The sequence below is a fragment of the Mycobacterium arosiense ATCC BAA-1401 = DSM 45069 genome (assembly GCF_002086125.1).
Classification (GTDB): Bacteria; Actinomycetota; Actinomycetes; order Mycobacteriales; family Mycobacteriaceae; genus Mycobacterium; species Mycobacterium arosiense.
Genome location: NZ_MVHG01000039.1, coordinates 1 through 42,440 on the forward strand (window position 1 = coordinate 1; position 42,440 = coordinate 42,440).

A 42,440-nucleotide genomic window follows, 5' to 3' on the forward strand; every position below is an offset into this window, starting at 1 on the left:
GCGGAGACTCACTATCCGCAATGCGAGTCATCGCCGGCGTCAACAGCGCCCTGAATGCGCACCTCGCGGTGCGCACCCTGTTCGATGCGCCCACGGTGGCCAGGCTGGCACCGCGGATCGGAGAAGACGGGGATGGGCATGAGCCGTTGGTGGCGGTCGAGCGGCCGGCGGTGGTGCCGTTGTCGTTTGCCCAGCAGCGGTTGTGGTTCTTGGACCACTTGCAGGGGCCCTCGCCGGTGTACAACATACCGGCGGCACTGCGACTGAGTGGACGCCTGGATGCCGAGGCGCTCGGTGCGGCGTTGGCCGATGTGGTGGCCCGCCAGGAAAGCCTGCGGACTCTGTTCCCGTCGGTCGAAGGGATTCCGCGGCAGGTGGTTATGCCGGCCGATGGTGTCGATATCGGGTGGGAGGTCGTCGACGCCACCGGCTGGCCCGAAAGCCGGCTAGGTGAGGCCGTCGGCGCGGTGGTACATCACACGTTTGATCTGGCGGCCGAAATGCCGTTGCGGGCAACGCTTTTCCGCGTCGCCGAGGACGAGCACGTGCTGGTGGCCGCGGTGCACCATATCGCCGCCGACGGCTGGTCGATCACCCGGCTGGTGGCTGATCTGGCGGTGGCGTATGCCAGCCGGCGTGTGGGGCAGGCCCCGGGTTGGGCGTCCTTGGCGGTGCAGTACGTCGATTACACGCTGTGGCAGCGCGCGCACCTGGGCGATCTGGCCGATGCCGACAGCCGCATCGCCGCGCAGCTGGCCTACTGGGAACAGGAACTGGCCGGGCTGCCCGAGCGGCTGGCGCTGCCCACCGACCGGCCCTACCCGCCAGTCGCCGATTACCGCGGGGCCAGCGTGGCCGTGGAGTGGCCCGCCGAGCTGCAGCAGCAGGTCGCGCGGGTGGCGCGTGAGCACAACGCGACCAGCTTCATGGTGATCCAGGCCGCCCTGGCGGTGCTGCTGGCCAAGCTCAGCGCCAGTCCCGATGTGGCGGTGGGGTTCCCGATCGCCGGGCGCAGTGACCCTGTGCTGGATGAGGTGGTGGGGGTCTTCATCAACACCCTGGTGTTGCGGGTGGAGATGGCCGACGACCCCACGGTCGCCGAGCTGCTGGCCCAGGTGCGAGCGCGTAGCCTGGCGGCCTTCGAGCACCAGGATGTGCCCTTCGAGGTGCTCGTGGAGCGGCTCAACCCGACCCGATCGTTGGCCCATCACCCGCTGGTGCAGGTGGTGGTGGCCTGGCAGAACTTCGCCACGGACGATAACGCCGCCGCGTTGGCCTTAGGTGATCTGCAGGTAACCCCGCTGCCGGCGGACACCCACACCGCGCGCATGGATCTGACACTGACGTTGGGCGAGCGCTGGAACGCCGCCGGGGAGCCCGCCGGGATCGGCGGGTCGGTGGAGTTCCGCACCGATGTGTTCGACGAGGACAGCATCGCGGTGTTGATCGCGCGGTTGCAGCGGCTGTTGATGGCGGTCACCGCCGATCCCACGCAACGACTTTCGTCGGTGGATGTGCTGGATGCGGCGGAGTATGCCCGGCTGGACGAGGTCAGCAACCGGGCGGTGTTGACCGCGCCGGTCAGCGCGCCGGTGTCGATTCCAGCGCTGTTCGCCGAACAGGTGGCCAGGACACCGGATGCGGTGGCGGTGACCTTCGAAGCCCGCTCGATGACCTACCGGGAGCTCGATGAGGCGTCGAACCGGTTGGCGCATCTACTGGCCGGACAGGGAGTGAGCCGGGGACAGTATGTGGCCCTGCTGTTTTCGCGGTCAACCGAGGCGATCGTGTCCATGTTGGCGGTGCTCAAGACCGGGGCGGCGTATGTGCCGATCGACCCCGCGCTCCCGGTGGCCCGGGTCGGGTTCATGGTCGCCGATTCCGCGCCGATCGCCGCGCTCACCACTTCCGCGCTGGCCGGGCGGCTGGACGGGCACGAGTTGCTGGTCATCGACGTCGACGATCCGCGCATCCGGACGTATCCGTGCACTGCATTGCCGGCGTCGGTGCTGGATCCCGACGATATCGCCTACCTGATCTACACCTCGGGCACCACCGGTGTTCCCAAAGGCGTTGCGGTCGCCCACCGCAACATCAGTCAGCTGGTGGCAACCCTGCACGCAGACCTTCCGTCGGGACCGGGCCAGGTGTGGTCGCAATGGCATTCCCACAGCTTCGATGTCTCGGTGTGGGAGGTCTTCGGCGCGCTGTTGCACGGCGGGCGGCTGGTGGTGGTCCCCGAATCGGTGGCGCGGTCGCCGGAAGACTTCCACTCATTGCTGGTTGCCGAAGAAGTCAATGTGTTGAGCCAGACCCCATCCGCGGCGGGGATGCTGTCACCGGAGGGTCTGGACTCGGTCACTTTGGTGGTGGCCGGCGAGGCTTGCCCGGCCGAGCTGGTGGATCGCTGGGCGCGGGGTCGAGTGATGCTCAATGCCTATGGCCCGACCGAGGCCACGGTGTATGCAGCGGTCAGTGCGCCGCTGGTGGCCGAGCCGGGTGTGGTGCCGATCGGCTCGCCGGTACCGGGAGCGGCGTTGTTTGTGCTGGACAGCTGGTTACGGCCAGTGCCCGCCGGTGTGGTCGGCGAGTTGTACGTGTCCGGCGCCGGTGTGGCAGGCGGGTACTGGCGGCGGGCAGCCTTGACCGCGTCGCGGTTTGTGGCCTGCCCGTTCGCGGGCGCTGGAGCGCCGGGAACACGCATGTATCGCACCGGGGATCTGGTGTGTTGGGGCCCCGACGGGCAGTTGCGGTATCTGGGACGTTCCGATGATCAGGTCAAGGTCCGCGGGTATCGCATCGAGCTCGGGGAGATCCGCGCTGCGCTGGCCGCCCTCGACGGGGTGGAGCAGGCGGTGGTGATTGCTCGCGAGGACCGCCCCGGCGACAAGCGCCTTATCGGCTACGTCACCGGAACCGCCGACCCGGCCGAGCTCCGCGCCCTGCTGGCCGAGCGGCTACCGGCCTACATGGTGCCGGCGGCAGTAATGACGCTTGACGCGTTGCCGTTGACCAACAACGGCAAACTCGATACCCGCGCCCTGCCGGCACCCGAATACGCCAAGGCCGATGGCTACCGCGCCCCGGCCACCCTCACCGAGGAGATCCTGGCCGGCATTTACGCCCAGGTACTCGGGCTCGAGCGGGTCGGTGTCGACGACTCCTTCTTCGATTTGGGCGGAGATTCCCTGCTGGCGATGCGCTTGATCGCAGCGATCAACGCCAGCTTGGACGCGAATCTTGCGGTGCGCACGCTATTCCACGCGCCGTCCGTCAGAAGCTTGAGTCAGCAGTTGGGCCAAGACGCCAGCGAGGCGGAAGTAGTCCTTGTTGAGTTCCTCAAGCAGGGCACGGGTGTTCCGTTGTTCTGCATTCATCCCGCCGGTGGGGTGAGTTGGCCGTATCAGGCTCTTGGTATTTACCTGGACTGCCCGATCATTGGTATTCAACAAAGCCCGCAAGATGGTGAAGGCGAACCTCCGTCAATTCGCGATATGGCGAAGAACTATGCCGACAGGATTCAACGGATTTGGCCCACCGGGCCCTATCGCCTTCTCGGCTGGTCGTTCGGCGGTGCTGTCGCCCACGAAATCGCCATCGAGCTTCAGCGACGCGGATACGCAATCGAACGTCTCGTCTTTCTCGACGCTCAACCCAGTATCGATAGCGGCGCGACTGCGTCGAACATCGGCGAGGAGGACGTGCTGGCAGACGTCTTGCGGTTCTGCCGTATCGATGTTCCGGAACAGGATGGGCCGCTTACCTATCAGCGGGTAGAAGAACTACTTCGCGAACGAGGAATCGTCGAATTTTCGCCGTACAAGCAGCTTCTGGATTTGGGTATTCGAAACATCAACAACAATGGGGCGTTGTATCGAGCCCACGAACCCGGTGTGTTCGATGGGGATGTAGACATATTTACTGCCGTGCGGGACGAGGGCGATCGCAGTTCGCCTCTTGTGCAACGTTGGCGACCGTACGTAACGGGCAACATCAACAGCTACCCGATCGACTGTGTGCATGAAGAAATGATGAGTACCGAGTCGCTCATCCTCTATGGCCCACAGCTCAAAGCCCTTTTGGAACCTGAATGCGTGCGCGAAACGGACATGCTACTTAGTCGTTTCTCTGAGGAGGCGAAGTGACTGCACACCAGATCAACGACGTTATGCAGCAACCGCATTCGACCGATTCGCCGCCCCGGATCGGCACGACACCCGTCACTCCTGTTGCCGTGATCGGCATGGCTTGCCGGCTACCCGGAGGCATCGACTCCCCGGAGCAGTTGTGGGCGGCGTTGTTGCGCGGCGACGACACGGTTACCGAAATTCCGGCCGACCGCTGGGACGCCGACGAATACTACGATCCCGAGCCGGGTGTGCCGGGTCGGTCGGTATCCCGGTGGGGCGCATTCATCGACGACGTCGCCGGCTTCGACCCCGAGTTCTTCGGGATCAACGAGCGGGAAGCGACCGCGATGGATCCGCAACATCGGTTGCTTCTGGAAACCTCATGGGAGGCCATGGAACACGCCGGCCTCACCCGGGAGCGAATCGCCGACTCGCTCACCGGTGTGTTCATGGGATTGACGCATGGCGACTACCAATTGCTGGCCGCCGATGCGCACTCCGTGGAGGGGGCGTACGGCTTTTCCGGCAGCAACTTCAGCCTGGCTTCCGGGCGCATCGCCTACGCCCTGGGGGTCCACGGTCCCGCATTGACCGTGGACACCGCGTGTTCTTCCGGCCTGACCGCGATACACCTGGCGTGCCGCAGCCTGCACGAGGGCGAGAGCGACCTTGCCCTGGCTGGCGGCGCCACGCTGGCGTTGGATCCGCGGAAATTCTCCGCGGGGTCCGCCGAGGGCATGCTCTCGCCGACCGGACGCTGCCACGCCTTCGACGTCGCGGCCGACGGGTTCGTGGGTGGCGAAGGCAGCGTCATGCTGCTACTCAAGCGGCTGTCCGACGCGCTGCGCGACGGTGATCGGATCCTGGCCGTGGTGCGCGGAACGGCCGCCAACCAGGACGGTCACACCGTGAACATCGCGACCCCGTCCGAGACCGCCCAGACCGCGGTCTATCGGGCGGCGTTAGCCGCCGCGGGTGTGGACGCCCGCACGGTCGGCATGGTCGAGGCGCACGGTCCCGGCACCCCGGTTGGTGACCCGATCGAGTACGCCAGCCTGGCCAACGTCTACGGCATCGAGGGCCCCTGCGCGCTCGCGTCGGTGAAGACCAATTTCGGGCATACCCAGGCGGCCTCCGGGGCGCTCGGGCTGATGAAGGCGATCCTCGCGCTGCAACACGGTGCGGTTCCCCGGAATCTGCACTTCACCCAGCTGCCCGATGATCTTGCCCAGATCGATACAAAACTGTTTGTGCCGCAAGAGACTACGCCGTGGACCACCAACGGCCACCACCCACGAAGGGCGGCGGTCTCGTCGTACGGGCTGTCGGGCACCAACGTGCACGCCATCGTGGAGCAGGCACCTGAACCGGCTCCCGAAGCCGCTGTGCCCGAGGGCATCTCAGCCGAACCGGCGACGACGGCGGCAGCGTTCGTTGGCGACGACCCGCTGCGCCCGGCTTCGCCGCGCTTGCGATCGCCGCTGCTGTTCCCGCTGTCGTCCACCTCGGCCGACGAATTGCGCCGCACCGCCGGTCGGCTGGCCGACTGGGTGCGAGCGCATGACGACCTGGCCTTGCCCGATCTGGCCTACACCCTGGCGCGTCGGCGCGTGCACCGCCCGGTACGCACCGCCGTCATTGCCGATAACCGGTTCGAGCTCGCAGAGGCGTTGCGCGAAATTGCCGACGGCGATACGCCGTATCCGGCCGCGGTCGGACAGGACGAACGTGGACCGGTATGGGTGTTCTCCGGGCAGGGTTCGCAATGGGCTGCGATGGGCGCGGACCTGTTGGCGACCGAACCGGTGTTTGCGGCCACCGTCGCGCAGGCAGAGCCGGTGATCGCCGTCGAGTCCGGGTTCTCAGTGACCGAGGCGATATCGACGCGGCAGGTCGTGACCGGTCAAGACCGGATCCAGCCGACGCTGTTCACCATGCAGGTCGCGCTGGCGGCCACCATGAGGTCCTACGGAGTCCGCCCGGGCGCGGTCATCGGGCACTCCCTCGGCGAGGCCGCCGCAGCTGTCGTCGCGGGTGCACTGTCACTGGAAGACGGGCTGCGTGTTATTTGCCGCCGCTCGCGGCTGATGTTCCGCGTCGCCGGTACCGGTGCCACGGCATCGGTGGAATTGCCCGCGCAGCAAGTGCTTTCGGAATTGACGGCGCGCGGTATCAACGACGTCGTGGTGGCGGTGGTGGCCTCGCCCCAATCCACGGTGATCGCCGGCGCCGCGCAAACAGTTCGCGACCTGGTCGCGGCCTGGGAGCAGCGTGACGTGATGGCCCGCGAGGTCCCCACCGACGTCGCCTTTCATTCGCCCCAAGTCGATCCGATCATGGATGAGCTGACCGACGCACTCGCAGAGATCAGCCCGTTGACACCGGAAGTTCCCTTCTACTCGGCGACCCTGTTCGATCCGCGCGAGCAGCCAGTGTGCGACGCCAATTACTGGGCGCACAACATGCGCCGCATGGTGCGGTTCGCCACGGCCGTGCAGGCCGCTTTGGAGGACGGCTACCGGGTCTTTGCCGAGCTGGCGCCACACCCGCTACTCATCCGCGCTCTCGAGCAGACCGCCCGCAGTCGCGAGATGCCGATGGCCGCTCTGGCCGGTATGCGCCGTGAACAAGCGCTTCCCCACGGGTTGCGTGGGTTTGTGGCGGATCTGCACAGTGCGGGTGCCGCGGTCGATTTCTCCAAGCTTTACCCGGGTGGACACCTGGTGGACGCGCCGCTGCCGACCTGGACGCACCGTCGGCTGTGGTTGAGCGGCGCCGGTCAGGAAGCCCCGACCCATGGCGGTTGCACCGTTTCGGTACATCCGTTGCTGGGCTCGCACGTGCACCTGCAGGAGGAGCCTGAGCGCCACTTGTGGCAGGCCGACGTCGGCACCGCCGCCCAGCCCTGGCTCGCCGACCACCAGATCCGCAATGTGGTTGTGCTTCCGGGAGCCGCTTACTGCGAGATGGCGTTAGCGGCCGCGCGTACCGTGCTCGGCGAGGCGGCTGAGGTTCGCGACATCCGTTTCGAGCAGGCACTCCTGCTGGATGAGCGGACCACGATCGGTGCCTCCGCGTCGTTGTCATCGCCGGGCGTCGTCGACTTCGCCGTGGAGTCGAATCGGGGCGGCGAACACACGCGGCACGCTGCCGCGGTGCTCCGCGCCGCAGAGGATGAGCAGCCACCTGCGTACAACGTGTCCACACTACTGGCCGCCCATGCGAGTTGCGACGACGGCGACGAGGTGCGCGAACGCATGGACCAACGTGGCGTTCAGTACGGTCCCGCGTTCGCCGGTCTGGGGAATGTCCACACCGGCGCGGAGGCGACCGTCCTGGCCGAGGTGGCGCTACCGCGCCAAATCCGCTCGCAACAATCCGCTTACGGCGTGCACCCCGCACTGCTGGACGCCTGTTTCCAGTCCGTTGAAGCCCATCCGGACGTTCAGGCCCTGGGCGACGGTGCGCTGGGGTTGGTGCTGGGCATCCGTCGACTCCGCTCCTACAGCGCTGCCCGCAACGCCCACTACTGCTACACACGGGTGACGAAAGCCGACACCTCCGGGGTCGAGGCCGACATCGACGTGCTCGACGAGCACGGGGCGGTCCTGTTGACCGTGCAGGGGCTGCGAGTGGGCGCCGGCGCATCCGATCGGGGCAATAAAGATCGGGTGCTGGCCGAGCGACTGTTGACCATCGAATGGCGGCAACGAGAATTGCCCGAACCGGACCACACCGACGCCGGAAGCTGGCTGCTGATCGGCACCACCACCACCGCGCACGTGATGGCCAGCACGCTGGCTGACGCCCTGAAAAACCTTGGGGCGCACTGCACCACGATGTCCTGGCCGCAGCAGGGCGACCACATGTCAAACGTGGAACAGCTGGGAAATCATTTGCGCGGCGGTGGAATAACCGGTGTGGTGATCCTCACCGGACCGAAGAACGGCGAGGCCGGCGAGCACTGTGCGCTGCTGGGCCGGGACTACGTGCAACATCTGGTGCGCATTGCCCGCGAGTTGGCCGACCTTCCCGGCGAATCGCCCCGCTTGTATGTCGTGACCCGCAACGCCCAAACCGTGGTGTCCAACGACGTGCCCAACCTCGAGCAGGCCGGGTTGCGGGGCCTGATCCGGGTAATCGGCATGGAACATCCGCATCTGGGCGCCAGCCACATCGACGTGGACGAATCCACCGAGGCCGAACAGCTGGCACGCCAACTGCTCGGCGGGTCGGAGGAGGACGAGACCGCCTGGCGAAACGGCGCGTGGTACAACGCGCGGTTGTGCCCTGCTCCACTGCTTCCCGAGGAGCGGCAAACCGCCGTCGCCAACCACGAGTGCGACGGCATGCGCCTGCAGATCCGTACGCCCGGTGATCTGGAGTCACTCGAACTCGTTGCCTGCGACCGCGTTCCACCGGGGCCGGGACAGATCGAGGTCGCGGTCAGCGCATCCAGCATCAACTTCGCCGACGTGCTCGTCGCGTTCGGCCGTTACCCCGCTTTCGAGGGGCGCCTGCCGCAGCTGGGCACCGACTTCGCCGGCGTCGTGACCGCAGTCGGACCAGACGTGACCGACCACAAGGTTGGTGATCATGTCGGGGGCCTGAGCGCCAACGGTTGTTGGGGTACCTTCCTCACCTGCGACGCGCGCCTGGCTGTCACGCTGCCCGCCGGCCTGGCCGACGACCAGGCTGCGGCGGTGACGACCGCGCATGCCACCGCCTACTACGGCCTGCATGAACTGGCCCGAATCGGCGCCGGTGACCGGGTGCTGATCCACTCCGCGACCGGCGGCGTCGGACAGGCGGCAATCGCCGTCGCGCGGGCGGCGGGGGCCGAGATCTTCGCCACCGCCGGCAGCGAGCAACGTCGAGAGTTACTGCGCCACATGGGCATTAAGCATGTTTACGACTCGCGAAGCGTCGAGTTCGCCGACCTGATACGCCGCGACACCGACGGCTATGGTGTGGACATCGTGCTCAACTCGGTCATCGGTGCCGCCCAGCGTGCGGGGGTCGAATTGCTGGCGTTCGGTGGACGATTCGTCGAGATTGGCAAACGCGACATCTACGGCGACACCCGCTTGGGGCTCTTCCCGTTCCGGCGCAATCTCACGTTCTACGCGCTCGACCTGGCGTTGATGTCATTCAGCCACCCGGACAGGCTGCGAGACCTGCTGAACACGGTCTACCAACTCACCGCGGACGGCTCACTGCCGATGCCGCAAAGCACGCACTACCCGCTCGCCGACGCGGCCACGGCGATTCGGGTGATGAGCGGAGCCCAGCACACCGGAAAACTCGTGCTCGATGTCCCGCACGCCGGCCGCAGCCGCGTGATGGTGCCGCCGGCGCAGGTCGGGGTCTTCCGCAACGACGGCGCTTACATCGTCACCGGCGGGCTGGGGGGCCTGGGACTGTTCTTGGCCGAGAAGATGGCTTCTCCTGGTTCCGGGGCCGGTTGTGGACGTATCGTGCTGTCCTCGCGCTCGCAACCAAATGCCACCGCGCTGGAGACGATCGAACGCATGCGGGAGATCGGTGCCGACATCGTGGTCGACTGCGGCGACATAGCCGAGGTCGGTACGGCTCAGCGGTTGGTGGCTACAGCGACCGCCACCGGGCTTCCGATGCGCGGTGTGCTGCATCTGGCGGCGGTGATCGAGGATGCCACACTGAGTAATATCACCGACGAGCTCATCGAGCATGACTGGGCGCCAAAGGTTTACGGCGCATGGGATCTGCACACCGCCACCGCCGAGCAGCCGTTGGACTGGTTCTGCTCGTTTTCCTCCGCCGCAGCGCTGGTGGGGTCGCCCGGGCAGGGTGCCTACGCCGCTGCCAACAGCTGGCTGGACGCCTTCACCCGCTGGCGGCGGGCTCAAGGTTTGCCGGCCACCGCGATCGCATGGGGCGCCTGGGCGCAGATAGGACGCGGCACCACCCTGGCCGAAAACGCCGACGATGCCATAGCACCAGACGAAGGCGCGTATGCATTCGAGGCGCTGCTGCGCCACGACCGCGCCTGCACCGGGTATGCGCCGATAACGCGTGCACCGTGGTTGACCGCTTTCGCTCAGCGCAGTCCCTTCGCCGAAGCGTTCCGCTCCAACGGGCAAAGCTCAACGGGCACAAGCAAACTGCGTGCGGAGCTCGATGAGCTGGCGGTGGAGGAGTGGCCTACCCGGCTGCGGCGCCTGATCTCCGACCAGGTCAGCCTGATACTGCGTCGCAGCGTCGATCCCGATCGTCCGCTCTCCGAGTACGGCCTTGACTCATTGGGTGGCCTCGAACTACTTACCCGCATCCAGACAGAGACGGGCATACGCGTGACGCCCGCCGACATCGCCACCATTGGCACCATTCGCGGTCTGGCGGAGCTGCTGTGCGAAAAGTTGGCGCCCGCGGACGGCGCGCTGAAGGCTGAAAGGGTTTGAACACCATGCGATCTGACTACACGATCACAGGCAAGTCCGGTGAAGTGAGGGGGCCCGAGAACCTCGACTTCTTCACCGAGAAGTCGCTTGTGGACGACCCATACGACTATTACGACGCGATCCGGCGGTGCCCGGTATGGCGTGAGCCCGCGCACGGCGTGGTGATGGTGTCGGGATACGACGAGGCCCTCGCGGTGCAACGCGACACCGAACAGGCCTTGTCGGTCTGCAATATCGTCAGCGGACCATGGTCGGGGATTCCCACCAAAACCGACAGCGATGACATCTCGGAGGTGATCGAGCGGCACCGCAAGAAGGTGACGTTCGGCGACTACTTCATCACGTTCGATCCTCCGACACACACCGCACACCGCTCGCTGTTGAGCCGGTTGTTCACGCCGAAGCAGCTGAAGAACAACGAGGACTTCCTGTGGCGCCTCGCCGACGAGCAACTCAACCGCTTCGTCGCGAAGGGCAAGTGCGAGATCGTCATCGACTACAACTTCCCCTTCACGCTCGACGCGATCACCGACCTGCTGGACGTGCCCGAAGCCGATCGTGACCGATTCCGCCGCGCTGCGATAGCCAGCAGGCTCGAGGGCGACCGCAGTGGTTTCGTCGGCGTGAAAGAGGAGTGGTTCGTCGAGTACATCGAGGAGCGGCGGCGCAATCCGCGCGACGATGTCCTCACCGAGCTGGCGCTGGCGAAGTTTCCCGACGGCACGACACCCGACGCGATTGACGTTGCCCGCGTCGCCACCTTCATGTATGCCGCCGGCCACGGCACGACGATCGACCTGCTGAGCCTCTCGACGCTCACGCTGGCGGAGCGGCCGGACCTGCAAGGGCTACTGCGCGAGGACAACTCGAAGATTCCGGCGTTCATCGAGGAGATGCTTCGCATCGAAAGCCCGATCAAATCGAATTTCCGCCTGGCGCGGCGCACCACCAAGATCGGCGACGTCGATGTGCCAGCCGGAACCAGCATTTTGGTGATGAACGGCGCGGCGAACCGCGATCCGCGGCGGTTCGACGAGCCCAACGAATTCCGCCTGGGCCGCCCGAACATATTGCATCACATGGCATTCGGCCGTGGCGTTCACACGTGCCCGGGCGCCCCGATCGCGCGCGCCGAAGTGCGGGTGAGCTTGGAACGAATCCTCAACCGGATGGCCGACATTCGGCTCTCCGAGGCCAAGCACGGCCCGCCGGGTGCCCGTCGGCTCAAATGGGACAGCACCCTACTATTCCGACGGCTCAAGGAATTACACCTCGAGTTCACTCCCATTCAGGAGGTATCCAAATGACCACACTATCGTTGACCAGGTTGGCGGTCGGGGCTTGCGGCCTGGCGTTGTCGTTGACCGCCGGCGCCGGCCTGGCGTCCGCCGATCGGGATCTGAGCCCGTTCGTCAATACAACCTGTAACTACGACCAGGTGCAATCGGCGCTGCAGGCGGCAGATCCCCAAGCCGCCGCACAATTCAACTCCTCGCCGGAGAGCGTCTCCTTTTTGCGTCAGTTCCTCGCCGCGCCGCCGAGTCAACGCCAGCGGATGGCCCAGATGCTGGCGAGCCAGCCGGGGGCTGACCAGCAGTTCGGACTCGTCTTGCGGGTCTTCAGCACCTGCAACAACTACTGAGCATGGCCACGCTCATCGGCGCTTTGCCGCTCGTCAGCGCCCTGCGCGACGCGGTGTTCGTCTCTGCGTCTGTCAGCGAGATCGAGACGCTGACACCAAGAATGCGCCGCATCCGGTTCAGCGGCCCGCGGCTGCAAGGGCTGAACTGGACGCCAGGTCAGCAGGTTCGGCTGAAGGTGGAGAGTCTGCGTGAATCGTGGTCGAAGCTGCATTCATACCCCGTGCTGCGCACGTATTCCATCTATGACGCCGATCCGGACCTCGGCACACTCGACATCGTGATGTTCGACCACGACGGTGACCCGAAGGCCGCGACACCCGCAAGACGCTGGGCGACGGCCACCTCCGTCGGAGATCACACCCATATCACCCGGCCCCAGGGCAATCTCGTTGTTCGGCACGACGCGCCCTACTACGTGTTCGCCGGCGAAGAAACCGCGTCGGTCGCGTTTGCCGCGATGCTTCGAGCCATGCCCCCAACCGCCGAGGTTTACGGATTGATCGAGGCCGCAACCGACGCCGACCACCTTCCGCTGGCCCGACCCCTAACCCGGGTCGAGCGCGGTGACGCCTCAGCCGCGAACTCCGCCGTGCTCGCCGACGCCCTGCGTGGCCTCCCACTGCCCGACCATCCCGGGATCGCCTACCTCGCGGGCGAGGCCAGCACCATACAAACCTTACGCAAAATATTGATCACCGAACGTGGCTGGGACCGACGCCAGATACGCACCAAACCCTTTTGGACCCCCGGCCGAACCGGAATGGAGTGATTATGGGTGAGACGTCCATTTCGGATCTGCTGTGTGAACGCGCCAGCTTGCAGCCCAACGACACGGCGTTCACTTTTATTGATTACGAGCAGGATTGGGACGGGGTTGCCGAAAGCGTGACGTGGTCGCAGCTGTATCGGCGAACGGTGAACGTTGCACGGGAACTCCAACATTGCGGGTCGACGGGCGACCGCGCCGTCATAATGGCCCCGCAGGGGCTTGATTACATCGTGGCGTTTCTCGGCGCGTTGCAGGCGGGACAGATCGCGGTTCCGCTTTCGGTTCCGCTAGGCGGCGTCAGCGATGAGCGCGTCAGTTCGGTGCTGCGCGACTCGTCGCCGACTGTCGTTCTCACCACGTCCCCTGCTGCGGGAACCGTTGCCGAGTACGTCAAGTCGGAATCTGGCGGACCCGTTCCATCGGTCGTGGAGGTTGACCTGCTGGACCTGGACGCCCGCACCGGATCCGGCGCCGGGACGGAGAATCACCCAGATCTGGCGTATTTGCAGTACACGTCCGGGTCGACGCGCCAACCGGCCGGGGTCATGGTCTCGCATCAGAACTTGATGGCGAATTTCAGGCAGGTCATGTGCGACTTTTTTGTGGAGTACGGAGGCGTCGCGCCACCAGCCACGACACTAGTGTCGTGGCTGCCGTTTTACCACGATATGGGTTTGGTACTGGGAGTGTGCGCACCGATTCTGGCCGGAATCCGCGCTGTGCTGACGAGTCCAGTGTCGTTCCTGCAGCGACCGGCCCGATGGATGCAATTGCTGGCCAAGGAAAGTCACGCGTTTTCGGCGGCGCCGAACTTCGCCTTCGAATTGGCGGCACGCAAGACATCAGACGAGGATATGGCCGGACTGGATCTGGGGGACGTGCTGGTCATCGCCAGCGGTAGCGAACGGGTGCATCCTGCGACGATGCGGCGCTTCACCGACCGGTTCGCGCGCTTCAATTTGCCCGAGAGCGCGATACGGCCAAGCTATGGCCTCGCAGAGGCAACGGTGTACGCGTTGACCCGTACACCGGCGGAACCGCTCAAAATCGTCCACTTCGAATCCGACGAGCTGGCCACCGGCACCGCGCAGCGATGCGAAAGCACAACCGGCACACCGCTGGTCAGCTACGGTGCACCGCGGTCACCGATGATTCGTGTCGTTGATCCCGACACGAGAATCGAGTGCCCGCAGCGAACCGTCGGTGAGATCTGGGTGCACGGTGACAACGTCGCTATGGGTTATTGGCAAAAGCCCCAAGAGAGCGAACGCACCTTCGGCGATCGGCTTATCGCTCCGTCGGCCGGCACGCCCGAAGCGCCGTGGCTGCGAACCGGCGACTCGGGGTTCTTCTTCGAAGGTGAGCTGTTTGTCATCGGCCGCATCAAGGACCTGTTGATCGTCTACGGGCGTAACCACTCACCCGACGACATCGAGGCGACAATCCAGGAGATCACCCGGGGCCGGTGCGCGGCGATAGCGGTTCCGCATGACGGCATCGAAAAGCTTGTCGTCATTGTCGAAGTCAAAAACCAGCGCACGTCCCACGAAGAGGGAGCGGACAAGCTCGCGGTCGTCCAGCGCGAAGTCACCTCGGCTGTGTCCAACTCGCATGGACTCGGCGTCGCGGATCTGGTTGTGGTGGCGCCGGGGTCGATACCGATCACCACAAGCGGCAAGGTGCGGCGGTCGGCGTGCGCCGAGCAGTACCGGCAGGGGCAGTTCGCCCGCTTGAACTCTTAGGTGGTGTCGCGGCAGAGGGTCGCGAAGGATTCTTTTCCTCGCCCTCATCCGGGTTTGGGACCGGTTCACACGGCTGCTTAATCGGCCTGCCGTAAGTCAAAAGCGATGGAATGGCCATCGTCGAGCGGAAAATTGCTCATCGGTTTTCCGGACCGTCTGGTCGAGGCGCGAAAGTTGTGGTGTCGTCCACCCGCGCTACCGAAAAGGCTGTTGATCCGCGTTTTTCTTCCCTTTAGCGGATGAACTGAGTTCCGCCCGTCATTCGCTGACGTCCTTCTTTTTTGCTGCATCCCGAGGCTTACCCACCGGGCGCCAGCAGAATAGGTTGCTCCCCTGACGGTGCCAGAGATAGGTGTCAAGATCACCCAAGCTGGCACGCGATACAAATTTCCACATTGAAAAATCAGGTGGAGTCGATTTCCTGTGCATCATCCCTCCTTTCAAATACTGGAGCCGACTCGAACGAAGCCGCCTGATCCCGGTCGCGCACCCGTGGCTCGCGACAAACCCGGAGCAGACGAACCCGGAAAGGTCGGCGATGAAAATGGGTCTGGCAGTGCACAACAGCGGGACCGGTGCCCCGACAGCAGACCGCCGCTGCAAGGGGCACGCAACGGCGCGCGCGGTCGAGTCCGGCGCGCGGCGGCTGGGTTGGCTGGGCCGCCGCACGCCGGTGACTCGGCGGTCATGGCCGAATCGCCTTTGTTTCGATGACGTTTGGCGTCGCTTTGGAAACGTCTACCGACGTCGCTTGCGGCGGGGTCAAACTGTTGATTGTCATCCGGCGATCCCCCGGCGACATGCGCAATTGCGTGTCATGCCGGCGAGCGTATGGCCGGCGCCGACTCCACCGGCTGGATGCGAGCCAATTAGAGTAGTGGAAACGTCCAGTTAGCGTAGTGTTTACACAGAAAACGCCGCCGAGGCCGATTCAGCGGAGCGCATCACGGGGTGGTAAGAGTGGCGCCAGAGCCCGCGAGATAAACCCGTACAAAATGCCTCTACGCAAAACGTGTAAGAGTGCGCTGGGGCCATTTTGAGCTAATCGATTAGCCTGCTGATTCAGCGCTGCTCGGGGGCTGACCCCAGGCGCGCGGGCGTGGGTTCGAACGCCCGCACGGTACGTTGGCGACCATGACATCGCTGCAGGACAAAGTCGTTCTTATCACCGGCGGTGCCCGGGGGATCGGGGCTGAAACCGCTCGGCGGTTGTTTGCGACGGGAGCCAAACTCGTCCTGACCGATCTCAACGAAGCCGACCTGAAAGCCCTCGCGGCCGAACTCGGCGAGGAACGGGTGTTGACGGCGGTCGCCGATGTGCGCGATCTGTCCGCGATGGAGGCCGCCGCCGCTCGGGCCGTCGAGCGATTCGGCGGCATCGACGTGGTGGTAGCCAACGCCGGCATCGCCAGCTACGGGTCGGTGCTGCAAGTCGACCCCGACGCGTTCCAACGGGTGCTCGACATCAACGTGCTCGGCGTCTTTCACGCCGTGCGCGCGACGTTGCCGGCGTTGATCAAGCGCCGGGGCTATGTGCTTATCGTCTCGTCGCTGGCCGCCTACACCGCCTGCCCAGGTCTGGCGCCGTACAACGCCTCCAAGGCCGGTGTCGAGCTGCTGGCCAATGCGCTGCGGCTGGAGGTGGCCCACTTGGGCGTCACGGTCGGGTCGGCGCACATGTCGTGGATCGACACCGCCCTGGTCCGCGACACCCAATCCGACCTGCCCGCATTCAACCAGCTGCTGGCCAGCTTCCCGTGGCCACTGAACAAAACGACGACCGTCGACAAGTGCGCGGCCGCTTTCGTCAAGGGCATCCAGCGGCGTCGCACCCGCGTCTACTGCCCCCGCTGGGTGGCGCTGTTTCGGTGGGTCAAGCCGGTGCTGTCCAGCCCGGTGGGCGAAATGCCCCTGCACAAATCCACCGCCGAGCTGCTGCCCCAGCTGGACGCCCAAGTTGCCGCGCTGGGCCGTTCCACCAGCGCCTACAACCGCGACCTCGGCACGTCCTAACCGGTCGGGGCCGCGCGCTGCGCCGCGACGGCAGCCACCCGGCGGCGCACCAGGAACCATCCGGCGCTCAGCGCCGGGATGACCACCACCACCGTCGCGATGGTCCAGGTGCCGGTCTCCTTGTCGAACGCCATCATGACCAGGACGCCGGCCAGAAACGCCAGGGTGAGATACCCCGAATACGGGGCCCACGGCATCCGGAACCGCGGCCGTTCTACCCGTCCGGACTTGGCCAGCCGGTAGAAGCGCAGCTGACACAGCACGATGGTGGCCCAGCTCGCGATGATTCCCGGCGCCACGATGTTGAGCACGATCTCGAAGGCTTCGCCGGGGTTGACCGCGTTCAGCGCGATGCCGAGCAGGCAGATAGCGGCCGCCATCGCGATGCCGACGAAGGGCACCCCGTTCTTCGACATCCGGGTCGCGAACCGGGGACCGCTGCCGCTGGACGCCATCGAGTGCATGATGCGGCCGGTGGAGTACAGCCCGGCGTTCAGGCTCGACAGGGCGGCGGTGAGCACCACGATGTTCATCAGGTCCCCGGCGCCGTGGAAGCCGATCTTGGAAAAGAAAGTGACGAAAGGACTTTCGGTGGCCTTATAAGAGGTGTAGGGCAGCAGCAAGGCCAGCAGCGCCACCGACCCGACGTAGAAGATCGCGATGCGCGCTATCACAGAATTGATCGCGCGGGGCATGACCTTCTCCGGCTCGGCGGTCTCCCCGGCGGCGGTGCCCACCAATTCGATGGCGGCATAGGCGAATACGACGCCCGAGGTGGTGAGCAGCACCGCCAGCACGCCCGAGGGAAACAGCCCGCCGTGGTGGGTCCACAGGCTCAGGCCGGTGCTGTGGCCGTCGATCCGATAGCGCCCCGCCAGGAAGACGATCCCGACAACCAGGAAGGCAACCAGCGCGAGAACCTTGACCAGCGCCGCCCAGAATTCCAACTCGCCGAACCACTCCACAGAGATCAGGTTCATCGACAGCACCACGACCAGGGCGAGCAGCGCCAACAGCCACTGGGGAATGGATTCGAAGGCCGTCCACCGTCGCAGGTAGGTGGCGATCGCGGTGGTGTCCACAATGGCCGTCATCGACCAGCCCAGGAAGTACATCCAGCCGATCGCGTAGGCGGCCTTCTCGCCGAAGAACTCCCGCGAATACGACACGAACGAGCCCGACGAAGGACGATGCAAGACCAACTCGCCCAGGGCTCGCAGGATGAGAAAGACGAACACCCCACACACGGCGTAGACCAGGAACATCCCGGGTCCCCCCTTGGCGAGCCGCCCGCCTGCTCCGAGGAACAGCCCGGAGCCGATCGCGCCGCCGATGCCGATCATCTGCACCTGGCGGGGCTTGAGTCCCTTGTGGTAGCCGGCGTCTTCGCCGAAATCGCCGGCGACAGCGTCGGAACCGGCTATGTGATTTGGGTTGCCATCGTCGGGCAACGCGGCCATGAAACGATCCAATCGGTAGTCGCGAAGCGATGCTTCCGTAGTTGATCGGTCGACGGCAAGTTCTCAGACGCCCGCCGGCGACCTGTGGTCAGTCTCGATGATGGCGACTAGCGCCCGAAGCCGGGGCGACGGCGGCGCAGGTAGCGCTCGAACTCGGCGGCCAGCGCGTCGCCGTCGATCTTGCCCAGGGCGTCGTTCATGTCGATCTCGGCGTCGCCGCGTTGCTCGAGCGACAGCACGTACTCGGCGAGGTCCTCGTCTTCGGCGGTCATCTCGGTCACCGCCTGCTCCCATTCCTCGGCGTCTGTCGGCAGGTCGGCCAGCGGCACCTCGATGTCGAGGACGTCCTCGACGCGGCGTAGCAGGGCAACCGTCGCCTTCGGGTTCGGCGGCTGTGAGACGTAGTGCGGCACCGCGGCCCAGAACGTCACCGCGGGAATCCCGGCGGCCACGCACGAGTCCTGAAACACCCCAGCGATGCCCGTCGGACCCTCGTAGCGGCTTTCCTCGAGGCCGAAGCGCCTGGCCGACTCGGGGGAGTAGGCCGCGCCCGAAACCGGGACCGGTCGGGTGTGCGGGGTGTCGGCCAGCAGCGCGCCCAGGATCACCACGGTGTCCACGTTGAGTTTGTCGGCGATGGCCACCAGCTCGGCGCAGAAAGTGCGCCAGCGCATGTTGGGTTCGACGCCGTGCATCAACACCACATCGCGGTCGCTGCCGGGCGGGCGGCAATGCGAGATCCGCATCGCGGGCCACACCAGCTCGCGGGTCACCCCGTCCACCTGCCGGATCACCGGGCGATTTACCTGGTAGTCGTAATAGGCCTCGTCGTCGATCTCCAGGATCGGGTCCGCTTCCCAGATGGCCTCGAGGTGTTCGAGCGCGTCGCTGGCCGCGTCGCCGGCGTCGTTCCAGCCCTCGAAGGCGGCCACGACGACGGTGTGGTGCAGTTCGGGCAATGCCGCTTCGCCAAAGGGAGGGCCGTCGGGCGGGGTCACAGAATTAGCGTACGGCCTTCCGCGCGGCGACGATGCGGACCGTGGGCGGTCCGCTCAGGAGTCGCGCAATTGGGTCGAGCGCGGCGACGATGCGGACCGTGGGCGGTCCGCTGAGCGACTCGCACAACCGCGCTCAACCGCGGGTTTTCATAGAACGACTATCCTTACGGCGTGACCGCACGCCCGCGGAACTCACGTCAGAGGACTTCAACGCCCGGCGTCGCGGCCGTCGAGACGAAATACCACCGGCTGCAAAATGGTTAACCTTGGTAACTATCACGTCGCTGGCAGGGCACGAGCTGTCGATAGCGGCGATGAGTTGGGCGTCCGGACGTCGATCGGGTGACGACGTAGACTTCTCTGGTCGAGAGGCGTTGCAACGGATATGGGCCTTCGCCCGTGTCCGCCACGCTCGGCATAGTCAAGGACGCCTTCCGCTATGGAAGGAGTGCACGTGACCGCCCCCGTGAATGTCCCGGAGTCGAACACCTTCGCGCCGAATATCCGCCCCGACTGCACCGACGAGCTGACAGCGGCCCTGCGTCAGCGGATCGTGGTGATCGACGGCGCGATGGGTACCGCGATCCAGCGCGACCGGCCGGACGAGGCCGGTTACCGTGGCGACCGGTTCACGGAGTGGCCGACCGCGCTGCAGGGCAACAACGACCTGCTCAACCTGACGCAGCCACAGATCATCGAGGGCATCCACCACGAGTACCTCGAGGCCGGCGCCGACATCCTGGAGACCAACACGTTCAACGCGAACGCGATCTCCCTCTCCGACTACGGCATGGCCGACCTGGCCTACGAGTTGAACTACGCCGGCGCCGCTCTCGCCCGCAAGGCCGCCGACGAATACAGCACCCCGTCCAAGCCCCGCTACGTCGCCGGCGCCATCGGGCCGACCACCCGGACCGCGTCGATCTCACCGGACGTCAACGACCCCGGAGCCCGCAACGTCTCCTACGACCAGCTGGTCGCCGCCTACCTCGAGGCCGCCAACGGCCTGGTCGACGGTGGCGCCGACCTGCTCATCATCGAGACGATCTTCGACTCGCTGAACGCCAAGGCGGCCGTGTTCGCCGTCGAGACGCTGTTCGAGGACCGCGGACGCCGCTGGCCGGTGATCATCTCCGGCACCATCACCGATGCCTCCGGCCGGACATTGTCCGGCCAAATCACCGAGGCATTCTGGAACTCGATCCGGCACGCGAAGCCGATCGCGGTGGGCCTGAACTGCGCCCTCGGCGCGCCGGAGATGCGGCCCTACATCGCCGAGATGTCGCGGATCGCGGACACGTTCGTGTCCTGCTACCCCAACGCCGGCCTGCCCAACGCCTTCGGCGAGTACGACGAGACGCCGGAGCGTCAGGCCGGCTACATCGCCGACTTCGCCGAGGCCGGCCTGGTCAACCTGGTCGGTGGCTGCTGCGGAACGGCGCCGCCGCACATCGCCGCGATCGCCAAGGTCGTCGAGGGCAAACCGCCGCGCGAGGTGCCGAAAATCGAGGTGGCCACCCGACTTTCGGGTCTGGAGCCGCTCAACATCACCGACGACTCCCTGTTCGTGAACATCGGTGAGCGCACCAACATCACCGGCTCCGCCCGGTTCCGCAACCTGATCAAGGCCGAGGACTACGACACCGCGCTCTCGGTTGCCCTGCAACAGGTCGAGGTCGGCGCACAGGTCATCGACATCAACATGGACGAGGGCATGATCGACGGCGTCGCCGCGATGGACCGGTTCACCAAGTTGATCGCGGCCGAGCCGGACATCAGCCGCGTCCCGGTGATGATCGACTCCTCCAAGTGGGAGGTCATCGAGGCGGGCCTGAAGAACGTGCAGGGCAAGCCGATAGTCAACTCCATCTCCATGAAGGAGGGCGAGGAGAAGTTCGTCCGCGAGGCACGGCTATGCCGCAAGTACGGCGCCGCCGTCGTCGTGATGGCCTTCGACGAGCAGGGCCAAGCCGACAACCTGGATCGCCGCAAACAGATCTGCGGCCGCGCCTACCGGATCCTGACCGAGGAGGTCGGCTTCCCGCCCGAGGACATCATCTTCGACCCGAACTGCTTCGCGCTGGCGACCGGCATCGAGGAGCACGCGACCTACGGAATCGACTTCATCGAGGCCTGCGCCTGGATCAAGGAGAACCTGCCCGGGGTGCACATCTCCGGCGGTATCTCCAACGTCTCGTTCTCGTTCCGGGGCAACAACCCCGTCCGCGAGGCCATCCACGCGGTGTTCCTGTTCCACGCCATCAAGGCCGGCCTGGACATGGGCATCGTCAACGCCGGTGCGCTGGTGCCTTACGACTCGATCGACCCCGAGCTGCGCGACCGCATCGAGGACGTGGTGCTGAACCGCCGGGAGGACGCGGCCGAACGGCTTCTGGAGATCGCCGAGCGATTCAACAAGTCGGAGGACAAGGCCGGCGACTCGGCTGCCCAAGAGTGGCGTGGCCTTCCGGTCCGCGAGCGGATCACGCACGCTCTGGTCAAGGGCATCGACGCCCACGTCGACGAAGACACCGAGGAACTGCGGGCCGAGATCGCCGGCGCAGGTGGTCGCCCGATCGAAGTGATCGAGGGCCCGCTGATGGACGGCATGAACGTCGTCGGTGACCTATTCGGCTCCGGCAAGATGTTTCTGCCGCAGGTCGTGAAGTCGGCCCGGGTGATGAAGAAGGCCGTCGCGTACCTGCTGCCGTTCATCGAGAAGGAGAAAGAGCAGAACGGCACCACAGCGGCGAAGGACACCAACGGCACGATCGTGATGGCGACCGTGAAGGGCGACGTCCACGACATCGGCAAGAACATCGTCGGGGTCGTGTTGCAGTGCAACAACTTTGAGGTGATCGACCTCGGTGTGATGGTGCCGGCCGAGAAGATCCTGGCGGCGGCGCAGGAGCACGACGCCGACATCATCGGCCTGTCCGGGCTGATCACCCCCTCCCTGGACGAAATGAGCAACTTCGCCGCCGAGATGGAACGCGGCGGGCTGGAGATCCCGCTGCTCATCGGCGGGGCGACTACCTCGCGCGCCCACACGGCCGTCAAAATAGCGCCGCGCCGCAGCGGTCCGGTGGTCTGGGTCAAGGATGCCTCCCGCTCGGTGCCCGTCGCCGCCGCGCTGCTGGACGACAAACAGCGTCCGGCCCTGCTGGAGGCCACCGAGAAGGACTATGCGTCGCTGCGCGAACGGCACGCCCAGAAAAACGAGCGGCCGACGCTGACGCTGGAAAAGGCCCGCGCGAACCGGACGCCGATCGAATGGGACGGCTACACGCCGCCGGTGCCCGCCATCGGCCTTGGGGTGCGGGATTTTCATGACTACGACCTCGCCGAGTTGCGCGAGTACATCGACTGGCAGCCGTTCTTCAACGCCTGGGAGATGAAGGGCAGATTCCCCGACATCCTCAACAACCCGGCCACGGGCGAGGCGGCCCGCAAGCTGTACGACGACGCCCAGGAGATGCTCGACACCCTGATCAAGGAGAAGTGGTTGACCGCCAGCGGTGTCATCGGGTTCTTCCCGGCCAACGCTGTCGGCTCGGGGATTGAAGACATCGAGGTGTACACCGACGACACCCGCACCGAGGTGCTGACCACGCTGCACCACCTGCGCCAGCAGGGCGAGCACCGGGAAGGAATCCCGAACCGGTCGCTGGGCGACTTCATCGCGCCCAAGGAGACCGGTCTGGCCGATTACATCGGCGCCTTCGCCGTGACCGCGGGGCTGGGCAGCCAGGAAAAGATCGCCGAGTTCAAGGCGGCCCTGGACGACTACAGCGCCATCCTGCTGGAATCGGTCGCCGACCGGCTGGCAGAAGCATTCGCCGAGCGCATGCACCAACGGGTCCGCAAGGAGTTCTGGGGATATCAGCCGGACGAGCAACTGGACAACAACGCACTCATCGACGAGAAGTACCGCGGAATCCGCCCCGCCCCCGGCTACCCGGCCTGCCCCGAACACACCGAGAAGGCGACGCTCTGGAAGTTGATGGACGTCAAGGAGCGGACGGGCATCGAGTTGACCGATTCGATGGCGATGTGGCCCGGTGCCGCCGTCAGCGGCTGGTATTTCTCGCACCCGCAGTCGCAGTACTTCGTAGTCGGCCGGGTGGCCCAGGACCAGGTCGCCGACTACGCGAAGCGCAAGGGCTGGACTCTGGCCGAAGCCGAACGCTGGCTCGCCCCCAACCTCGGCTACAACCCGGAGGATTGAGGCCGAAATATGGCGGCGATCTCGGCGACGCGCGGGTCGTCGCGCAGCTGCTCCAGCGTCTCCGGGAGGGGTAGGCGCCAATTCGGGTACTCGTCGATGGTGCCGGGCAGATTCGGTTGTCGCGGTTCGGCGACGATGTCGTAGGGCGAGATCAGCTTCAACCTGCTCGGCGTCGCCGCCAGGAACCGGTGCATCGCGGTGATGATGTCGTTCTCGTCCGGATCGTCCGGCAGCAGCCCTTCGGAACGCAGCAGGGTCAGCCACTCGGCCTTTTCCTTCTCGGCGCAGGCTTGCTCTGCGGGTACGTCGTCGAGCAGGTCGAGCTGCGCGCGTACCCGCACGTGTTCGCCGCGCAAAAAGCCCGCCACAGTGGGCAGGTCATGTGTGGACAGGCTGGCGGCCGCGCGCGACGGCCACCTCGACGAGGCAAGCAGAGGTTGGTCGGGTGCGGACTCGTCGCGAGTGAACCAGGACACCGCGCAGCCCAGCATTCCGTTGGCCCCCAACGCTTCGGTGACTTCCGGCTCGACCGTGCCCAAGTCCTCACCGACCACGGTCGCGCCGGCACGGTGGGCTTCCAGCGCGAGCACGGCAAGCATGGCGTCGGCGTCGTAGTGGACGTACGTACCGCGGTCGGCAGACTCGCCCGGCGGTATCCACCACAGCCGCCACAATCCCGCGACGTGGTCGATTCGCAGGCCGTCGGCGTGAATAAGAATGGCGCGCAGCATGTCTCGCAGCGCGGTGTACCCGGTTGCGGCGAGCCGGTCCGGTCGCCAGGGCGGCAGCCCCCAATCTTGGCCGTGCGGGGTGAAATTGTCCGGGGGAGCGCCGACGTGAACTCCGGTCGCCAGCATGTCGGCCAAGGCCCACGCGTCGGCCCCGTCGGAGTCGACGCCGACCGGCAGGTCGTGCAATACACCCAGCGCCATACCCGCTCGTCGCGCGGCGCCGCGGACTTCGCCCAGCTGTTCGGCACAGCGTTGCTGCACCCAGGCGTGAAAGGCAATCCGTGGTGCCAGTTCCCGGCTGGCCTCGGTGACCCCCGGGCCGTCGACATCACGCAGGGATTCGGGCCATTGCGGCCAGCGGCCGCCGTATCGCTCGGCTAGCGCGCAGTACGTGGCCCACTGACGCAATGCCTTGGAGGGGGATTCGTCGAGCGGGCAGGGCCGATCCTGCGCGCGCCACAGCAACTCCAGCGCGGCGCGCTTGGCGGCCCAGACGAGGTCGTGGTCGATTTGCTCGGTATGCGGCCAGACGCGCAGCGCGTCGACTTCCGCGCGGGTTTGCGGGTCGGCTCGACGGTAGGCGTCGAGATCCTCGATACGGACCGCCAGCGGGTTGGTGAAACGTCGACTCGATGGGGTGTAGGGGGAGGGCTGCACCGGATGGGTTGGGCCGGGGGCGTTGAGCGGGTTGAGCAATACCGCACCCGCGCCGTGCGCCGCCGCGGTCCAATCGATGAACTCCCGCAGGTCGCCCAGATCACCGATGCCCCAGGAGCGGCCCGAGCGCAGCGCATACAGCTGCAGCATCCATCCCCAGGTCACCGCCGTCTGCGGCACCCGCGGCGGGGCCGCTATCAGGGTGACTTCCTGGTCATCCCGGGTGTGCAGCCGGTACCAACCCGGCGCCAGGTCGTCGGGCAGTTCGTCGCGCACTTCGGCGCGGGTGCCGTCCTCGCCGACCAGCGCCGCCGCTCCTGGAAACGGTCGGGGCCGGCCGTTCAGTCGTATCGCGATTGTCGGTGCGAGGGCTCCCGCGCGCTTGCGCTCGACCAGTTTTGCCAATTCGCGACGCCGGCCGGCGTCGTCAGCGGCATCGACCTCGAGCAACCCGAGCACCCGGATCACCACGTCGGCATCGACTTGCACCGGTTCTCGTCGCTCATTGCGGTAAAAGGTCGCCACTCCATGGGCCTCAGCCAGTTGGCGCAAGTCCTCTGGCACCGGCGTGGGTCTGGCCATCAGATCGTTCGCGCGGGCGGCATGGCGGTGCAGATGGGTGATGGCATGGTGCTCAGATGGCAAAGAGGCGGGCGCACTTTCGAAACGTACCCACCCGCGGCCGACTTACACGGCCGCCTGCGTGGCCGATGGGTTTGCTCAGATGCGCAGCACCGGACCCAGTGCCGACAACGGGATGTGCGCCTGGACGGTGCCGCCGTCCATGTACCACTGCGGCAGCCCGGGGGAGAAGTTGATCGGCTCGTCGTGGCCGACCGGATAGTCAGGCATGTAGAGGATCAACTCGTCGGGCGTCAGCGCCCACGCCTTGTACGCGCCGGAGTAGACCTTGTCGGGCGTCCAACGGTCGAGAATGAACGGGTATGTGCCCGGATCATGCGGTGGCGGCGCCTGATTAAGCGCCGTGTCGATGAACGGCGCGGCCAGCGGCGGGATCGCGGAGAGCGGGTTTGACGTCGTCAGGTCGGCGAGCTGCACCCGTCTGCCCGCTGCCATGTCGAAGGTGAACGTCCGATAGGCGTTGTTGGGCTTGGGCCCGTCGGCGTGGTAGTCCTCGTGGAACACCGCGCTGAGCAGGTTGCCGTGCCGGAAGACCTCGAAGTTCTCCTCGCCGTAGCTGTCGGCGGCCATGCCGGCGTTGGCGGTCTTCCAATTGTTGACCAGGGTGTGCAGGTAGTCGCGGATCACCGGGCCGGTGGTCGGGTTGTCGACCAGGTCGTCGGGCACGGCGATCTTGATGTCGCGAACGGCGTTGCGTTCCGACGTCACCGCGGTGTGGCAGTACTGGCCGTCCCAATCACCGCCGAGCTCACCGCAGAACGTCGGCGCGGACGCGTGCGTGGTGGCCGCGCCGGGAATCGTTGCGGCGGTGGCTATTAGGAATGCCGCCGACAGTCTCTCGAGCATGGGTGGCTCCACTCGGCTCAGAGGAGTTGGACTTTGCTTGCCCGCCAGCGACCGTCGACCTTCTCCATGGTCATCTTGATCCTGCTGCGGTCGATGCGCGGGTCGGGTGCGGCGGTGTTTGTGACGGTCTGGTCGATGAACAGCAGCACGACCACCTTGTCGGTCGACTCGGACTGGATGGCCGAGTCCACCACCACCCCGTGCGCGGTCGCCTTGTTGTCGATGAGCAGCTGCCGAAGCTTGACGCTGGATTGGGTATACATGTCCTTGAATTCGCCGGTCGCCCCGTCGAGCACCTGCTTGAAATTGTCGTCGACCTTGTTCGAATCGATGCTCGTCAGCACCTGCGCATAGGCGACGGCCGCCTGCTGGGCCTGTTCGCCCGCCGCGTTGAGCCGATGGTCCTGCCACTGCCGCCACCCGAGGAATCCCGAAAGGCCAAGCGCGGCAACGAGTAACGCCGGCAGCGCGCTGCGGCGCAGATAGCGCCGCCAGGGCCGCTTGGCGCTGTCGGTGTCGGGACGCTTGCGGTTGAGCAGTGCGCCACCTTCGTGCTCGTCCTCGCCGTCGTCGGCGTGCTCGTCACCGTCGTCGGTGGTGGCCTCGTCGGTGTCTTCGCTTGCGACTTCCGGTGTTTCGGCGCCCGACTGCACGTCGGCTTCCGTATCCGCTTCGGTGTCGGCTTTCGGGTTCTTCTTGGTAGTCACGACCACGATCATCTCCTAAAGGTCGACGGGCTAGGACTCAGTGCGGCGGTTCGATCGGCAGCTGCGGACCGCCGTAGGGGGTGGGAATGGTGTAGCGGCCGCGCGGGGTCGGATCGGTCCGCTGGCCGAGGTTCGCGCCCGGTGGCGGGCCGGCGGTGTCGTCGCCGCCCGGCCGCGGCGCGTTTTTGGCCCCACGGATCGAGACCGCCGGGTCGTCGTCGCGGCAGTAAGTGTGCATGAAGGGCTCGTAGTAATCGGCGGCGGAGGAGGCGTGCGCCGGTGTCCCGTAGTCGCATACGTAGCGCGGGTACAGGTCGGCGGTCGCCCAGACACCGCCGTCGTGAAAGGCGCTCGTCACCGCATCCAATACCGACCCGCGGTAGTCGGGGAACAGCGCGTTGAGCGCCGGAACCCGCAGATAGAACAGCTGCGACATGGTCGCCATGCTGCCCAGTAACTGCACCATGGTGTCGGAGTTGTCGGCGAACAAGTTGTCGATGGCCGACAGCGTGCGCGGCGTCTGCTGGGTCAATCGGCGGTAACCGGCTTGCATTCTTGCCACACCGGTCAGCGTCTTGTTGAGTTCGGTTGCGGCGGAGTTCAATCCGGCGTTCTTGTCGCTCGCCAGGGTGAGCACGACCCGGCTGGTCTTGATGATGCTGGTGGTCTGGGGCAGCACCGAATCGAGCGTCGACAGCAGGAACGTGCCGCCGTCGACGATGGCGGTCAGCTTGGCCGGGCCATCCTTGCTCAGGCTCAACTCCTTCTTGATCAACTCGATCTTGTGCGGATCGACCTGGGCCAGCAGCCCATCGGCGTCACCGAGCAACCGGGCCAGGCTGACCGGGGCGGTCGTGTGGTCGAGCGCGATGAGGCTGCCGTCGTGCAGATATGGCCCGGCGTCGGAGGCCGCCTCGAAGTTGAGGTACTGCTCGCCGGCCGGCGAGAGCGCGGACACGTGCACGACGCTGTTCGCCGGGATGCGCACCTTTGACGTGATGCTGGCGACGGCGTTCACGCCGTTGTCGGTGATCTGCAACGACTCGATGCGGCCGATGCGGACGCCGCGCAACGCGACGTCCTGATTGGGGAGCAGCCCGCCGGATTCCGCCAGTCGCACGGTGACCCGGTAGGACGAGGCGAAGGGTTTCACCCGCAACGCGCCGACGAGCAGGTAGGCGGTCGCCACGACCAGGATGAGCACCAGGCCGGCCACCGACAGCCAGACCTGCTGCCGGTGAGCGGTGCGGACCGCGCGCACAACGACATTGGCGAGGTCGGCGAAGGCGCGGATCACGGTTGCGGCCCCGGCGGCGGTGGGGCCGGTGCCGGCGGGGCCCCGGGCGCGACGTCGATCTGCCCCGGAATGTTGGGGTCCGGAATCACCGGAACCTGGGGCGAATTGGGCCCCCGGCCGACCACGCGTTCCTGCAGCCGCCACAGGGTGTATTTGAGGGTGCCGACGAGCAGGTTCACGTTGTAGTGGTGTGGCCCGTGCAGCCCGATGTCACCGGGGAATCCGATGTCGGGCAGCGACCCGAGCATGATCTTGTCCACGCCTACGTTCACCGAAATCGAGTTCCCGGCAGTCGATTTAACCAACGCAGGAATCAACCGGTTGATCGAAAGCCAGCTGGTATCGGGGCTCATCGCAACGTCGTTGGCGGCCCCGGCGATCGTGTTCAGGTCGCGGATCATGCTGCGGCCGCTGGTGTCGGTCCCGCCGATCGACGGGAACCTGGCCAGCAACCGGGAGGTATCTCCCACCTGCACGGCCAGGTTGGACAGCGCACTGGTGTTGTCGGACAGGGCCGACGTGGCGGGCCTGGCCGCCGACATCAGGTCGCTGATCGTTTGGTTCTTGGCGTCGAGTTGCTCAGTCAGGCACGACAATTCGGTCAAGGCGCGCGAGATCTGATCGGATCGGCCGTTTAACGTCGCGAGCAGCTCGTTGGACTTGCGGACCATGTCTCCGAACGCCTGGCCCTGATCGCCGGTCGCCTTGCCGAACCCGTTGATGATGTTGGTGAAATTGCGCACCGCCCCGCCGTTCACCAGGACCGCCGCCGAGCTCAGCACCGACTCGACGGTCGCGGCGGCGGCGGTCGAGTCCAGGCCGATGGTGTCGCCGTCGCGCAGCAGCGGCGTATCCGCGGGATCGTCGGCCGGCGGCTTCAGGGCCACGAACACGTCGCCCAGCGGTGTCGCGGTGCGCAATTCGGCGGTGCTGCCCCGCGGCAGTTGCACGCCGTCCCGGATCCGCAGCCGGGTGACCGCCGTGTAATTGCGGGCGACCATCGATTCGAGCTGCCCGACGTCCGCGCCGGCGAGCTTGACCTTGGCGTTCATCGGCAGGTTCAGCGCGTTGGAGAACACCGCGTTCAGCGAATAGCCGCCCGAGCCCAGGCCCGGGGCCGGAAGCGGCAGGCTGGCAAGGCCGTTCGTGGCGCATCCCGCGGTGACCATCGCCGCGGCAACGGCCGTGAGCACGCCCCGCACGCCCGCGCCGATCATTTCTGCCCCATGGCGGCCATGCCGTCGAGCACATAGGTCAACCCGAAGTCGGGACCGAAGTCCTGGATGGTCCCGGTGCTGCAGCCCAGCTGCCGAAGCCCCATCAGGTTGCAGATCTCTTTGGTGTACTGGCTGTCGAAGACCAATCGATCCGTCAGGAAGCGGGCCCGCACGCTGCCGTTCGCACGGTCGATCATGTTGTAGGCGTTGTCGGCCACCAGCGGGGCCAGATCCAGCAGCTCGGCCAGGTCGCGGCGCTGGTCGGTCACCGTCTTCAGCGTGTCGTTGCCGTGGAGCACGGCCTGTTTGATGTTGTCGCGGTTGGCGTCGAGCAGGTCACCGGCCCGCTGGATCAGCTGGTCCAGTTTGTGTCCGGTGCTGCCGCCGCCGAGGTCCTCGTCGGCCATGATTTGGCTGACTTGGTGGATGGTGGAGGCGAATTCGCGCAGTTTCGTGTCATTGGCGGCCACGGCGTCGAACAGCGTGCTGATGTTTTTGACGATCGTGGTGATCTGCTCGCGGGTCGCCGCGCCGCCGTCGCTGGACAGCCGCAGCGCCTTGGACAGCTCACCCAGCGCCGCCTTGATCTTTTCGCCGTTGCCCTTGACCACCTCGGTGCCGCCGCCCAGCACGTCGGCGATCGGGCCGCCGCCGCGGCCGTCGCCCTCGAGCGACTTGGTCACCTTGTCCAAAACGTTGAGCACGCTGCTGAATTCGACCGGCGTTTTGGTCCTGGGCAGGCCGATGGTGTCGTGGTTCTGCAGGGTCGGTCCACCGTGGTAAGGCGGCGTCAGCTCGATCTGCCGGTCGGTGAGGATGGACGTGGACACCGTGACGGCCTGGGCGGTCGCGGGCACCTTGACGCGGCGGTCGACGGTGAACTGCACCTCGACGTAGCCGCCCTTGGCGTTGATCTTGGTGATCTTTCCCACCGGCATGCCCAGCACCGCCACCTCATTGCCCTCGTAAAGGCCCGAGGCGCTGTCGAATTGCGCCGTCACGGTGATCGGGTCGTCGTCGGAACTCAAGTACCACCAGCCGGCACCGAGGACCGCGGCGATGACCGCGACCGCGGCGGTGAGGGCCAGCGCCCTGGCTGCGAACCCTTTCACTTGCAATCCTTGAAGTACTGGATCATGCCGAACTGCTTGGCGCGCCCGCTGATTGCGCACATCCACGAGTCGATCAACGGGACGTTGGGGGCGTTGAAGTTGATCGCGTTGCCGTCACCGGTCAGGTTGGCCGCCTCGCGGAAGAAGATCGGGCTGGTTTGCAGCATGCTGTGCAGCAGGTCGTCGTGCGCCGACATCAAGTTGGTGAAGTCGCGCATGTCCTTGATCAACGCGTCCAGGCCCGAGCGGTCGTTGACCACGACCTGGCTCAAAGTATCGACCAGACTCGTCAGGGATCGCATCATCGCGTGGAAAACGGCACGCCGCGCGACGAATTGGCCCAGCAGGTCCTGGCCCTGGTCGACCAAGGCGCCGATACCGGCCTGCTGGCTCCGCAGCGTGTTGGTGACTTGTTCGGTGCTGCGCAGCAGCTGTCCCAACTGGTCACGTCGCACCGCGATGATCGACGACAATGTGTTGATGTTCGTGATCGCCTGCGGCACAACGGCGGGCAGGCCCTCGAGCTGTTTGCCGAGCACCGCCAGCGACTGTGCGAACCTGTCGGAGTCGACCTGCTCGAAGGTGGTGGTGGCGTCTTGCAACGCGGCCTGCAGGTCGTAGGGCACCTCGGTGTGCGCCAGGTCGAAGGCGTCGCCGGGCAGGTGGGCGGACCCCCTGGGTTCCAGCGCGAGATAGCGCGAGCCCAAGATGGTGGTGACCCGGATCTGCGCGCGAGAATCCTTGCCCAGCTTGATGTCGTCGCGGACCCTCAAACCCGCCTCGACATGGTCGCCGACGAGTTTCATGCTCGTGACGGTGCCCACCGGTATGCCCGCGACCACGACCGGGTTGCCGGCCCGCAGCGAGGCCGCTTGCAAAAACTCAGCGGTGTAATGCCGGTAGCCGGCGCCGATCGCGTGCACCGCCAGCATGATTGCAATCACCACCGCGACCACGCCGACGGCGATAAACCCGAGCCACGTCTTGTTATAGCTTTCCAGCGGACGCTTCTTCAATGCGGACAGCCGTCGGCGTATCGATGCCTCAGCCATCGGCCGTGCTCCTACAGCGCGGGGTGTGCCAGGCCCTGTTCCCGGGCGTGGCGGCATTGATGATGATGGGCACGACATCGTTGAGCCCGGGGAAGAAACCCATGAAATTCACGTCGCACACGTAGGCATTGCCGTACGCGCCCTGATTACCCACGCGAGCAAGGCCCTTCAGCAGCAACGGAATGTTGTCGCCGAAGAACGCCACCTGCGGTTCGACGTCCATGATGTGCTTGGTGACCCCGGGGCGGCGATCGATGAATTCGCGCAGCGCCGGGTACACGCCCGTCGCCGAGGCCGAAAGCCGATCGGTCACCCGGGCCAGCGAACCGACCGAGGCGACCAGGTCCGGTCGCCGCCGGTCGAGGTCGGCGACGACGCCGCGGGCCTGCGTGATCACCCCGTCGAGATTGTCGTTCTGTTGGGCGAGGTTGCCGACCACCTTGTTGAGGTTGGTGATCACGCTGCCCAGGGCCTGGTCGCGGCCCGCGAAAGTCTGTGTCAGCGTCGAGGTTTGGCCCACCAGCGTGGTGAGCGACGACGTGTCGCCCTGCAGCGATGCGATGATGCCCTTGGTGAGATTGTCGGCGTCATGTGGGTTCAGCAGGCTGAACAGGGGCTCGTAGCCGTTGAGTAGCGTGGTGACGTCGAAAGACGGCTCGGTGCGTTGTAGCGGGATGGTGCTGCCCGGCGCAAGCAGCTGTCGACTGCCCTCCTTGCCCAGCGAAAGTCCGAGGTAACGCTGCCCGACGATGTTCTGGTAGGTCACCGACGCCAGGGTGTTTCCGAATAACCGCTGTTCGGTCTGCACCACGAACGAGACCTTCGCCAAAGTCCCATCGAGCTCCACCTTTTCGACCCGGCCCACGCGCACCCCGGCCATGCGGACGTCGTCGCCCTCGCGCAGTCCGTACACGTCGGTGAACACCGCCGAGTACCTGGCGATGTCGCCGGCCACGTCACGCCGCAGACTCACATACACCAGCCAGGTCAGCGTCACCGAGACGACCATGAACAGGGTCAGCGCGATGAGCGGGCCGCGGAACCTCATTTGGCCTCCCCGGGTGGACGAACTAGTGAGACCGTGGTGCCGCGGGCGACGGGTCCCAGCAGAAGTTCGGTGGCTTCGGTCGCGGGGGCGCCGGTGATCACGCCGAGCATGTTCCGTTCGTATTGACTCCCAACGGGTCCCACGTTGCCCCCGAAAGAGGCCCGGTACGAGGCCGGCGGGATCCACGGCGCCTTGGGGGGAGCCACCGGCGCGACCCACGGTTCGTGTTGTTGCGGCGTCGCGGGCGCACCGGGCGAGGGGTTGTCGGGATTCGCGCTGCCCGGCACCGGCGGCGACGGCGTAATGCCCGGAGCCAGAGGCGGATTGGGGTCGACCAGATTCGGTGGTCCGTTCACCAGGGGCGGACCCACGGCGACCAGGTTTCCGTCCGGGCCGATCACCGTGCCCCGCGGGGGGGCCAGGTCCTTGGGCGGGTGATAGTTCTGCGGCAGCAACACGTCGGGCAGATCGGGGCGCACCGGAATCAGCGGTGCGGTAAAGCAACTGGGTCCTTTGAGCTCGCCGTAGTGCGGACAGTCGGCACGGGTGTAGGTGGAACTCGGCGTGAACGTCAGCATCGCGCGCATGTTGCCCAGGTTCGTCCGCGGATTCCAGACCTGTTCCATGAACTGGTTGGCCAAGTTGTCCAATTTGGTGACGGCGGGCACGAAGTTGTTCGACTTCTGGGCCAGGATGCCCAGCACCGGCGTGAAATCGCCTGTAATCCTGATGAGTTGGTCGATGTGGTTGTCGAACGATTGGCGGGTCGTGCCGGCCGTGTAGTCGGCGCCGGAAATCAGCGAGGCCAACTGCCCGCGTGTCTCGGCAAAGGTTCGCATCGGCTCGACGGCCTGATGCAATGCATCGAGCAGATCGGGCGCGGTCTGGGCCAGCCCCGTCGTCGCATCCAGCAGCGCCGAAACGGTCGAGGGACCGGCTTCGCTGGTGACAATCGAATTGAGTTGATCGAGAAGGCGATTCAACTGGGCACCGGCGTTCAGCAGGCCGACGCGGCGGTGGTCGGTCGCCGCGCCCAGGGCGGCCAGGATCCCCACCGACCTGTCGTCACGGCCACGCCCCGCGGCGGCAAGCAGGTCACGCAGCTTGCTGACGGTCGTCTGGAAAAGAACCGTCGGCAACCGCTTGTCCTCCGGGATGTGCGCGCCGTCGCGGATTGTCTGACCGGGGCCGTTGCCGACCAATTGGACCGACGAGACGGCGAAGACGTTGCTGGGCACCACGCGCGCGGTCACGTTGGCCGGAATCGACTTGGCGTAATCCTCTTTGAGGTCGATGTGGACGTAGTTGGGCTTACCGTGCGCCGCCGGGACAACGTCGTTGACCATCCCAACCAGGACACCGTGATATTTGACGTCGGACTTCTGCGGAAGGCCATCGCCGACATTGATCAGGTCGGCGACCACCCGCACGTAATCGTTGAGCCTGCCGGTGGATTTCACCAACATCGCGGTGGTGATCAGGGCGCTGACGACCACAACCGCGATGCCGATGCCGAACAGCTGCCGATCGGACGGGCCGCGGCCGTCCAGCTCAAAGGAATTGGGCACGTTCCACCGACCTACCCGCCAAACCTGGCACCCGAGTCCACGCCCCACAGCGCCATGGTGAGCAGCATGTTCACGATGATCACGACGGTGATGCTGGCCCGCATGCCGTGTCCCGCGGCGACCCCGACGCCCTCGGGCCCGCCGCTCGCGTAATAGCCGTAATAGCACTGGACCGTGGACGCGATCCAGACGAAGATGACCGCCTTGAACAAGGAGTAGACGATGTCCTGGCCGGCCAGCATCAGCGTGAAGTAGTGCAGGTAGGAGCCGGTCGAGCCGCCGCTGCCCAGTCCCACCACGATCTGGGTGCTCAGGTATCCGATCGCCAGGCACGCGGCGTACAGCGGGACGATCGCCACCACCGACGCGATCAGCCGGGTGGTCACCAGGTAGGGAATCGGGCGGATGGCGATCGATTCCATCGCGTCGATCTCTTCGGCGATGCGCATGGATCCCAGCTGGGCGGTGAAGCGGCAGCCGCCCTGCATGGCGAAGGCGAGCGACGCCATCAGGGGAGCCAGCTCGCGGGTGTTTACCAACGAAGAGACGAATCCGGTGGCGGGGCCCAGCCCGAGCAGATCGAGAAAGTTGTAACCCTCGATGCCGACCAGCGCGCCGACCGTCATGCCGAGCACCACGGCCACCCCGGCCGTGCCGCCGCCCACCACGATCGAGCCGTTGCCCCAGGTGATATTCGACAGCAACCGGAGGAATTCGGCGCTGTACTGGCGCAGCGCGAGCGGCACGGCGACCGCGGCCCGGATGAAGAAGACCAGGAGGTGGCCGAGCCGGATGATGGGCACTCTGCCGCGGCGGTAGAGCCGAACGAGGGGCACCGAGATCGGTGCGAACGGTTGATAAGCGGAGGCCGTCATGTCTATAGCCCCGTCCGCGGCGACAACATGATGTAGAGCTGGCTGATCGCAACGTTGACGATCATCAGCAGCAAAATCGCTTCGACCACAGCGGCATTCACGGAATTCGCGACACCGGTGGGCCCGCCCTTGGTGGACAGGCCTTTCTGGCTCGACACGATGGCCACGATGGCGCCGAACACGATGGCCTTGATCAGAGCGAGGATCATGTCACCGGTCGTCGCGAACGACGCGAACGTCGACACGAAGCTGCCCGGCGCCCCGTTTTGGAAGTACACGTTGAACATGTAGCTGGCGAAAAATCCGGCGAAGCACACGACGCCGGTGAGGGCAACGCCGATCATCACCGCCGCGGCGAAGCGGGGCACGACCAGGCGGCGGATCACCGATACGCCCATCACCTCCATCGCGTCGGTCTCTTCGCGCATCGTGCGGGAACCCAGGTCCGCGGTGATGGCCGACCCGACCGCCGAGGCCATGAGCACCGCGGCCACCAACGACGCCCCCTGCCGAATGACCGCCAGCCCGCTGGCCGCCCCGGCCAGCGACGTGGCACCCACCTGGCCGGCCAGCAACGCGAACTGGATGGACAGGGTGACGCTGATCGGCAGGGACACCAGGATCGTTGGCAACACGGCGGTGCCGGCCATGAACGCGCCCTGCCGGACGAACTCCTGCCACTGGAATCGCCCGGTTGCCAGGTCGTAAAAGAAGTACTGCGCGGTTCGCACACCCAGCACGAATTGTTCACCCACCGTCGTCAGCGAGGCGACCGGATGACGTTGGACGTACCCGAGCGACCAGTTCCGAATAGCGGTGACGCCATCGAGCTGCGTCGTCGTCATAACGGCGTGACCTGCGGACCGCATAGCAAACCCACGGCGCAGGTCATCGCGTACCAGCTACCGCTTTCATCGGCCCTCTTCCCGCCCCTGAGTCTGGAGTGCCGAGCGGAGCGCGCGGGGCGACGTTGACCCTTATCTTTATTAAAATAGCGTCAACAAGCCCCAGGTCTCCGCAGCTCATCGGTGTGTGCTGCCTCACACTAGCCTACTTGATAGGGACTTTCAATAGTGTAGAGTCACTCATCCGAGTTCATCGGTGAACGGCGCCGTGGGGTTCTAATGTCGGATTGACGAAGGTGATGGCATGCCCTCAGCAAACATATCGTTGCGTGACCGACGCCGTGCCGAGCTGCTTTCCCAGATTCAGCAGACCGCCCATCGGCTTTTCGCTGAACGAGGCTTCGAAGCGGTGACGACCGAGGACATCGCCGCGGCCGCCGGAATCTCCATCAGCACCTATTTCCGGTACGCGCCCACCAAGGAGGGCCTGCTGGTCGATCCGGTCCGGGAGGCCGCCGCCGAGATCGTGGGTTCGTACAGCGCCAGGCCGTCCCACGAGTCACCGGTCGAAGCGCTGATCCAGCTGTTCGTCACGCACGCGCGAGATGTCAGCGAGGTTGACAACCTCGATACCTGGCGCCTGGCGGTCGCGACCGCGCCCCACCTGTTGAGCAAATCCGTCTTGGTCAGCGAAACCGATCACGGCCGGCTGATCGAGCAGGTCGCCTACCGGATGGGTGTCGATTCGGCGGCCGACATTCGACCCGCGTTATTGGTCCACACCAGTTTGGCCACAGTGAAATTCGTCCTCGACGGCTGGCTGGGCTCGGACGTCGCCGACAGCCCAGCGTTCCACGTGCAGCTGGAGGAAGCGCTGCGCCTCACGCTCGCCGGATTCGACTGACGAAACACTTGAGAACACGGCCGGCGCCAAACCGCCGTGACTTTGCTCGCCGCCGCGTGAAACAATCGCTGGCCGTGAAGACCTTCGAGGATCTGTTCGCCGAACTCGGCGAGCGCGCCCGCACCCGGCCAGCTGGCAGCGCCACGGTCGCCGCACTGGACGGCGGCGTGCACGGCCTGGGCAAGAAGATCCTCGAGGAAGCCGGAGAGGTCTGGCTGGCCGCCGAACACGAATCCGACGACGCGCTGGCCGAAGAGATCAGCCAGTTGCTCTACTGGACGCAGGTGTTGATGGTGGCGCGCGGCCTGAGGCTCGACGACGTGTATCGGAAGCTGTGACCATGCTGCGGGTTGCGGTTCCCAACAAGGGCACGCTCAGCGAGCCGGCCAGCGAGATCCTCGCCGAGGCCGGTTACCGGCGCCGCACCGATTCCAAGGACCTGACCGTCATCGACCCGGCGAACCAGGTCGAGTTCTTCTTCCTGCGGCCCAAAGACATTGCCATCTATGTGGGTTCGGGGGAGCTGGATTTCGGCATCACCGGTCGGGACCTGGTGGGCGATTCCGACGCACCGGTGCGCGAGCGTCTGGCGCTGGGTTTCGGCTCGTCGAGCTTTCGCTACGCCGGGCCGGCCGGGCGCGACTGGAAGGTCGCCGACCTGGCCGGCAAACGGATCGCCACCGCCTACCCCAATCTGGTCCGAAAAGACTTGGCCGGGCGCGGTATTGAGGCGACCGTCATCAGGCTCGACGGCGCGGTGGAGATCTCGGTGCAACTTGGCGTGGCCGACGCCATCGCCGACGTGGTGGGGTCGGGGCGCACGCTGAGCCTGCACAATCTGGTGGCCTTTGGCGATCCGCTGTGCGATTCGGAAGCGGTGTTGATCGAAAGCGACCACAGCGGCGGCAAGGCCGGGACGCAGGCGGCGCGCGATCAGCTGGTGGCGCGGATCCAGGGCGTGGTGTTCGGCCAGCAATATCTGATGCTCGACTACGACTGCCCCCGCTCGGTGCTGGACAAGGCCACCGCGATCACGCCGGGGCTGGAGTCGCCCACCATCGCACCGCTGGCCGATCCGGATTGGGTTGCCATCCGCGCGCTGGTGCCGCGTCGGGGCGTCAACGAGATCATGGACGAGCTGGCCGCCATCGGCGCCAAGGCGATCCTGGCGTCCGATATCAGGTTTTGCCGGTTCTGATTGCGTAACCGGTGTAAGACCGGCGGCTGTGTTAGCGTCCGCCTCGGGGGACTGCCCGGGTTGGCGTGTGGGCCGTCCCTGCATCGGTGGCCGGCTGTTCGTCTCCCAGGAGGGTTCCGTGACACACGCGCTTCTTGTCTTGTTGGCTTTACTGATTGGCGTCATCGCCGGGCTGCGGTCGCTGACGGCGCCTGCCGTCGTGGCCTGGGCCGCCTACATCGGCTGGATCGACTTGCACGGCACGTGGGCGGCCTGGCTGGCCAACATCATTGCGGTGATCATCTTCACCGTCCTGGCCGTGGGCGAACTGGTCAACGACAAGCTGCCCAAGACGCCCGCCCGCACCGCGCCGCCGATCTTCGCGGCCCGGATCGCCACGGGTGGGCTGGCGGGCGCGGCGCTGGGCGCTTGGCCGCACTGGACGTTCACCGCGTTGGGCGCCGGTGTCATCGGCGCGGTGCTCGGGACCCTCGGTGGCTACCAGGCACGCAAACGGTTGGTGGCCGCGACGGGCGGCAGGGACCTGCCCATCGCGCTGCTCGAGGACGCCGTCGCGATCGTCGGCGGGTTCGCCATCCTCGCGGCGACGGGCCACCTGCTGACCGAATACCTGCTGACGGCGGTTAAGTGACAGAGCATTTCGATGCGATCATCGTCGGGGCCGGGCAGGCCGGCCCGCCGTTGGCCGGCCGGCTGACCGCGGCCGGGCAGCGCGTCGCCGTGATCGAGCGCAAGCTGTTCGGCGGCACCTGCGTCAACACCGGGTGCATCCCGACCAAGACGCTGGTGGCCTCCGCGCACGCCGCCCATCTGGCGCGCCGCGGCGCGGAATACGGCGTGGGGACCGGGCCGATCACCGTGGACATGGCGAAGGTCAAGGCTCGCAAAGACGAGATCATGCTGGGCGACCGCAAGGGTGTCGAGGATTGGCTCGAAACCATGAAGGGCTGCACCGTTTTTCGAGGGCATGCGGTTTTTCAGGATCCGCATACGCTCCGAGTGGGTGACGAGGAGCTGCACGCCGACCGCATCTTCCTCAACGTCGGCGGGCGCGCGGTGGTGCCCGACATCCCGGGTCTGTCCGACGTTGACTTCCTCACCAACGTTTCGATCCTCGAACTCGACACGGTGCCAACGCATCTCGTCATCATCGGCGGCAGTTACATCGCGCTGGAGTTCGCCCAGATGTACCGGAGGTTCGGGGCTCGGGTGACCGTCGTCGAACGGGGCCCGCGGCTGGCGTTGCGCGAGGACCAGGACGTCTCGGCCACCATCGAGGAAATCCTGTTCGCCGAAGGCATCGATATCATCGTGGGGGCCGACGATGTTCGAATAGCCAAGAACGGCAACGGGTTCGAGCTGACTCCTCGCCAGGGCGCCGCGCCCGTTCAGGGGAGTCATCTGCTGCTGGCGGTGGGCCGCCGACCCAACACCGACGACATGGGCCTGGAAGCGGCCGGGGTGCAGACCGACGCCCGCGGCTACATCGTGGTCGACGATGTGCTCAAGACCAGCGTCGAACACATCTGGGCGATGGGGGACTGCAACGGCAAGGGCGCATTTACCCATACCTCCTACAACGATTTCGAGATCGTCGCGGCCAACCTGCTGGACGACGACCCGCGCCGGGTGAGCGACCGCATCACCACCTACGCGCTCTACATCGATCCGCCGCTGGGGCGCGCCGGCATGACCGTCGATCAGGTCCGCTCGTCGGGGCGCAAGGCGTTGGTCGGCAAGCGGCCGATGAGCCGGGTCGGCCGGGCCGTGGAAAAGGGTGAGACACAGGGCTTCATGAAAGTCGTGGTGGACGCCGACACCCAGGAGATCCTGGGGGCAGCCATCCTCGGGGTCGGCGGTGACGAGGCAATTCACGCCATCCTGGACGTGATGTCGGCCAAGGCGCCCTACACGACGCTCTCGCGCACAATGCACATCCACCCCACCGTCAGCGAGCTCATCCCCACGATGCTGCAGGAGCTCTCGCCGCTGAGCTAGTGGTCAGGCGGCCGGCTCGGAGGGATGCGAATCAGTCTGCGCACTACAGGTTTCCGGCCAGCCCGAGTAGGGCGGCGGGGTGCCGCCGAATAGCGGGCAGTGTTGTTGGTGGGGACACCAGTCGCACAGTCGCGACTGGGTGGGGCGGAAATCGCCGTTTTGCCCAGCGGATTGAATCGCCCGCCAGATCGCCATCAGCGTCCTCTCGAAGCGCAGCAGCTCATCGTGATCCGGCGTGTAGTCCAGCACCTGGCCGTCGGCCAGATAGATCAGCCGCAACCGGGTCGGCAGCACACCGCGCGAACGCAACAGTGCCACCGCGTAGAACTTCATCTGGAACATGGCCTTGAACTCGGCCAGGGCTCGGGCGGCCGGCGGCGCCTTGCCGGTCTTGTAGTCGACCACCCGCAGTTCGCCGGTGGCGGCGACGTCGATCCGGTCGATGAAGCCGCGCAGCAGCGTGCCGTCGGCAAGCTCCACCTCGACGCGCTGCTCGCAGCATTCCGGGTTGAAGCGTGTCGGGTCTTCGAGCCGGTAGTAACCGGCGAGCAATGCCTGGGCCTCGGCCGATAGCTGGGCGCGCTGCGCCGGATCCATGTCGGCCGTCAGCTCGGGCGCCGCGGCGATGACCTGGTGCCACGCGGGCTCGACCAATGACATGGCCGTGTCGGGTCCGCGCTGTTCGGCGGGCAGGCCGTAAAGCCGCTGCAGGGCGGCATGGACCAGCGAGCCGCGCAATTGCGCTGGCGACGGCGCCTCGGGCAACCGGTCGATGGCCCGGAACCGGTACAGCAGTGGGCACTGCTTAAAGTCCGCGGCCCGCGACGGCGACAGGGCCGGGCGATACACCTGGGCGGCCGGGTGCATCGCCGACTGAGGCGCGTCGGACTGGGTGATCATGTCGGCAGCCTAGGACCGGGCGCCGACAACCCCCAAGCACCTGCGGCGGCGAGTCGGCTGGCACGCTAGACCGCGTGTCCGTATCCGGCCCGTTCACCGAGGGCGAGCGCGTCCAACTCACCGATGCCAAGGGTCGGCACTACACGGTGGTGCTCGCCGCGGGTGCCGAGTTCCATACCCATCGCGGGGCGATCCCGCATGACGCGCTGATCGGGCTCGAGCAGGGCAGCGTGATCAAGTCCAGCAACAACGCCGTGTACTTGGTGATGCGGCCTTTGCTGATCGATTACGTGATGTCGATGCCGCGCGGGCCCCAGGTGATCTACCCCAAAGACGCCGCCCAGATCATGCACGAGGGCGACATCTTCCCGGGCGCGCGGGTCCTGGAGGCCGGCGCCGGCTCCGGCGCCCTGACCTGCTCGCTGCTGCGCGCGGTCGGGCCCGAAGGCCGGGTGACCTCCTACGAGCTGCGCGCCGATCACGCCGAGCACGCCGAACGCAACGTGTCGGTGTTCCACGGCGGCCAGGCGCCCGACAATTGGCAACTGATCATCGGTGACGTGTCCGACTCCGAGCTGCCGGATAAATCCTTCGACCGCGCCGTGCTCGACATGCTCGCGCCGTGGGAGGTGCTCGAGTCGGTCGCGCGGCTGCTGATTCCCGGCGGCGTGCTGATCATCTACGTGGCCACGGTTACCCAGCTGTCGCGCGCGGTCGAGGCCTTGCGGACGCAGCAGTGCTGGACCGAGCCGCGGTCGTGGGAGACGTTGCAGCGCGGCTGGAACGTCGTGGGTTTGGCGGTCCGGCCGCAGCATTCGATGCGCGGGCACACCGCCTTTCTGATCTCCACGCGTCGGCTCGCGCCTGGCGTGGTCGCGCCGGTGCCGTTGGGTCGCAAGCGCGAAGGCCGCGACGGCTAGCGGGTCGCCACCATCTGCCAGTGGCGATCGCGAGCGCGGTGTAGCCGGGCGCGGCGGGTCGCCACCATCTGCCAGTGGCGATCGCGAGCGCGGTGTAGCCGGGCGCGGCGGGTCGCCACCATCTACTAGGCGAGGTCCTCGCTGCGCACCAGCGAGCGCCGCACCGACAGCAGCTCGAATTCGGGATGCGCGGCCACCAACCGCTCGGCCGCGTCCAGGACCTCGACGGCGTGACCGCGGTCGCCCGACACCGTGGCGACGCCGATGCCCGCCCGCCGATACAGCTCGCGCGAACCCACCTCGGCCGCCGACACGCTGAACTTGCGCTGCAACTCCGCGACTACGGGGCGAACCACCGACCGCTTCTGTTTGAGTGACCGGACGTCGCCCAGCAGCACGTCGAACTCGAGCCAGCCGATCCACATGCCGCGGGTCAACCCGGCGGGTTCTGCTCGGGGGGTGGCTCCGGCGCCGGGGCAGGAGCGGGAGCGGGTTCCGGG

General features: G+C 66.2%; 29 protein-coding genes. 14 read left to right on the forward strand and 15 right to left on the reverse strand.

Translation table 11 applies throughout. The features are described 5' to 3' along the window. The 7 genes from BST14_RS15880 to BST14_RS15910 all read left to right on the forward strand — a co-directional run. Positions 1 to 4,145 (forward strand): non-ribosomal peptide synthetase (locus tag BST14_RS15880; RefSeq protein WP_142279427.1); only part of this gene is annotated, 4,145 nt, incomplete at its 5' end. Between the two features lie 23 nt (positions 4,146 to 4,168). After that, positions 4,169 to 10,570 (forward strand): sulfolipid-1 biosynthesis phthioceranic/hydroxyphthioceranic acid synthase, encoded by a 6,402-nt coding sequence (pks2, locus tag BST14_RS15885; protein WP_211280730.1) that lies wholly within the window; start codon positions 4,169 to 4,171, stop codon positions 10,568 to 10,570. Between the two features lie 5 nt (positions 10,571 to 10,575). Further along, positions 10,576 to 11,877, forward strand: coding sequence for a cytochrome P450 (locus BST14_RS15890; RefSeq protein WP_083065307.1), 1,302 nt, complete (start codon positions 10,576 to 10,578; stop codon positions 11,875 to 11,877). Continuing rightward, entirely contained in the window at positions 11,874 to 12,212 is a 339-nt protein-coding gene (locus BST14_RS15895) for a hemophore-related protein (RefSeq protein WP_083065308.1), read from the forward strand. The genes BST14_RS15890 and BST14_RS15895 overlap by 4 nt, the downstream gene beginning before the upstream one ends. 2 nt (positions 12,213 to 12,214) lie before the next feature. Continuing rightward, the gene (locus BST14_RS15900; RefSeq protein ID WP_083065309.1) at positions 12,215 to 12,982 is read left to right on the forward strand and encodes a siderophore-interacting protein; all 768 of its coding nucleotides are present in this window, start codon (positions 12,215 to 12,217) and stop codon (positions 12,980 to 12,982) included. A 2-nt stretch (positions 12,983 to 12,984) separates the two neighbouring features. Next, positions 12,985 to 14,724: an AMP-binding protein gene (locus BST14_RS15905; RefSeq protein ID WP_083065310.1), complete on the forward strand. Its 1,740-nt coding sequence runs from the start codon at positions 12,985 to 12,987 to the stop codon at positions 14,722 to 14,724. A 1,134-nt stretch (positions 14,725 to 15,858) separates the two neighbouring features. Continuing rightward, positions 15,859 to 16,737 carry an SDR family oxidoreductase gene (locus BST14_RS15910; protein ID WP_083065311.1) on the forward strand — a complete coding sequence of 293 codons (879 nt, stop codon included), beginning with the start codon at positions 15,859 to 15,861 and terminating at the stop codon, positions 16,735 to 16,737. Here BST14_RS15910 and BST14_RS15915 read toward each other — a convergent pair. Both BST14_RS15915 and BST14_RS15920 read right to left on the reverse strand, forming a co-directional pair. After that, positions 16,734 to 18,197 (reverse strand): amino acid permease, encoded by a 1,464-nt coding sequence (locus tag BST14_RS15915; RefSeq protein ID WP_083065312.1) that lies wholly within the window; start codon positions 18,195 to 18,197, stop codon positions 16,734 to 16,736. The genes BST14_RS15910 and BST14_RS15915 overlap by 4 nt on opposite strands. 107 nt (positions 18,198 to 18,304) lie before the next feature. After that, a complete protein-coding gene (locus BST14_RS15920; protein WP_211280729.1) occupies positions 18,305 to 19,195 on the reverse strand; it encodes a PAC2 family protein in 891 nt (296 codons plus the stop codon). A 439-nt stretch (positions 19,196 to 19,634) separates the two neighbouring features. Here BST14_RS15920 and metH point away from each other — a divergent pair, with 439 nt between their 5' ends. Next, positions 19,635 to 23,423: a methionine synthase gene (gene metH, locus BST14_RS15925; RefSeq protein ID WP_083065313.1), complete on the forward strand. Its 3,789-nt coding sequence runs from the start codon at positions 19,635 to 19,637 to the stop codon at positions 23,421 to 23,423. On the opposite strand, the gene malQ is transcribed toward metH, so the two are convergent. From malQ to BST14_RS15980, 11 genes are all read right to left on the reverse strand, one after another. Continuing rightward, positions 23,405 to 25,393, reverse strand: a complete 1,989-nt coding sequence (gene malQ, locus BST14_RS15930; protein ID WP_083065331.1) for a 4-alpha-glucanotransferase — start codon at positions 25,391 to 25,393, stop codon at positions 23,405 to 23,407. The two genes, metH and malQ, sit on opposite strands and share 19 nt — an antisense overlap. Positions 25,394 to 25,531: 138 nt before the next feature. Continuing rightward, positions 25,532 to 26,299, reverse strand: a complete 768-nt coding sequence (locus BST14_RS15935) for a mannan-binding family protein (RefSeq protein WP_083065332.1) — start codon at positions 26,297 to 26,299, stop codon at positions 25,532 to 25,534. 17 nt (positions 26,300 to 26,316) lie between these two features. Continuing rightward, positions 26,317 to 27,018, reverse strand: coding sequence for an Rv1363c family protein (locus BST14_RS15940; RefSeq protein WP_083065314.1), 702 nt, complete (start codon positions 27,016 to 27,018; stop codon positions 26,317 to 26,319). A 25-nt stretch (positions 27,019 to 27,043) separates the two neighbouring features. After that, positions 27,044 to 28,303 (reverse strand): MlaD family protein, encoded by a 1,260-nt coding sequence (locus tag BST14_RS15945; RefSeq protein WP_083065315.1) that lies wholly within the window; start codon positions 28,301 to 28,303, stop codon positions 27,044 to 27,046. After that, the gene (locus BST14_RS15950) at positions 28,300 to 29,520 is read right to left on the reverse strand and encodes an MlaD family protein (RefSeq protein WP_083065316.1); all 1,221 of its coding nucleotides are present in this window, start codon (positions 29,518 to 29,520) and stop codon (positions 28,300 to 28,302) included. Before BST14_RS15950 ends, BST14_RS15945 begins: the two co-directional genes overlap by 4 nt. Beyond that, positions 29,517 to 30,638, reverse strand: a complete 1,122-nt coding sequence (locus tag BST14_RS15955) for an MCE family protein (protein ID WP_438502170.1) — start codon at positions 30,636 to 30,638, stop codon at positions 29,517 to 29,519. The genes BST14_RS15950 and BST14_RS15955 overlap by 4 nt, the downstream gene beginning before the upstream one ends. Then, entirely contained in the window at positions 30,629 to 31,684 is a 1,056-nt protein-coding gene (locus BST14_RS15960; RefSeq protein WP_083065318.1) for an MCE family protein, read from the reverse strand. Before BST14_RS15960 ends, BST14_RS15955 begins: the two co-directional genes overlap by 10 nt. After that, on the reverse strand, positions 31,677 to 32,732 hold the full coding sequence (locus BST14_RS15965; protein WP_083065319.1) for an MlaD family protein: 1,056 nt from the start codon (positions 32,730 to 32,732) through the stop codon (positions 31,677 to 31,679). The genes BST14_RS15960 and BST14_RS15965 overlap by 8 nt, the downstream gene beginning before the upstream one ends. After that, on the reverse strand, positions 32,729 to 34,300 hold the full coding sequence (locus BST14_RS15970; RefSeq protein ID WP_083065320.1) for an MlaD family protein: 1,572 nt from the start codon (positions 34,298 to 34,300) through the stop codon (positions 32,729 to 32,731). The genes BST14_RS15965 and BST14_RS15970 overlap by 4 nt, the downstream gene beginning before the upstream one ends. A gap of 11 nt (positions 34,301 to 34,311) precedes the next feature. Further along, the gene (locus tag BST14_RS15975; protein WP_083065321.1) at positions 34,312 to 35,175 is read right to left on the reverse strand and encodes an ABC transporter permease; all 864 of its coding nucleotides are present in this window, start codon (positions 35,173 to 35,175) and stop codon (positions 34,312 to 34,314) included. A gap of 2 nt (positions 35,176 to 35,177) precedes the next feature. Then, on the reverse strand, positions 35,178 to 36,020 hold the full coding sequence (locus BST14_RS15980; RefSeq protein WP_083065322.1) for an MlaE family ABC transporter permease: 843 nt from the start codon (positions 36,018 to 36,020) through the stop codon (positions 35,178 to 35,180). Positions 36,021 to 36,324: 304 nt separating this feature from the next. Between BST14_RS15980 and BST14_RS15985 the strand changes: the two genes are divergently transcribed. From BST14_RS15985 to BST14_RS16005, 5 genes are all read left to right on the forward strand, one after another. After that, complete coding sequence (locus tag BST14_RS15985) at positions 36,325 to 36,924, forward strand: TetR family transcriptional regulator (RefSeq protein ID WP_083065323.1); 600 nt, start codon at positions 36,325 to 36,327, stop codon at positions 36,922 to 36,924. 56 nt (positions 36,925 to 36,980) lie between these two features. Beyond that, entirely contained in the window at positions 36,981 to 37,262 is a 282-nt protein-coding gene (locus BST14_RS15990) for a phosphoribosyl-ATP diphosphatase (protein WP_083065324.1), read from the forward strand. A gap of 2 nt (positions 37,263 to 37,264) precedes the next feature. Beyond that, positions 37,265 to 38,122: an ATP phosphoribosyltransferase gene (hisG, locus tag BST14_RS15995; RefSeq protein ID WP_083065325.1), complete on the forward strand. Its 858-nt coding sequence runs from the start codon at positions 37,265 to 37,267 to the stop codon at positions 38,120 to 38,122. Between the two features lie 118 nt (positions 38,123 to 38,240). Continuing rightward, a complete protein-coding gene (locus tag BST14_RS16000; protein WP_083065333.1) occupies positions 38,241 to 38,753 on the forward strand; it encodes a DUF4126 domain-containing protein in 513 nt (170 codons plus the stop codon). Further along, complete coding sequence (locus tag BST14_RS16005) at positions 38,750 to 40,120, forward strand: FAD-containing oxidoreductase (RefSeq protein WP_083065326.1); 1,371 nt, start codon at positions 38,750 to 38,752, stop codon at positions 40,118 to 40,120. The genes BST14_RS16000 and BST14_RS16005 overlap by 4 nt, the downstream gene beginning before the upstream one ends. Positions 40,121 to 40,123: 3 nt before the next feature. Here BST14_RS16005 and BST14_RS16010 read toward each other — a convergent pair whose 3' ends face one another. Continuing rightward, on the reverse strand, positions 40,124 to 41,020 hold the full coding sequence (locus BST14_RS16010; RefSeq protein WP_083065327.1) for a RecB family exonuclease: 897 nt from the start codon (positions 41,018 to 41,020) through the stop codon (positions 40,124 to 40,126). Between the two features lie 74 nt (positions 41,021 to 41,094). Here BST14_RS16010 and trmI point away from each other — a divergent pair, with 74 nt between their 5' ends. Further along, positions 41,095 to 41,940: a tRNA (adenine(58)-N(1))-methyltransferase TrmI gene (gene trmI / locus BST14_RS16015; RefSeq protein ID WP_083065328.1), complete on the forward strand. Its 846-nt coding sequence runs from the start codon at positions 41,095 to 41,097 to the stop codon at positions 41,938 to 41,940. A gap of 125 nt (positions 41,941 to 42,065) precedes the next feature. Here trmI and BST14_RS16020 read toward each other — a convergent pair whose 3' ends face one another. Then, positions 42,066 to 42,365: a DUF503 domain-containing protein gene (locus BST14_RS16020; protein ID WP_083065329.1), complete on the reverse strand. Its 300-nt coding sequence runs from the start codon at positions 42,363 to 42,365 to the stop codon at positions 42,066 to 42,068. Between the last annotated feature and the right edge of the window lie 75 nt (positions 42,366 to 42,440).

Coding starts and splice junctions, on each gene's coding strand:
- pks2 (WP_211280730.1), top strand. CDS start 4,169: ATGCAGCAACCGCATTCGACCGATTCGCCGCCCCGGATCGGCACGACA.
- BST14_RS15890 (WP_083065307.1), top strand. CDS start 10,576: ATGCGATCTGACTACACGATCACAGGCAAGTCCGGTGAAGTGAGGGGG.
- BST14_RS15895 (WP_083065308.1), top strand. CDS start 11,874: ATGACCACACTATCGTTGACCAGGTTGGCGGTCGGGGCTTGCGGCCTG.
- BST14_RS15900 (WP_083065309.1), top strand. CDS start 12,215: ATGGCCACGCTCATCGGCGCTTTGCCGCTCGTCAGCGCCCTGCGCGAC.
- BST14_RS15905 (WP_083065310.1), top strand. CDS start 12,985: ATGGGTGAGACGTCCATTTCGGATCTGCTGTGTGAACGCGCCAGCTTG.
- BST14_RS15910 (WP_083065311.1), top strand. CDS start 15,859: ATGACATCGCTGCAGGACAAAGTCGTTCTTATCACCGGCGGTGCCCGG.
- BST14_RS15915 (WP_083065312.1), bottom strand. CDS start 18,197: ATGGCCGCGTTGCCCGACGATGGCAACCCAAATCACATAGCCGGTTCC.
- metH (WP_083065313.1), top strand. CDS start 19,635: ATGGAAGGAGTGCACGTGACCGCCCCCGTGAATGTCCCGGAGTCGAAC.
- malQ (WP_083065331.1), bottom strand. CDS start 25,393: ATGGCCAGACCCACGCCGGTGCCAGAGGACTTGCGCCAACTGGCTGAG.
- BST14_RS15935 (WP_083065332.1), bottom strand. CDS start 26,299: ATGCTCGAGAGACTGTCGGCGGCATTCCTAATAGCCACCGCCGCAACG.
- BST14_RS15940 (WP_083065314.1), bottom strand. CDS start 27,018: ATGATCGTGGTCGTGACTACCAAGAAGAACCCGAAAGCCGACACCGAA.
- BST14_RS15950 (WP_083065316.1), bottom strand. CDS start 29,520: ATGATCGGCGCGGGCGTGCGGGGCGTGCTCACGGCCGTTGCCGCGGCG.
- BST14_RS15960 (WP_083065318.1), bottom strand. CDS start 31,684: ATGGCTGAGGCATCGATACGCCGACGGCTGTCCGCATTGAAGAAGCGT.
- BST14_RS15965 (WP_083065319.1), bottom strand. CDS start 32,732: ATGAGGTTCCGCGGCCCGCTCATCGCGCTGACCCTGTTCATGGTCGTC.
- BST14_RS15975 (WP_083065321.1), bottom strand. CDS start 35,175: ATGACGGCCTCCGCTTATCAACCGTTCGCACCGATCTCGGTGCCCCTC.
- BST14_RS15980 (WP_083065322.1), bottom strand. CDS start 36,020: ATGACGACGACGCAGCTCGATGGCGTCACCGCTATTCGGAACTGGTCG.
- BST14_RS15985 (WP_083065323.1), top strand. CDS start 36,325: ATGCCCTCAGCAAACATATCGTTGCGTGACCGACGCCGTGCCGAGCTG.
- hisG (WP_083065325.1), top strand. CDS start 37,265: ATGCTGCGGGTTGCGGTTCCCAACAAGGGCACGCTCAGCGAGCCGGCC.
- BST14_RS16010 (WP_083065327.1), bottom strand. CDS start 41,020: ATGATCACCCAGTCCGACGCGCCTCAGTCGGCGATGCACCCGGCCGCC.
- BST14_RS16020 (WP_083065329.1), bottom strand. CDS start 42,365: ATGTGGATCGGCTGGCTCGAGTTCGACGTGCTGCTGGGCGACGTCCGG.